Source organism: Massilimicrobiota sp. mt181 (assembly GCF_055420065.1).
In genome coordinates, this window is sequence record NZ_JBVAYN010000011.1 from 1 (window position 1) to 57,671 (window position 57,671).

54 protein-coding genes (1 of these 54 running past the window's edge) are annotated in these 57,671 nt (G+C 30.4%); 8 read left to right on the forward strand and 46 right to left on the reverse strand.

Annotated features, from left to right (window positions below):
* The 22 genes from ACZYT4_RS07490 to ACZYT4_RS07595 all read right to left on the reverse strand — a co-directional run.
* Window positions 1–2,302: DEAD/DEAH box helicase (locus ACZYT4_RS07490; RefSeq protein ID WP_463784191.1), on the reverse strand; the 2,302-nt coding region annotated here is incomplete at its 3' end.
* A 5-nt stretch (window positions 2,303–2,307) separates the two neighbouring features.
* Window positions 2,308–3,081 (reverse strand): Hachiman antiphage defense system protein HamA, encoded by a 774-nt coding sequence (locus ACZYT4_RS07495; RefSeq protein ID WP_463784193.1) that lies wholly within the window; start codon window positions 3,079–3,081, stop codon window positions 2,308–2,310.
* A 319-nt stretch (window positions 3,082–3,400) separates the two neighbouring features.
* Entirely contained in the window at window positions 3,401–3,601 is a 201-nt protein-coding gene (locus tag ACZYT4_RS07500; protein WP_463784195.1) for a hypothetical protein, read from the reverse strand.
* A 594-nt stretch (window positions 3,602–4,195) separates the two neighbouring features.
* The gene (locus tag ACZYT4_RS07505; RefSeq protein ID WP_463784197.1) at window positions 4,196–6,067 is read right to left on the reverse strand and encodes a DNA/RNA helicase domain-containing protein; all 1,872 of its coding nucleotides are present in this window, start codon (window positions 6,065–6,067) and stop codon (window positions 4,196–4,198) included.
* Window positions 6,064–6,378, reverse strand: coding sequence for a nucleotide pyrophosphohydrolase (locus tag ACZYT4_RS07510; protein ID WP_205089531.1), 315 nt, complete (start codon window positions 6,376–6,378; stop codon window positions 6,064–6,066). The genes ACZYT4_RS07505 and ACZYT4_RS07510 overlap by 4 nt, the downstream gene beginning before the upstream one ends.
* Window positions 6,379–6,892: 514 nt before the next feature.
* Entirely contained in the window at window positions 6,893–8,026 is a 1,134-nt protein-coding gene (locus ACZYT4_RS07515; RefSeq protein ID WP_463784200.1) for an AlbA family DNA-binding domain-containing protein, read from the reverse strand.
* 540 nt (window positions 8,027–8,566) lie between these two features.
* Entirely contained in the window at window positions 8,567–9,304 is a 738-nt protein-coding gene (locus ACZYT4_RS07520; protein ID WP_463784203.1) for a hypothetical protein, read from the reverse strand.
* 354 nt (window positions 9,305–9,658) lie between these two features.
* The gene (locus tag ACZYT4_RS07525; RefSeq protein ID WP_463784205.1) at window positions 9,659–10,981 is read right to left on the reverse strand and encodes an MATE family efflux transporter; all 1,323 of its coding nucleotides are present in this window, start codon (window positions 10,979–10,981) and stop codon (window positions 9,659–9,661) included.
* A 14-nt stretch (window positions 10,982–10,995) separates the two neighbouring features.
* A complete protein-coding gene (locus ACZYT4_RS07530) occupies window positions 10,996–11,268 on the reverse strand; it encodes a metal-sensing transcriptional repressor (RefSeq protein ID WP_204245257.1) in 273 nt (90 codons plus the stop codon).
* Between the two features lie 396 nt (window positions 11,269–11,664).
* Window positions 11,665–11,964 carry a hypothetical protein gene (locus ACZYT4_RS07535; protein WP_087301416.1) on the reverse strand — a complete coding sequence of 100 codons (300 nt, stop codon included), beginning with the start codon at window positions 11,962–11,964 and terminating at the stop codon, window positions 11,665–11,667.
* Complete coding sequence (locus ACZYT4_RS07540; protein WP_087301414.1) at window positions 11,948–14,095, reverse strand: hypothetical protein; 2,148 nt, start codon at window positions 14,093–14,095, stop codon at window positions 11,948–11,950. Before ACZYT4_RS07540 ends, ACZYT4_RS07535 begins: the two co-directional genes overlap by 17 nt.
* Window positions 14,096–14,109: 14 nt before the next feature.
* Window positions 14,110–16,059 carry a Dam family site-specific DNA-(adenine-N6)-methyltransferase gene (locus ACZYT4_RS07545; RefSeq protein WP_463784208.1) on the reverse strand — a complete coding sequence of 650 codons (1,950 nt, stop codon included), beginning with the start codon at window positions 16,057–16,059 and terminating at the stop codon, window positions 14,110–14,112.
* 88 nt (window positions 16,060–16,147) lie between these two features.
* Window positions 16,148–18,136, reverse strand: a complete 1,989-nt coding sequence (locus ACZYT4_RS07550) for an AlwI family type II restriction endonuclease (RefSeq protein ID WP_087301410.1) — start codon at window positions 18,134–18,136, stop codon at window positions 16,148–16,150.
* Between the two features lie 224 nt (window positions 18,137–18,360).
* Entirely contained in the window at window positions 18,361–18,927 is a 567-nt protein-coding gene (locus ACZYT4_RS07555; RefSeq protein ID WP_087301408.1) for a hypothetical protein, read from the reverse strand.
* A complete protein-coding gene (locus tag ACZYT4_RS07560; protein ID WP_423837904.1) occupies window positions 18,828–19,370 on the reverse strand; it encodes an IS1/IS1595 family N-terminal zinc-binding domain-containing protein in 543 nt (180 codons plus the stop codon). The genes ACZYT4_RS07555 and ACZYT4_RS07560 overlap by 100 nt, the downstream gene beginning before the upstream one ends.
* A 156-nt stretch (window positions 19,371–19,526) precedes the next feature.
* Window positions 19,527–19,874, reverse strand: coding sequence for a TnpV protein (locus ACZYT4_RS07565; protein WP_087301406.1), 348 nt, complete (start codon window positions 19,872–19,874; stop codon window positions 19,527–19,529).
* 12 nt (window positions 19,875–19,886) lie between these two features.
* Complete coding sequence (locus ACZYT4_RS07570; protein ID WP_463784213.1) at window positions 19,887–21,161, reverse strand: relaxase/mobilization nuclease domain-containing protein; 1,275 nt, start codon at window positions 21,159–21,161, stop codon at window positions 19,887–19,889.
* The gene (locus ACZYT4_RS07575; protein ID WP_087303541.1) at window positions 21,154–21,468 is read right to left on the reverse strand and encodes a plasmid mobilization protein; all 315 of its coding nucleotides are present in this window, start codon (window positions 21,466–21,468) and stop codon (window positions 21,154–21,156) included. Before ACZYT4_RS07575 ends, ACZYT4_RS07570 begins: the two co-directional genes overlap by 8 nt.
* Before the next feature lie 162 nt (window positions 21,469–21,630).
* On the reverse strand, window positions 21,631–23,334 hold the full coding sequence (locus tag ACZYT4_RS07580) for a bifunctional DNA primase/polymerase (RefSeq protein WP_087302780.1): 1,704 nt from the start codon (window positions 23,332–23,334) through the stop codon (window positions 21,631–21,633).
* Window positions 23,334–23,690, reverse strand: a complete 357-nt coding sequence (locus ACZYT4_RS07585) for a plasmid mobilization protein (RefSeq protein ID WP_087302778.1) — start codon at window positions 23,688–23,690, stop codon at window positions 23,334–23,336. The genes ACZYT4_RS07580 and ACZYT4_RS07585 overlap by 1 nt, the downstream gene beginning before the upstream one ends.
* Window positions 23,680–24,768 carry a site-specific integrase gene (locus ACZYT4_RS07590; protein WP_087302776.1) on the reverse strand — a complete coding sequence of 363 codons (1,089 nt, stop codon included), beginning with the start codon at window positions 24,766–24,768 and terminating at the stop codon, window positions 23,680–23,682. Before ACZYT4_RS07590 ends, ACZYT4_RS07585 begins: the two co-directional genes overlap by 11 nt.
* Window positions 24,755–24,958 carry a hypothetical protein gene (locus tag ACZYT4_RS07595; protein WP_009269536.1) on the reverse strand — a complete coding sequence of 68 codons (204 nt, stop codon included), beginning with the start codon at window positions 24,956–24,958 and terminating at the stop codon, window positions 24,755–24,757. The genes ACZYT4_RS07590 and ACZYT4_RS07595 overlap by 14 nt, the downstream gene beginning before the upstream one ends.
* 226 nt (window positions 24,959–25,184) lie before the next feature.
* Here ACZYT4_RS07595 and ACZYT4_RS07600 point away from each other — a divergent pair, with 226 nt between their 5' ends.
* On the forward strand, window positions 25,185–25,754 hold the full coding sequence (locus tag ACZYT4_RS07600) for a helix-turn-helix domain-containing protein (protein WP_087302774.1): 570 nt from the start codon (window positions 25,185–25,187) through the stop codon (window positions 25,752–25,754).
* A gap of 167 nt (window positions 25,755–25,921) precedes the next feature.
* Here ACZYT4_RS07600 and guaA read toward each other — a convergent pair whose 3' ends face one another.
* Both guaA and ACZYT4_RS07610 read right to left on the reverse strand, forming a co-directional pair.
* On the reverse strand, window positions 25,922–27,469 hold the full coding sequence (guaA, locus tag ACZYT4_RS07605; RefSeq protein ID WP_463784222.1) for a glutamine-hydrolyzing GMP synthase: 1,548 nt from the start codon (window positions 27,467–27,469) through the stop codon (window positions 25,922–25,924).
* A gap of 12 nt (window positions 27,470–27,481) precedes the next feature.
* Window positions 27,482–28,759 carry an adenylosuccinate synthase gene (locus ACZYT4_RS07610; RefSeq protein ID WP_463784225.1) on the reverse strand — a complete coding sequence of 426 codons (1,278 nt, stop codon included), beginning with the start codon at window positions 28,757–28,759 and terminating at the stop codon, window positions 27,482–27,484.
* Between the two features lie 160 nt (window positions 28,760–28,919).
* On the opposite strand from ACZYT4_RS07610, the gene ACZYT4_RS07615 reads away from it, so the two are divergent.
* Window positions 28,920–29,801, forward strand: coding sequence for a LysR family transcriptional regulator (locus ACZYT4_RS07615; RefSeq protein WP_463784227.1), 882 nt, complete (start codon window positions 28,920–28,922; stop codon window positions 29,799–29,801).
* Window positions 29,802–30,134: 333 nt separating this feature from the next.
* Here ACZYT4_RS07615 and ACZYT4_RS07620 read toward each other — a convergent pair whose 3' ends face one another.
* The 9 genes from ACZYT4_RS07620 to ACZYT4_RS07660 all read right to left on the reverse strand — a co-directional run bounded on the left by ACZYT4_RS07620 (window position 30,135) and on the right by ACZYT4_RS07660 (window position 36,814).
* Window positions 30,135–31,184, reverse strand: coding sequence for a molybdopterin-binding protein (locus tag ACZYT4_RS07620; protein ID WP_463784228.1), 1,050 nt, complete (start codon window positions 31,182–31,184; stop codon window positions 30,135–30,137).
* 12 nt (window positions 31,185–31,196) lie between these two features.
* The gene (locus ACZYT4_RS07625; protein WP_463784230.1) at window positions 31,197–32,018 is read right to left on the reverse strand and encodes a DUF7973 family transport facilitator; all 822 of its coding nucleotides are present in this window, start codon (window positions 32,016–32,018) and stop codon (window positions 31,197–31,199) included.
* A 75-nt stretch (window positions 32,019–32,093) separates the two neighbouring features.
* Entirely contained in the window at window positions 32,094–32,525 is a 432-nt protein-coding gene (locus ACZYT4_RS07630) for an MG284/MPN403 family protein (RefSeq protein ID WP_463784232.1), read from the reverse strand.
* Between the two features lie 52 nt (window positions 32,526–32,577).
* The gene (locus ACZYT4_RS07635; protein ID WP_463784233.1) at window positions 32,578–33,315 is read right to left on the reverse strand and encodes a tyrosine-protein phosphatase; all 738 of its coding nucleotides are present in this window, start codon (window positions 33,313–33,315) and stop codon (window positions 32,578–32,580) included.
* 11 nt (window positions 33,316–33,326) lie between these two features.
* Window positions 33,327–33,968, reverse strand: coding sequence for a TIGR04100 family radical SAM protein (locus ACZYT4_RS07640; RefSeq protein WP_463784235.1), 642 nt, complete (start codon window positions 33,966–33,968; stop codon window positions 33,327–33,329).
* Window positions 33,965–34,795: a pyridoxamine kinase gene (locus ACZYT4_RS07645; RefSeq protein ID WP_463784237.1), complete on the reverse strand. Its 831-nt coding sequence runs from the start codon at window positions 34,793–34,795 to the stop codon at window positions 33,965–33,967. Before ACZYT4_RS07645 ends, ACZYT4_RS07640 begins: the two co-directional genes overlap by 4 nt.
* Window positions 34,796–34,988: 193 nt before the next feature.
* Window positions 34,989–35,357: a DUF4352 domain-containing protein gene (locus tag ACZYT4_RS07650; RefSeq protein WP_463784239.1), complete on the reverse strand. Its 369-nt coding sequence runs from the start codon at window positions 35,355–35,357 to the stop codon at window positions 34,989–34,991.
* Window positions 35,350–35,700, reverse strand: coding sequence for a hypothetical protein (locus ACZYT4_RS07655; RefSeq protein WP_463784241.1), 351 nt, complete (start codon window positions 35,698–35,700; stop codon window positions 35,350–35,352). Before ACZYT4_RS07655 ends, ACZYT4_RS07650 begins: the two co-directional genes overlap by 8 nt.
* A gap of 67 nt (window positions 35,701–35,767) precedes the next feature.
* A complete protein-coding gene (locus tag ACZYT4_RS07660; RefSeq protein ID WP_463784243.1) occupies window positions 35,768–36,814 on the reverse strand; it encodes a serine/threonine-protein kinase in 1,047 nt (348 codons plus the stop codon).
* A 58-nt stretch (window positions 36,815–36,872) separates the two neighbouring features.
* Between ACZYT4_RS07660 and ACZYT4_RS07665 the strand changes: the two genes are divergently transcribed.
* Entirely contained in the window at window positions 36,873–37,283 is a 411-nt protein-coding gene (locus ACZYT4_RS07665; protein WP_463784246.1) for a hypothetical protein, read from the forward strand.
* A gap of 13 nt (window positions 37,284–37,296) precedes the next feature.
* Window positions 37,297–37,884 (forward strand): pentapeptide repeat-containing protein, encoded by a 588-nt coding sequence (locus ACZYT4_RS07670; RefSeq protein WP_463784249.1) that lies wholly within the window; start codon window positions 37,297–37,299, stop codon window positions 37,882–37,884.
* Between the two features lie 71 nt (window positions 37,885–37,955).
* Here the strand turns inward: ACZYT4_RS07670 and ACZYT4_RS07675 are convergent, their stop codons facing one another.
* The 7 genes from ACZYT4_RS07675 to ACZYT4_RS07705 all read right to left on the reverse strand — a co-directional run bounded on the left by ACZYT4_RS07675 (window position 37,956) and on the right by ACZYT4_RS07705 (window position 45,411).
* The gene (locus tag ACZYT4_RS07675; RefSeq protein WP_463784251.1) at window positions 37,956–38,276 is read right to left on the reverse strand and encodes a DUF4351 domain-containing protein; all 321 of its coding nucleotides are present in this window, start codon (window positions 38,274–38,276) and stop codon (window positions 37,956–37,958) included.
* Window positions 38,277–38,300: 24 nt separating this feature from the next.
* On the reverse strand, window positions 38,301–38,882 hold the full coding sequence (locus tag ACZYT4_RS07680; RefSeq protein ID WP_463784253.1) for an Rpn family recombination-promoting nuclease/putative transposase: 582 nt from the start codon (window positions 38,880–38,882) through the stop codon (window positions 38,301–38,303).
* A 157-nt stretch (window positions 38,883–39,039) separates the two neighbouring features.
* The gene (gene proS / locus ACZYT4_RS07685; protein ID WP_463784255.1) at window positions 39,040–40,476 is read right to left on the reverse strand and encodes a proline--tRNA ligase; all 1,437 of its coding nucleotides are present in this window, start codon (window positions 40,474–40,476) and stop codon (window positions 39,040–39,042) included.
* A gap of 62 nt (window positions 40,477–40,538) precedes the next feature.
* Window positions 40,539–40,745: a DUF4177 domain-containing protein gene (locus ACZYT4_RS07690; RefSeq protein WP_463784257.1), complete on the reverse strand. Its 207-nt coding sequence runs from the start codon at window positions 40,743–40,745 to the stop codon at window positions 40,539–40,541.
* An 8-nt stretch (window positions 40,746–40,753) separates the two neighbouring features.
* A complete protein-coding gene (locus ACZYT4_RS07695; protein WP_463784259.1) occupies window positions 40,754–43,837 on the reverse strand; it encodes an AAA family ATPase in 3,084 nt (1,027 codons plus the stop codon).
* Window positions 43,815–44,942 carry an exonuclease SbcCD subunit D gene (locus ACZYT4_RS07700; RefSeq protein ID WP_463784261.1) on the reverse strand — a complete coding sequence of 376 codons (1,128 nt, stop codon included), beginning with the start codon at window positions 44,940–44,942 and terminating at the stop codon, window positions 43,815–43,817. Before ACZYT4_RS07700 ends, ACZYT4_RS07695 begins: the two co-directional genes overlap by 23 nt.
* Before the next feature lie 73 nt (window positions 44,943–45,015).
* Window positions 45,016–45,411 (reverse strand): GNAT family N-acetyltransferase, encoded by a 396-nt coding sequence (locus ACZYT4_RS07705; RefSeq protein WP_463784264.1) that lies wholly within the window; start codon window positions 45,409–45,411, stop codon window positions 45,016–45,018.
* Between the two features lie 244 nt (window positions 45,412–45,655).
* Between ACZYT4_RS07705 and ACZYT4_RS07710 the strand changes: the two genes are divergently transcribed.
* Complete coding sequence (locus ACZYT4_RS07710) at window positions 45,656–46,966, forward strand: hemolysin family protein (RefSeq protein WP_463784266.1); 1,311 nt, start codon at window positions 45,656–45,658, stop codon at window positions 46,964–46,966.
* A 29-nt stretch (window positions 46,967–46,995) separates the two neighbouring features.
* Here the strand turns inward: ACZYT4_RS07710 and ACZYT4_RS07715 are convergent, their stop codons facing one another.
* Window positions 46,996–47,427 (reverse strand): hypothetical protein, encoded by a 432-nt coding sequence (locus tag ACZYT4_RS07715; protein ID WP_463784268.1) that lies wholly within the window; start codon window positions 47,425–47,427, stop codon window positions 46,996–46,998.
* A 166-nt stretch (window positions 47,428–47,593) separates the two neighbouring features.
* On the opposite strand from ACZYT4_RS07715, the gene ACZYT4_RS07720 reads away from it, so the two are divergent.
* Window positions 47,594–48,307 carry a LytR/AlgR family response regulator transcription factor gene (locus ACZYT4_RS07720; RefSeq protein WP_463784271.1) on the forward strand — a complete coding sequence of 238 codons (714 nt, stop codon included), beginning with the start codon at window positions 47,594–47,596 and terminating at the stop codon, window positions 48,305–48,307.
* Window positions 48,308–48,928: 621 nt separating this feature from the next.
* Window positions 48,929–49,585 carry a GHKL domain-containing protein gene (locus ACZYT4_RS07725; protein ID WP_463784274.1) on the forward strand — a complete coding sequence of 219 codons (657 nt, stop codon included), beginning with the start codon at window positions 48,929–48,931 and terminating at the stop codon, window positions 49,583–49,585.
* 25 nt (window positions 49,586–49,610) lie between these two features.
* Here the strand turns inward: ACZYT4_RS07725 and ACZYT4_RS07730 are convergent, their stop codons facing one another.
* Both ACZYT4_RS07730 and ACZYT4_RS07735 read right to left on the reverse strand, forming a co-directional pair.
* Window positions 49,611–50,324 (reverse strand): LytR/AlgR family response regulator transcription factor, encoded by a 714-nt coding sequence (locus ACZYT4_RS07730; RefSeq protein WP_463784277.1) that lies wholly within the window; start codon window positions 50,322–50,324, stop codon window positions 49,611–49,613.
* Between the two features lie 18 nt (window positions 50,325–50,342).
* Complete coding sequence (locus ACZYT4_RS07735) at window positions 50,343–51,071, reverse strand: LytR/AlgR family response regulator transcription factor (RefSeq protein ID WP_463784280.1); 729 nt, start codon at window positions 51,069–51,071, stop codon at window positions 50,343–50,345.
* A 203-nt stretch (window positions 51,072–51,274) separates the two neighbouring features.
* On the opposite strand from ACZYT4_RS07735, the gene ACZYT4_RS07740 reads away from it, so the two are divergent.
* The gene (locus tag ACZYT4_RS07740) at window positions 51,275–51,517 is read left to right on the forward strand and encodes a helix-turn-helix domain-containing protein (RefSeq protein WP_463784283.1); all 243 of its coding nucleotides are present in this window, start codon (window positions 51,275–51,277) and stop codon (window positions 51,515–51,517) included.
* 345 nt (window positions 51,518–51,862) lie between these two features.
* On the opposite strand, the gene ACZYT4_RS07745 is transcribed toward ACZYT4_RS07740, so the two are convergent.
* The 3 genes from ACZYT4_RS07745 to ACZYT4_RS07755 form a co-directional block, all read right to left on the reverse strand.
* A complete protein-coding gene (locus ACZYT4_RS07745) occupies window positions 51,863–52,333 on the reverse strand; it encodes a LytTR family DNA-binding domain-containing protein (protein WP_463784286.1) in 471 nt (156 codons plus the stop codon).
* Between the two features lie 193 nt (window positions 52,334–52,526).
* Window positions 52,527–55,739, reverse strand: coding sequence for a DEAD/DEAH box helicase (locus ACZYT4_RS07750; protein WP_463784288.1), 3,213 nt, complete (start codon window positions 55,737–55,739; stop codon window positions 52,527–52,529).
* Window positions 55,740–55,860: 121 nt separating this feature from the next.
* Window positions 55,861–57,671 carry the 3' portion of a stage V sporulation protein D gene (locus ACZYT4_RS07755; RefSeq protein WP_463784291.1) on the reverse strand. 109 nt of this gene lie beyond the right edge of the window, so 1,811 of the gene's 1,920 nt are visible here — the last part of the coding sequence; its start codon lies off the right edge, out of view; its stop codon occupies window positions 55,861–55,863.

Below are 57,671 nucleotides of genomic sequence, written 5' to 3' on the forward strand. Positions count from 1 at the left end.
AATTTGATAATGTACTACTAATACCACAATTTAGTAAAGCTATTTTTTCTATTTTTTCAGTACCATATTTTATTTTTAAATACAATTTCTCTTCAATCAACTCCAAAGAATTTAAAATTTCTATATACTTAATAATTTCATTGTCAATAAAATCATATTCTTCCTTTAATCGTACAATAGCTAAATTAACTTTTTCAACTTCGTCCTTACATGTAATATCAGTCCATAAGGCTCTATATCCCCCACGTTTTTTATCACCCCATTTGCCAACATATACTGATTTTGATTGTTCCTCTCTCAATGTATTCCAATATCCTACTATTTCGTTGACCATTTGTTTCATAGTCAATCCTAAAATACGCCAATTTATTAACATTTTATAGAAATTTTGTGCTTCTTGTTCCTTTAATCTTTTCAAATTATTGAAGCGATATTCTTCATCTTCTATCTTAGAAAAAAATAAATAATCCATGATTGAAAATACTGTATCTAAACTTTGAGCTCGTGAAACATAGTTTAATTCGTTATGTAATTCATTCTCTATTTTTAATATATCAAATATATTTATATTGTTTTCAAAGCATAATTGACCTATTCTAGTTTTTGGTTTTCTTTCGTATTCACTTGTAATGATATCAACAGATGATAAATTTTCGAGTATTTCTTCAGCCTTTTCTTTTTTAGCTTTCTCTGCTATGGTATTAACTAATAATGGATTTTCTAACTTATCCTCAATATTATCGAAGTCTTTGACAAGCATATTTCGGCCTCTTATAAAATTAATTACATTAAAATTTTCTCTACAATATTTGCCTTTAATAATATGTATTTCAGGCAATAAATATCTTAAATTTCCAGTTTTCTTATTAAAAATCTCTCCAAATCTACAAACTCTACCAACCAAATTATGAAAAGAAGATGGTGACAAATAATTTCTACCTCTACTAGGATCAAGTATAAACATTTTTGTTGCAGGTATATTGACACCCTCAAGTAAAGTTGAATTTGCAATAAGCATTGTGATTTCAGGAACTTCTATATATAGTTCTTCAATAAAATATCTGATTTGTTCTGGAATTGAACCATGATGATAAATTACACCTTTTTTAATATAATCTGCTAATTTATAATCGTCATGAACATATTCTTTTAAATCATCACTAGCTTTTTTTATTCTTTTGATATCCAAATCAGGAAGCTTTGAAGATAATTCCATAGCAAATTGTTCAAGATTTTTAGGAGTATTTAAATATATAATATTTTTATTATCACAATTATCAAGCACAATATCTGCATCACTTCTCAGTTCCCCAGCATCTATCTCAACCATTTTCTGTTTTAATCCTGAATATTGGTCAAATATTTCTTTTTTATTATTTTTCAAATCATAAAAATAATACATTTCTGATTTTACAGTTTCATTCACACTATACCAATCTACTATTTTTGACATTGAAACAAGATTTAAGCTATCTTTAGATTTTAGAAAAGGGGTTAGATATTTACAAACGAGTCTATCATTCCTTTTACTACAAATAATGATTACAGCTCCAAGAATCACACTTCGAGAATTTTCTTCTGAGAAATCATCCAACAAATTATGTGCTTCATCAATAACCAATAAATCAAATTTAAGATTCGCATTATTCTGCAATAATCTCAATAATCTTTCTTGTGTCAAAACCGCAATTATTTCGTCGTCTTTATCATTATACATTTCTGGAGAAGTTATGATTTTTCTATACCCAAAATGATTTATAATTCTCTTTTTTGTTTGTGCTAAAAGTGATTTGGTTGGAGTAATTATACAAATTTTTTTATAACTATCATTTTTTATAAAAGATAATATCATCTCTGTTTTCCCATAAGATGTTGGTGCAACTATAATCTGAGAATTTGATTTTAAATCTTCAGTAACTTTATTTAATTTATATTGTCCTATTGTTTTATATGAATCATTCCATTTATATTCGATATTATTAATACTATTGATTTCTGTCTGAATATTTCCATATTTCTCTGAATAATCTAAATTTTCTTCAATAAATTGTGCTATTGGAATAAGTCCTTTATTTAAACTTAGTTCATATAAAGGTTTATAATCACCTGTTTTATTACTATAAAGTAGAAACAATCGGTATCCAAATTTTTGAAATATAACGTTATCCAGTCCTATAAAATATAGTCCTATTGCTAATATTGATTCTAATTCATTATCTTGCAATTCATCATCTCGCAATAACTTCCAATATATTTTTGGAAAATCTGTATTATAAAGTTTTTTTAAAGTTAATTTATCCATATTTTTTATTCCTGAATTAATCCATTTAAATATTCTAATATTGCCTGATATGTTTTTTTCTGAATTGCAATTAATTTTAAATTTGAAAATATATTTGTCTCCTTGATTGACTTATATAATTCAAAAATCTCATTACTATCTATTTTTGAATCAAACATACAAAAAACCGTGCCACCTAAAACCACATTTTTATCATTACTTTTTGCAGTATTACTAGTTTCTTCCAATATTTTTACTACTGTGTTTTTTTCACTATTATTATCCAAAGAACTTCTCACACTTTTTATTGCATTTAACCATAATTGTGAATTTTTTTCATTCAGTCTCTTATTTAAATCATTCTTTGCTTTTTTTATTCTTTCACATACTTTTTTGGTAGCATTTTTTTCTTGTCCTAACTCACCTGCTTTTGATTCAATAATCCATATATTATCTGAATTATCAACTGCAATAATATCAAATCCCTTTTTAACATTTCTTTCTTCTACGTTAAAGAATGGTGAAATGATTCTTAAATCAGTAAACAATCTAATTATCACATTTAGTAGCAATTCTCCAACTGCTCCTATTTTCTTAATTTCACTTTCTGGTATTCTATGTTTTACCAATTCTTCTAATGTTTCGTCAAATGAATAGTAATTACTTTCTGATACTAATGCATATTCTCCATGACAAATGACAGTCAATTCGTCTCTTATGCAGTTTTTTAATTCATCAGACAAATAATGAATTTCTATTATGATATTTTGCCCATTCTTTCTTTCAATTACACCGTCCATATAAATACCTCTATTAATACTGTTCATGTTAAAATTAAAAGCCTCAATTTTTCTAAAATCTGTAATTATTATTTCTCTGGTAACTAATAACTTCTCTTTAATATGAAATTAGAATCACTACAAGAAATTTCCATATAAATTTATATATATATAACATTTATAACGAAAATAAATATATTTCAAAATATTCTCCATTTAAATTTTGCATTATTTTTCTTTTACTAAAAAAATTCAATCAAACTACAATTAATTATTTTAAATTACAAAATGCGGCCAACATTATAGTTCAATATCACATTACAATATATATTTATTTTCGCTAGATTTCTAGCAAAGCATTGATTTTTAATCGAATCGTTTCTTGATTATCATCTTCATCTATAATACATACTGTCCAATTTATAGACTTTAATATATCAATTGTATCTTTCTCTATTGAATTTATAAAAGCAAATTTTTTATCTTTATTATGAATAATAGATTTCATCTTTTTTATTTCTCGTAAAGGTTGATGTTTCATAAATAATTCCCAATTTATTAAATTCATCTTTTATATATTTTAAGGAAAAAGTTTTAACTTGATCACGTGTATTATTCAAACAAGTAGAATTAAAATAATTTCCAAAAACCATTATATTATTTTATCTACATCATATATTTTTCGTTCCTTTAAGAAATAGATATTATCACCATTTTTTATAGAAAAATAATCAGCTAAAGTTGAATATGCAATCATTTTCGATTTGGGTGAATCAAACCTCCTTAGACAAATTAGAAGCACATGTTCCGTTTCTTATCTACTTTTATAAATCATTAGTTTTACTAACCGATACAATAAAACCAAACATAACTCAAAATCACTCCATTTTCAATCATAATAAATACTAGCTGTAACCTTTAGAATTCTCTTCTGTATAAAAATTCTGTACAGTAAATAACTTCTTTATTCCGAAAATACGACACAGTCACAATAAATAACCATAAAATAAATTTAAAGTTTTTTTCAAAGTCACAACATATAAATTTTTAAAACTTTTCAAATTCTACAACATTAGATTTTAAATTAAAGAATTTCTCTATCGAATAAATATATATTAAATTTAGTCTACTTAATTTATTGAGTCAAATGATATTGTTTCAGTCTATCTGTTAAATACAACTCTAAATTTTTATCTACACAATATATATAACATCCCTTTTGGCCTCTTGTAAGCAAAGTTCTATACGTATTTTTAATAATAGTATCTGCAATATCCAATGCTTTTTCTTTATCTTTTTTATACAATCCTTTTAATCCTTTAATAGACTGATCAGTTCTTGCTCTTTTTGTAAAGTCAGTAACTATACCATTATCATAACGTAAATCTTCACCAATAATAACACCAACATAATCAAATTCTAATCCTTGACATGTATGAATACATCCTATTTCATTTACTGAATCAGGATCTATTGCCCAGGTTGAAGAAGAACCTAAATTCCATGACATAGCAAAGTCTCCTATTTGAATATCATGTATATTGGGATTATTCTTTCCTTCTTTAATCCAATCCCAACAATAACCTGCAACCATTCTTGCCTTATTATTTACTTTATTTTTTTCAAAAATAAGTTTCTGTACTTCTTGCGGTGTATCACAAATACGAATATCATAGTCATAATCAAAATCATCAGTAGCTTCATTATTAATTTCTAAAACATTATCAATCCATGACAAATAGGAATCACTACCATTACATCTAAATTGAGAGATTAATGTATCTTCATATATAACAGCATCATAATACTTAGACCATCTTTTTATTTCTTCAGTACTTCCTATATCCTTTGTTGTGACTCTTTGAAAATCATCAATAAAGAAAATACTTGTTTTACAGGCATTAATAATCTCTTTGATTTGATTTTCTCCCATATTTTGAAACATACCTGATTTTTCATTTAATCTATGTGCTTCATCTACAATTAAACAATCAAAATCATTACTTTCTGATTCCGTAAATGATCCTGAACCTTTAAATAAATTATCTATATATGCCTTTCTATACTTTCCTTCAGTTAATTTTTTTCTATAAACTTCTCTTGGAGCAGAATTTTTAGTAATATACATTACATTCTGATCTAGATTTAATATTCCAACTAACATATTAATAGCAAGAACTGTTTTTCCAGTGCCTGGTCCACCTTTTATAATATAAACTTGCTTTTTATTTGTTTTATTTTTTGAAATTTCAATTGCTCTTTCATAAATAACTTTTTGATCATCTATAAGTGTAAATTCCTGATTACCTTTCAACATAGATGTGAGACTATCCTGTAAAGATTTGCTTGGAATTATTTTCCCATTTTCAATATGATATAAAACATCAGGATTGCCTTTTTTTATATATTTAGCAATAAATTTAGCGAGTTTATCTGTATCTCCACGTGTAAAAACAGGTGCTTTATCAATATAATACTGATAGCATGTATCAATTAAATCATCTTGTTTTTTTAATTTATAGTTATGTAAATATGCACATGGTTTTAAATCAATTTTATATTTTCTTACATCCTCATTATAATCTTCAATCATACTTACATATGACCATGCCTGATATGAAGGATGTGTTGTTTCAACAAATCTCCCTTGTAGATATGTTTTTACTACTGCTTCTTTTGTTTCTACTTTTTCCAATTCCTGCCACTGTTTCAATTCTATAATTACAGCACTTTCTCTACCTTTAGAATCTTCTCCACTAACAATAAAATCTACCCTTTTATTTGAATTTGGTATGCGATATTCTATTGCCACTTTACTATCGTCAGGAATATTTTTATCTTCCATCACTTTATACATATACTGCATTGAATTCATCCATGATATATACTCATTATGTGCAGTCTTCTTATGTAACTTTTCTTTCACTTTACTTTCAATTTTATCTTCAATCAAATCCAGTCGTACATCATATAAAAATTGTTTTTTTGTTTCTTGATAAACAATCATAATTCAGTATACTTTTTTGAATTTCCTTTTGCTTTTTCAACTGGATACTTTTGACGATTTTTTTCTAATTTTTTTAGAACTATATCTTCTAAATCTACATTGAGCTTATCAGCCATCACAATACAGTAATTGACAACATCAGCTAATTCTTCACACACTGCATCTTTATCATAATGATTGTCCCATTGAAAACATTCTAATAACTCTCCAGCTTCTATAGCAATTGACTTCGCTAGATTTTCTGGTGAATGAAACTGATCCCAATCTCTCTCTTTGTTAAATTCTATAATTTCTTTAATTGCTTTTTTCATAAATTAAACTCCTTATAACACACCAAAAATCAAATTATTAATTATCAATATTTAATTTGGGATTTATAGAAAACGTATTTCTACCATATATTTATTTTAACAAAAAAATATTATATTTCAAATCACTCTATCCTTTTAATCCTACTTTTTTAATGAAAACTAATTTGACATAATCCTTTCTATAAAGATAGTAACTACTATTAAAACATGTATTTATATTGTTTTCGTGAAACGTAAGTCAAAAAAAGGAACCCCCTATTTTTCAATAGTCATTCCTTTATTCTCTACTCTTGACACGAAGTCCCTATCTAAAGCACTTTTCCAACTCGTCTAAATCACTTGTTACTATACTTATTTAAATTCTCTTAACCATATGACTTTTTTAACCCAAACAGGCTAGTTTTTGACATAAAATATTAATTTCAGTCACATATTTTTACATTACATATCCTTTTGACAAGACAATAGTATTAAATTAGTATCACGAAATCAATTCAAATTATATTCCCAAATCTTATTCAGATTTGTTCTTACGCCACTCAGCTAACATTTTTACTAATACACACCCTGTTTTCAATCGTTCAAAATAAACATTTTTATCTAATCCATGTTCTAAATGAACTCGAAAATATCTGTTCTCTTCCTTATATTTTTCTTCAAATAGTTTTCTATTCTTTTCAATATATTCCTCGAATTTATATCGTTCATCTTTTGATTCATAGAAAAGGACAACATCTTCATAATGATACAAAGCAAATCGTTGTTCACTATTTTGAGAATCAAAAAGAAATGAGAAAACTTTGTATGTATTACTATCTTTTTCATAATATTTATAGCTATACTTTTTATCAAGTCTTAAATTATCACGTATGACATTACCCCATAAAGGAACGGGAATTGATAATCTACCACCATCCAACACTACAACTTGATAAGATTCTAATATTGTCTGTTGATATTTGATGTTTAATGTTTCATATGATGTATGCGGATTTGGTAAAGCAAATGCATAGAATTCAGGTACTAAATCTTCATCATCTCGCGTTATTTCTATCGTATATTCCGGATTATAAATATTGTAATATGATTCTTCAAATTCATTCCACTCTGTTTTATTATTTAAATGATCATAAATATATTCTAATTTTGATTTAGTCAAACCTAATCGCTTACGCCATAGATTTTCTATATCAAGTATATCAGCATTTCCTTTATTCTCTGTATTTTTATCACCAACTCTTGAATAAATACAACCTTGCAACATTTCACCATATCCTTTTTTCAAGTATATCGGTGTTTTCTCTACATTAAAAATTGTTAAAACATCTATTTCTTCATCATTTAGAATAATTGTTGTAACTTCAATTTTAGGATATGCATCTCCTGCAAACATTAGCTTGGAAATGGAATCAATAATATCTGCTTGTTTTTTTCGTTTTTGCCTCATTCCAGTAATAGTTAAATCATCAGCTATACCAAAAATTAAATAACAGTCTTTATCATGTACTGTGTTTGCAAAACAAATTATATCTTTGATTAAATCAGAAGTTTTGTTATGCCATTCTTGTTTGAAATCCCAATAATCTCCCTCTTTTCCTTGTTCAAGTAGAAAAGCAACCAATTCTTCTAATTCATATTTATTAACCATTTCGATAATAATACCTCCGTTACGCAACTGTTTATATTCAATCTAAAAAACGTTAAATTATAGCATATGACAGAAATTTTAACTTTATATAATCAAGATAACATTGAATTGTCTTATACGTCAAGACACAAAAAATTAACATTATTTAACTTTTTATGGTCTTGTTTAATTTAACATAAAGAAAACTCCCTATCATTGAACCACCCCTGTCTAGTTGACAGGGGCGGTTCATCTCTAGGTCGTTTCATCAACACAACATAATTACTTTAAAGTTTTTTTCAAAACCACAACGTGTGAACTTTAAAACTATTTAGAGTCCACAACACCAGATTTTAAATTACCATTATTTATGCTGTCTACTGGGAGGTCATCATATCACATTTAAAGGCGTTTTTCGTTATTGTATATTATTCGAATTCAGTGCAACCTTTGCTATTATTAACTGTATTTGTTTAATATTTATGCATATTTCCGTAATATTTTACTTCAATTACATTATTTATTCTGACTTACTGATTTTCTATTGGCAAAATGTTGCTATTACTCCTTTGTATTTTTAGATAAAATAATATTTACGGATATTTCTGATAAAGTGTTTTCTCTAAGTTTACTATCCTCTATTTTATTTGCAATTGAATTTGCAAGTAAAAGATTATTGCTTTCTGCAAATTTCGCATGAAACTTAATAGCTGCTTCTATATTTTTAGTATACATCAAAATAAAAATTGCTCCAATAAAATCTACGACAATTCCACTCAGACTCCCAATAATTAACAGAGTTTTATCCATTTCAAAAGATGTATACATATACAAGGTTACTCCTACTATCAATATACCAAATATAATCATCATAATACCAAGTCCAGAAAGAAATTTCGTTTGAGCCAAATTCATATCATAATATCTCATCAATTCCTTTTGATTCATCCTAAACATTTTCTCTGCTCTCAAAGCTCTTTTCTCAGGATCTATTTCCGAAAACTCTTTTTCCTCTCTACGCGCGTCTTCTTCCAATTTTTCTAGTTTCTTTGACTCTTTCAAATCAAAGAAACTGCTTATAGACACCATAAAGCAAATAAATGCAAAAAATCCTATTATGTATACCAGCATCTGTCCAATTGGAAAATCAAATATCTTTTCATATATTTGATAAGCAAAAAATACTAAAATGATGCCAAATACGAGACCACCTATTACGCTGTTCCTATCTTTTTCTGATTTTTTCTGTACTCTTTGTTCAATATTATTAGTATCGCTCTTTGCTGTTTTTTTATCCATAACTTCTATCTCCTAAGTATTTATTATTGCATTTATTAACATTTTTTATAACAATGGCAAGAATGCATATATAGCAGGCACTCCTACTATAGGCTACCTGCTATATAAAATAATCTGTACTATTTTTTACTCGAACTCTACATCTCAAATTCTTTATTAACCGATATATCAGTCAATAATATATTTAATTAACACAAAAATAGTTCAATTTTCTTCATTTCTTACACTTTTGACAAAATAAGTGTATCAAAAACATATCATATTTTCAATAGTTTCGTATCAATAACAATTTAATTAAACTAATATGAGCTTATTAAATTATCTTACTATGAAAGAATATGGCGATACTTCTACTTATAATGTTATAGTTTTCCATTTTCCTCTACAAAATCTTATTAATAAGAGAATACCTCTAATTGTTAAATCCAGTGCATAGGCATACCATACACCTTTAAGTCCTAGTCCGAAAGGAATAGCAAGAATATAACCTATTCCTAGACGTATTCCCCAAATACCTAAAAAAGTAGAATACATTGGAAATCTGGTATCACCAGCTCCCTGTAGTGCATTAGTGATTACTTGAACTAAAGCAGAAAAAGGTTGAAAAAATGCAATGATTCTTAAAACATCAGCAACAAGCACCTGTACTTCTTTTGTAGAAGTAAATAAAGAAGCCAGTGGCATAGCAAAAACATAAAATATCATGCCTATGATCATCATACAAACACAGGAAAGGCCATATCCTATCCATGTATCATGAACAGCTTGTTTATAATCATTTTTACCTAAAGATATTCCCACTAAAGTTGAAATTGCCAATCCAAATCCCATAGCAGGGATATAAGAATAACTTTCAATCGTTCCTGCAATATTATGGGCAACATAGGAATTGACTCCTATAGATATGATCATACCATTATATACTAATTGCCCAATACGCATAATTAGCTTTTCCGTTCCAGCAGGAATTCCAACAGTTAACAATGAGTGTATAATTTCTTTATCTGCCTTGAAATCAGATTTACTAAATTTAATTTCACTATCATGATGTTGTAGTTTATAAAGTAATATAAACATACCAACAACTCTTGAAATTGTTGTTGCCAATGCAAGACCTACAACACCTAGTCCAATCTGAATAAAAAGCATATCTAAGATGATATTCAATATATTTGCGAAGCCTGTTGCATACATAGGTGTCTTTGTATCTTTTATGGCTCTTAAACAACTCGATAAAACCTGTTGCAGACAAAGAAATACAGATGGAACAGCAACTACCAAGTAATATGGAATTGCGTACTCCATTACAGTTTCATCAGCACCCGAAAAATGTAAAATTTGATTATGAAAAATCAGACAGATTACACCTACAATTAACCCGAGTGCTGTTCCAACAATAATAGACTGGACGATTGCATGATTTGTTTTTGAATAGTCCTTTTTTCCATAGTTTCTTGAGACAACAGCAGTCGTACCAATGCTAATCGCTGTAAAAAATGAGATGAATATATTCATTATAATATTTGTCACACTGATACCGGCAATCGCATTGTCTGTCAGTTTTCCAGCAAAATATGTGTCCGTTGTTCCTAAAAGCGTTTGTAAAATATTTTCTATGATGATCGGAAATGCTAGAGATAAAATAGCAATGATTTCTGTTTTTCTTATACGTTTCATTAATAAATCTCCGATCAAATCATTTTATCTATCGCTTTTTTAAGTTCTTCAATTGTTTCATCATCATTCTCTTTTACAGCTTCTATAATACAATGGTCAATATGATCTTTTAAAATAACTTTACTTGTATTTTTCAAGGCAGATTGTACAGCAGAAAGTTGTACAAGGACCTTTGAACAATCTTCATCATCAATTACCATTTGTTTTACTGATTCCAAATGTCCAATTGCCCTTGAAAGTCGATTTACAACCGCTTTTTTAGATTGTTCATCATGTTTATGTTGCATTTTATTCGCTCCTTTCATATCCCCCTTAGGGGGATATGAAAATAGTAACATTATTTTCTATTCCTTTCAATATAACAAAAAACAGAAGAGTAAAAAATTCTTTTAACTATAACCATACTAGTTATATTATGAGTAAAGCATAAGGAAAAGAAAAATAATTCAACGCTATAAAAGCGTATCATTCAAACTTAAAAAAAGTTCGATAAAATCGAACTTTTTTAGGTTATTCGAACTCTATACCACGAATTCTTTATTGACCTATATATCGGTCAATAGTATTTATAATTAACACAAAAACAGTTCAGTTTTCTTTAATTTTTACACTTTTGACAAAATAAGTGTATCAAATACGTATCATATTTTCAATAGTTTTGTATCAATACTTATTCCATTTTATTAGTCATTTTCTTTTATATCAAAGTAAATCAATTCAATTTCTTTATTCAAGTCAACAATATAATCCTCTGCAATTTCTCTATGTAAATCACATCCAGGAAAATCATCAGTTTTCTCACTTAACACTAAAATTGGTTTATGTTTATAGCATAATTCTACCAATTTATAAAAGATGTTTCGAATTGTTGTTTGATCTTCGGAAGCAAAATCAATCATATATTCTTCATCAGTTTCAAAATCAAATTTTAAATAAATTTTCTCATCTTTATAAATTACATCTACCTTATAATTTTTCTCCATATGTTTCTCCTCTTTCATTAAAAGCAATTTTTCCACCTTCCAAAGTATTAAGACTCAGTTCTGTCCAAGACAACACGTTTTTTTCGTTTTCAATATCTCTCATCTCTTCAATGAAAGGATTACCAACATATGTTATACCCCTTGCACCAGTCTTTTCTCTATAAATTGATTGAAATGGTAAACTTCTAACTGCTATATTAGCGTCATGAGTTGCAATAATTACAATGGAATTATTTCTACTCAGCTCCTTTAATCTAGGTAAAATTTTATTGTTAATATAGTCATGTCCAACACTCATTTCTGGTTCATCCAAAATATATACCTTTTTCTTTACTTCAATTGCATGGCTTATTATCAACATTGCTTGTTCACCACTAGAAGGTGTATATTCTATTTGTGCTTCACTATTATTCATTTCTATTCTGCTATTAGTTTTAATTGTTGTCACTTTTTCAAAATATAATTTTCTTAATGAAGTAATTTCATTTTCTTTATTAAATCCAACAAATTGAGTGATGTAACTATTTAGATTTAGACCAAAACAGTTATCTAAGATTAGTTTAACATTCTTTTCAAATTCTTTGCATTTATTAGCATGTAAAATTTTCAAGCAATCTTTAGTATAGTGTTTACTATCTATGAATATCTCTTTTCTTACATAAATAAAATCTTTATCTGATATTTCACCTAAAAATTTATTTTCAAAGTAGGAATCAACATTCAGGTTAGATATTATCTTTTTTGCTTTCTTTTTTGCGTTGCTGCTATGATTATAGATATCCAATAATCCCGTAGAAGATGGTTTAGTAAAAGTTCCCTTTTTATTTGTATATAACATTTTCATTTTATTTATTGTAAATTTTTCTAATTCAAGTGATTTCACTTTACAATATTCTGTTTTCTCATCTATATACATTGAATAATCTAATTTATCAAGAAGGATATTCAATGATCTTAGTTCCACCTCATTTAAATATTTAGTATTATCATTTTCTTTAATAGTTTTAATAGCATTTTTAACCTTCTTATAGTTATTTCCTTTTTGATGTAAAGTATCATATGAAATTTCATCTATAAAAGTAGCATTAATAAAACCGAATTTTATTTTTTTATTCTTTTGAGAAACCTTCCAATCTTTATAATCTTTTAAAGTACATATGTTTATCTCTTTCCAATCGGAGAAAAATTTTATTTCTTCTGAACAGTCATCTATACCTAATTTATCAAAATCAGAATCATATATCTGCTTGTCAATTAAATCATTATATGACTGAGTTTTTCCACTTGCATAATAACTTGAAATTTCATTAGGATATGTATTTAATAATTCTTTTTCTAATGCTTCTAAAATTTTTGTTTTTCCTGTCCCTTTTCCACCAAATAAGATATTAATATCATTGAATATTTTTAGTTGCATACTTTCTTTCTTGTTTTCAAAAGGTGTAATATTCAAAATACGTGAATCCTTTTTGTTTACAAAAGTTTCAATTACTTGGCGATCCTTTTTTATTAATAATTTAAAATTTTCGAATGAATCTATAGGCAATTTTAATTCTGGAACTCTATCTGAAGAATAATTATCCCAATCCTTCACATCAGAACCAATCATTGTATTAATATTTTTAGCATAATAAATACCAGCACTAATTAAATTTCTAGGCTCACAATAGAATGGAATTTCTTCACTTAGTTCATTTTTAAATTTATCAATATCACTTTGACTCAATGAAGGATTTTTTCTTCCATAATGGCATATTACTATTACATCTAAATCTTTAATTTTTGTAGCCAAATCACAAATTTCTATATTAAAGTCATCAGGATGTGTTCCATTAATAATTTGTTTCATTTTTTTATCAAAATCTTCTACATCTTTTGGATTTCCAATTAAAATACAATGACCTTTTGATTCATCTCCATAAATATCCAATTCAATACCAGGCCAAATTAAGAATTTTTCATTTTGAAAATCCAAATACTGATCTTTATCAAAACAGTTGTGATTAGTAATTGCTACAACGCCTACATCTGCTTCACAAATTTTTTTTATAAATTTGTCTTTTGTCACATTTCTTTTATTACCATCACCTTTCTTACATTTTTTTGTATGGCAATGTAAATCTATTCTCATTGTTCTACCCCTTTCTAGTAATTTGTAATCAACACTTCTCTTGTTACCAATGACTTATCTTTGATATGATAATTAGAGTTACTATAAGAACAATTAATATAATTTATATTAAACCCATTAGATAGACACCAATTTAGTAATTTATCATGAATTTTTCCTTTATGTTCAATAACATTAGATAATGCAAATCGAATTTGTTTTTCATCACATAATTTTAGAAAATTTAATAAGTCATCTTCATCTTTTACTGTCCAACCACCATTTTCATTATATGAAGCATCTCCTAAATAATAAGGTGGGTCTAAATACAAAAATGAATTAACCTTACTTATTCTATCCACATCTAGCCTTCTAAAATCTATATTTTCAAAACTAATTTCTTTACTATGCAATTTATCCATAAATAATTGTAGCTTTTTTCTTAAGCTACCATTAAAATCTCTTTTACCAACGGGTAGATTAAAATCTCCCTTGTTATTAAATCTAATTTGATTATTAAAGCTATATATAATCAATAATAAAAATAAATCATCTCTTTTTCCATTTGATTTATTATATTTACTTCTCAAATTTAAAAATTTATCTTTATTATATTTTCCTACACCATTACCACTATTACAACCATAAAATTCATACCCATTTTTATATGTATTGCTTAATGAAAATTTATCTATTAATGAATCTAAATGATTAACTAAATGATAGTATTCTTCATTTTGTAGATATTTAAACAAAGAAATTAATCTATCGTTAATATCAACACAAATTATTTTATTAGCCTCTATGTTTACTCCAACATTTCCACCACCTGAAAAAATATCGAAGAACATATCTATATCTTTTGGAAATTTATCTATTAATTGAGTTAAAATTTTATATTTCCCTCCAGTGTAATTCAATGGTGATTTCACTAACCCACTAATACTATTTACGATATATTCATTTTTCTTCTGTCCAACAATACATAAAAATAATCTTTCTTTATGATCATCTAATTTTGTTTTTCCCGTATTGAATAGAGCATATTCTTGTTCAAATACTTTTACTTCCCCCTTTTTTCCTAAAATTTCCATTATCTGAGAATCAGAAATTTTAGCATTTGAACGAGCATTCCCTTTTTCTCCTGTATTGTTATATGAAACAAGAATATATTTTGCTTTAATATTTTCTATTAAATCAGCAAATTCAATCGCTGCTTTTGCAGTACAATATTTACTTTTAAGATTTGAACGATCCATTTTACGCGCCGTTCCAAAAACTTCTGGTTTTTTATTTAATGCAACATTTTCTAAAAAATGATATGCGTCACAATACTGTCTAGAATTATATGGAGGATCAATATAAACTAAATCAGCTGAAATGTTTTTTACTAATTGATTAGAATTTTCACAATAAATTCGATTATTGTTATTGTTATTATCGTTAATATTAGGCATAAGCATGATTAACTTTTGATCTAAGTTACCATTTTTTCTATATGCGTCATAATGTCCAACTGTATTAGCAATTTTATCAATACCATATATCAAACTACATATCAAAATAGATTTTTCTCTTTTGTTGATTTTTTTATTCTTAAACTGTTTATCAATATCATCACGTATAAAGCCTACTTTTCTCATATTATCTTTGCTTAAATATGTATCAGCAAAATTCTTTGAATAATAGTTATCCTCTGTCACATTAACCTTATTATATTTTACTAACATTCCTTCAATTTTGTTTTTATCAATTGTTTCATTAGAAAAGAAGGTATCATAAGCAACAATATTAGTTTTTAAAATATCGTTTATCAATACAGAGCATTCATCATTGAAACTATAACCTACAACACCAGTTCCACCAAACAAATCTAATACTGAGTTAATATTTGAACAATTTTTATTCACTACTTCATGAATAAAACTGATTAACTTTGTTTTACTTCCTAAATATCTTCTGTTGCTCAACTCAAATTTATCCATCATAGCCATCCTTCATTTCCATTTTATGCATCGTACGCATCTCTTGCATATTATAACATTATAAAAATAGCAAGTAAATGAATACTTGCTATTTTCTTGATTTTTCTATAATTTCTTTTTCATACCAACCATTTCTTAATGTGATATTCGATAAATATGCCTCATTAAATAATTTATAAATATCTTTATATTTTTTTGAACTTGTAATAAAATTTTTCAAAACCCTTGTATCTATTGGCAAAATTTTTATTCCATCAAAGTAAGAAACGTTATCTAAAGTTTGTTCCGAATTGGCCCTACTTCTAAAATCCGAAATTACTGATGGATGTATATTAGTTGAAACTAATACCGCATAATTGTTTAAATTATTAGTCTGCATTAAATTTCGCATTAAATGCCTACTTACTGGTTCGAATTCCATTCTTCTTTGATTACTATCATCAGCTAATGTGGCTTCCAATAGCAATTCATGAGCTGGATAGGCACTTGTTTCTTCATATTTATAGACAATATCAGCTTCTCCACCTCCTGCATGAGTTTTTGGCAATAAATCTGCGTCTAATGAAAGATTCATAAAATCCAATATATTTCCTCTTCTACCACTTAGCTTATACCAAATTATACCTAAAATATATTCAAACATAGTTGGAACATCAGCATTATCTGTTATATAAGAATTTAATGAAGAATCTGTCCTATTTTCAAACCATTGCAGAATTTTTAATAAATGTTCATTATCGAATTTTTCATCAATTATATGATTGAATTTTTTTAGTCTCTCATTTTCAACATAATTTTGAATTTCATTCGGTTCAATATACTCTTCATCAAAATATGCAGCAACATCAGTATAAACATAATCCATATCTGGCGTAGAAGATCCTAAAATCTTTTCAATTGAAACCATCTTATCAAAATTTTCACTTTGATTAAAGGATTGTTTAAAGTAATCATCTATACAATACTTAAAATATTCTTTTGCTAACAAACTCAATGTTACTTTTCCATCTTGAAAAATGATAATATCCGATAATTTAAAATATCTTCTATTTAAATCAAAGTAATCCTTTAAAGTAGATTTCCACTTATACAGATGGATCATTTCATAAATATATTTTTTAATTCCATACTCATCTTTTAGTGTAGATAATTTATTTTCTTTTAAGTAACATAAAGGCTTGTTAGTGATTTGCCTTTCTGTTGCACGCCCAAAAATTAAATTTTTCCAATATATTCTTGGTTTTCCACTTAAATTTTGAATAGCCCTATATAATTTAATAATTGATTCATTATTTTCTTCCACATAGACCTCAACTAATCTTTTATATAAATCAGCATACTGTACTTCATATTTTTCAGGGCTTTTTCTATTCATATTAATTAACATAAATGTTTCTTCTGTTGGTTCATGATGAAGAAAATACTCAAATCCAGCTTGATAATTATCCATTTTCCAAATTAAATCGATAATAATATCATTGATATTAAAGAATCCAGCTCTAAGTTTTTTTATGTTATCTACAACATCAGAAGCCACTTCTTTACTTGTAACTAATGGTAAAATAAATATAAATTCCTCATTAGTAATATAATCAAGATCATTTAATATTTTTATCAAAACAACAAATGGTTTTATATTATTCTCTGTAGTATATTTTAATAATTGAAGCATGTATATATAGCTATCTCTATCAATGCCAAAAAAATTATCATTCTTTATTTTATATATACCACTTTTAGAAATTTCCACCAGTTTTTGCCCAACATCAGTCAATCTTCTGTTAGATGTAATCAAGCCCAAATCAACAAGACCAGAAGTCTTTTGTCTAGCATCTTTATCCTTTCTAGCAGCATCTCCTGTTATAAATTTCTTGTCCTTCAAATAATCATAATAACGAATTTGTAATTCAGTATTACCTTCCCACTTTTTATCTTTATTTTCAGGCAACTTAAAAAAATCGTCTATTAATTCTAGTTGCTTTTCAATCATATAATTAAATTTTTTCATACGAAAACTCGTTGTTCCTAAAGCCCAACAATAAGATGTAAAGTGTATTCTATTGATGTCTAAATCCATGATTCCATCTCCATTTCAAATAAATATTTCATAATATAATTTTATTATCGCATGTATCCAAGTTAACTACAATAGATAATCAAAAAGTATAGCTTATATTCTAAAATTTTCATAAAAAAGCTATAAGAAATAGATAATCTATTGCTCATAGCCTTTTTGTTATATTATTTATAAATCATTATTTGCACAATGAGCCTACTAAAAACCTCAAAATCCTTATTTTATCAGGATTTTGAAGCATAGAAATCTCTGTATCTTAATGATTTGGTAAGGTGTATGGCGCTATTAAGCACCATTTCGACCTTTTCTAGATTATCAAATGGCGGATTGGATATAAAACAATATAGATTAATATAATGCTGTATATCATCTCTAGAAAATCCAGGATGAGATCTTAGAAATCGTTTTAGTAAGTAACACTGCCTGTTTATGGGGTTTAATGGATTGTTTTTATCTTTGCATTTTTTTAGCTTATTCGCATCATATGATTCATCACTTAGTTTCAATTCTTTTATCAGAATCTTATGACTTTTTTCTTTGTCATGTATAAGATGCGATCCAGGCTTAATATGATTTATGAATGTGTTCTTTGTTTTCTTTTGGCATGTTTTTCCAAATCCCTCAACATGAGCATAAACATGATTGCCATCATATGCGATGCCGATGCATATTTGGTCTTTTGATAATCCTCTTAGTTTTTTGCCATCTTTAACAGTTTTATCAGATTCGACAACAGGATAGAATGTTTCATCAATATACACAGTTCCTTCAAGTACGACATCATCTTGCATGTCTTCAATAATATAAAAGAGTTTATATAGCAATATTTTGATGTTGTAAAGCTATTTTTGTTGTTCTTGGAAGTTAAATTGATACTTTCGTATCTGAAAATACCCAAACAGAATTCAATCCATTCGGATATTGCAATCTTGTGATTATCAAACATAGTTCCCGTAAGGACATTAAAATATCTCTTGCAGGTGTTGCAATAATATCTTTGAATACCATTTTTGGTAAAGCCTTTTTTCTTAAAATCAGTGGAGGCGCATCTTTTGCAACATGTCACTTCATAGGAATTAAGCAAGTCAGCCTCCATTGTTTCTTTGATAAAAGGGTGCTTATAATCATAGGAATTTAGATATTTGGATTTGATAAAAGTCTCCATAGGAGATAAGCTAGTATTGCAGTCCCATGGAGTTCTCTTTCTAGAATGATTCTTGTATTGAGTTGTCATATGTGGAAGTCCTCTCTGCTTAAGCGAACAGTTGTGCAGAGGACTTCCACATCACAATTGCACAGCTGCTCGCTTAAGCATAATTGCTAGTGCTTTTATCGCGCATTTATTATACTATTTACAGGCTCACTGTGCAAATAAAGATTTAATTATTTATTATAAATGAGAGTCTGCTTTTATGAATTCTATCACAGAAAATTCTATGTTATTCATTTCTTGAACCCATCTCATTTGATCTTTTTCTTTTAGTTCTTCATTGACATTTCTTTCTTCCATAAGTTGCTTTACTAACACATCATATCGATTATTCATCTGCTGATCCATTGATAATAGTTCATCATTTAACTTATTTTCCGCAAGTAAAGTCAGATAATGTGCTTTATAATTTTCTTTTAAATATTTCAAATACATTCGGCCAAATCGTGTTAAATTAGGCAATGATTCTTCTTGTTTTAGAACTGGAAATTCATAATCTCCTACTTGTTGGTACTTCATTTCTTTCATCTGATTTTCCTCCTAACGTAATTGTTCTCTCTGTCTTATTTTCTTCCATGCGATACGTTCGACATCATCTTTAAAACTTCTATTTCGAATGTTATCACAGGCTTTGACTTCTATTCTTAACTCTTTAATTGCTGGTGTAAATTGCTTTGCCTTTGCTGACCACTCTTCTTTTTTTTCTTTGCTTGTAGCTTTCATTCGACGATAATAACAGTATTTTCTTTCTTTGATTAGTTTATCTAATTCATTCTGTTTTACTTGTTGATAGTCATCCAATTGGTTTATATCTTCAATTTTGTTATGATATAACAATTCAATTTCCTTCACAAACATATCCAGTTTTCTTAATGCCTGTCTTGCTTCTTTTGATAGTTTTTGTTTTCGAGTTGGTAAGACATTTAATGAAATGAGATAAGCTACTCTTATTCCTGCAGGTCCAGTGAGTTGTTTCCTCTTATACTTTTTATAATATTCCTTGCATTGATAATAACTTTTTGTATGTTCTGTTTCTTGTGGCAGTATTCTTCTATCGGTTAATCTGTCTTCAATATTTTCATAACGGTATTGCTCTCCTAACGTTTTTAGAAAGATTGGTTCTGAATAATATGGATGATAAATGGCATATTCTTCTCCAATTCTTTCAAGAGCATATCCTTTTTTCTTCATGTTATCCCAAAAGACATTTACAAAATTACTTTGCTGAACTAGAATATCCATATCTTTTTTGATGTCCTTCATATAAGAATTTAATACGTGATAATTGACTTTCTTAGACTTATATTGTGGATTTTTAATGACAGATAAACCATATTCCAAGCATAATTTATCAGAGATTTCCTGCATTCTTCTGTAATCTTTTTTCATATTACAGAAGCGTTTCCCATCAACAAATGATGTTGAATTTAGAAGAATATGATTATGAATATGCTTCTTATCAAGGTGTGTAGTGACAATAACTTCAAATCGATCTGCATATAATTCCTGTGCTAACCTTACACCAATTTCATGAGCAATATCAGCAGTTACCTCTCCAATTTTGAAGGATTGATACCCATGATATGCAACAATTTGTTTTGTATCATCGAACATTTTCTTTGTAGTGCTCATAGATTTTTGAGGCTGAAATGCATCGCAATTGAGGTAAGTTGCATATTTTTTGCCATCTGTTTTCTCATCATTGCTTATATAGTCAAAGGTTTTTTCAATTGTCTTTTCATCATTTTCTACATACTTAATGGCATTATCCAAACGATCTCTTATCGCCCAAATTGCAGTTACTGCTTTAATCACCCCTTACTTTTTCATCCAAATTCTTAATCATATTTCTCAATTCCTCAATCGTAACCTCAACAAGAAATGATGATTTATCCTGTCCACCATTTAAAGATTTTGCGATTTGATTAAGATTATTTCCGATATGATTGAACTCATTTAACAGTTTATAATAATCTAAATGAGGTGGTTCTTTAACTGATTTTTTTAAGATACATTGACGAACAAACTTCTCTCTGCTGAGTTTAGATTTACGAACTTTTTCCGTCATCTGTTCAAATTCTTTCTCGTTAAATCGTATCTTGATTTCATGATTTCGTTTCATTATTCCACTTCCTTTCGTTGTTGGCACCGTCCAACTTGATTGTATTTTGGGGACAAAATACGTTGCTTGCTAATACATATATCGTGAATTTTAATTGAAGTGACGAGTGACGGTGTGACGAAGACTTTGCTATACCGAAACACCGTCACACCGTCACCAATTTTATGATTCTTCGTCACCTTCATAAACCAATCTCATCAGTCTTGCCTTATTCGTTCTTGGTAAAATTTCATACTTTACGAACGAGTCTTTAAGAAAATCTTTATTTTTGGTTAAAAGAATTTGCAGTCCCTTTCCTCTTAGCTTTAATGATAATTTAGAACATAAAGTTTCATGAGATCCCTCATAAACTTTGTTTCTTACAATGAAGTTGATGACCTTACTGAGATTCTCGTCAATTTGTTCATCGAAGTCATTTTCAACAATTTCAAAAAGACACATCTCATTTTGACAGATTGTCAGTTCTTCCTCAGGAAAATCTTTTCCTTGAATTGCTAGCTGTCGGTTCTTGGATAAGAAATTTCGTTTAAATAAAACGATAATACTGTCTGCTCCCGCTATTAGCCCTCTGCTTCCATAAATGGAATCAAAAGGATGATTAGGATCTATTTCCTTTTTCACATGAGTGATTAGAATGATGGACAAATTATATTTAAAAGCTAGTTCATGATACATTGTTGATTCAGAATATTCCGAATCATAATCTCTATCTTTATTTCTTCTCATCTTTGCAAAGGTATCGACAACGACTACTCTCAAATCCTTATTGACTTCTAACTCTTTTTGAATTCTTTTTTCTAAATCAAAATAATTGTCAGACTTCAGCACATCAATAACAAGATTATCCTTTTCTTCAATCTTCATTGTTTTCAATCGCTTTTGTATCTTATTCTTATGATCTTCAAAAGCTAAATATAAGGCTGTTCCTTGCTTCACATTTTTACCTAAGAATTTTTTACCACTTGCAATTGCATCAGCCAACTGTAATCCAAAGAATGTCTTTCCAGTTTTTTGCGGAGCTCCAATCAAAGTCAAACCAATAGGAATCATATCTTCCACAATATCCTGTTCTTCTTTTATATCGGATGATAATAATTCTTTTGCAGTAAACCTTCCGCCATATTCAACATCTCTTTTCGTTTGAATAAAGCCTTTATCATAGCTTAATGCACTTGAACATATGTTATTGACTTCTTTCATCTCTAAAGATGGGAAGCAACGCTTCTCATTTTCTTTAGCTATACAAAGTCTAATCGATTCGTCATGAAACCCTTTCTTCTGTAGATAGCATGCCATTTTAAATAAATAATCATTTCTCTTTCCTTCTTGAATCAGACAGCAATCATCTAATGACTTCGTTGTGTCTTTCTTCGTTTTAGAAAGAAAATCATACACTGCATCATTTGCTTCAGCTATCGGCAGATCATTGACCCATGCATAAGATTTATCGTCAACAACACTAGGAGGTGCTAATACATATCCACCATCACCTCGAACATCTATGCCTTCCATTAAAGCAATCGAGTTACGAACTTCTCTGTCTACCTTATAATAGAAATGATATCCATCATTGCAAGTCTTCGCTACTTTTGTTTTAGGAAAGGTGGCAAGAAATGGCTTTAATTGTTCCATGCCATTCTTGCCTTTTTTACAATCAACATCAATAACAATCAAACCATTTCCAGTTTTCAATCCAATATTATATGAGGGATTATGATTCCACCAATTTTGAACTTGTTGTAGGTCATTAGTTGCCTCACTTTTCCAAGATTTTAGGACTTGCTCACTTTTGGAATTGACATTTAACGGAAATATTTTAAAATGATTTTGAGCATAGTTTAAAGCATCATTTAACATAGGATTCATTAGCGTGGCTCCTTAGTTGCTTTAATCTTTGCTTTTTTATTTTCTATTAATCCATGAATGGTTTTGATTAATGTTTCCATTACAATCAATTCATCTAATGTCAATTCCTCTAGTGATGATATTTCTAATAAGTGGTTCGTAAACAACTGAAGATAATTACGAAGATTTTTAAACAAATAAGGATTTGGAATCACTGTGATTTCCTTATCAGTGCTGCATGCAATTAAATAATCTTGTTTTGTTAAACCAGATAGTTTTACTTTTGCATTTAAGACTTCATCTTCTTGTGGAGAAACCCTAAAAGCAATCACTTTAGAACGATATCTGCCTTGCATATCTTTGTTTTTAGCTGACACGACTAAATACCTCCTCTCGTTCATTTTCAAGCTTATCGGCAATTTCCTGTCCTCGTGCAGGGAATAAATGAGCATATCTATAAGTAATCTCAATACTTTCATGTCCAACACGATTGGCAATCGCTAAAGCCGAAAATCCCATTTCAATCAATAAAGATACATGTGAATGTCTAAGGTCATGAATACGAATACGTTTTACACCAGCTTCTTTACTTCCTCTATCCATTTCATGATGTAGCCATGATTTTGTAATTGGAAAAATACGATCATTTTTACCAATACGATATAAACGGCTGATATAATCTTGCATTTCTTCAGCTAGGAAAGTAGGAATAGGAATAATGCGATTACTTTTTACTGTTTTTGGATCAGTAATAACATCTCTCCCTTTGATTCTTTGATAAGATTTATTTATTCTTAATGTTTTCTTTTCAAAATCAAAATCGGAAGGTGTTAACGCAAGTAATTCACCCATACGAAGTCCACACCAATATAACATTTCAAATGCATGATAACTGCAGTCTTTATCCATCATAACTTCAGAAAACTTCAAGTACTCTTCCTTTGTCCAGAAATTCATTTCTTTTGTTCTTTCTTTGCCCATATTACCTGCATTTCTTGCCGGATTAGTAGCTAAGCCATATCTTTTACAAGCATGATTAAATATAGCACTAAGCTGATTATGAATTGTTTTAAGATAAACTGGAGAAAAAGGTTCTTGATTTTCATTACGATAAGCTAATAACTCATTTTGCCATTGGGTAACATCTGAAACCGAAATCTCATTCATTTTCAAATCTTTGAAATAAGGTAAAATCTTATCGTCAATTAAACATATTTTCGTCTGCATAGTATTTTCTTTAATTCGATTTGATAAATCATTAATATAGATTTCAACAAAATCGCTGAAAGTCATATCTAAGTCTTTAGCGTCTTTTAAACGTTCACTAGCAAGAAACTTTTCTGCTTCTTTTTTGGTTTTAAATCCTCGTTTTACTGTACGTTTCTTTTCTCCTGTATATTTTCTTTTAAAATAACTTACATACCATTTCCCATTCTTATCTTTATAAGCTGGCATTTTCTTTCACTTCCTTTGCACCATATAATCTTTCTTCAAAATAATCTCGACTAACACGTCCTTTCAATGTGATATAGCCTTTGCTTTCAAGTTCTTCATTCAGTTTTCGAATTAATTTGTAAGCATAAGCCTCACTCATTCCAGTAACAGCGACAATATCTTCAGCTGTCATAAATAAACTGTTTTTCATTTTATCTTCTCCTTTCTATTGACCTATATATCGGTCAATTACAATTGCATTATAACATCACTTTTTTACGAAATCAATAATATTAACCTATTTTTCGTTCAATTTTATTTCAATATTGAACTTTTTCTGGTATAATAGCTTTGTAATCCATTTTATATACTGAAATCATAAATTACATTATTTTATTATTCATGATGGTAATTTTTACAAGAAGGAAGGTGTCACAGTGTCATTTGGATCACAATTAAAACGAATCCGAAAGTTTAGAAATTTAGACCAGGCAGAACTAGGAGAAAGTATTGGACTATCAAAACGTTCAGCATATTCAACGATTTCCCAATATGAACGAGGAGCTAAGAAACCTAGAAGTAAAGAAACAATCTATAAACTTGCCGAAGCTCTTGAAGTTTGTCCATTCATGTTAGAAGAACCAGATGTTGAACATGGAGAAAAAGTGATTCATGTATTATTCTGGTTAGCTATGCATTACGGCTTGGAAATTGATGAATTAGATGGACAGCCAATATTTCGTTTTAATCAAAACAAATTTGGTGTAGTAAAAAATGATGTATTACTCGATCAGCTTCAGGATTGGTTAAAATTTTCAAAAGGTGAGAAGTCTGGTTTATTCGAAACTGCTAGACTTTATGATTGGATGTTATCTTATCCTATTAATGATGATAGTTTTATTTCCGATGAATTAGATTTTGATTCAATGGAAAATTTCGAAGAAGCTTATAAAAAAGCATTACATAAAAAATACGTTTCTAAAGTGAAAGTGGAAGATAATGATTAATCTTCCTTTTTTTATTCATCATAACCACACTTGACGCATCATGAGTAAAACACAAATACAAAAAAAGAATAGTAAAGTAATGTTATAAAGTGTATCAAAAGTGTATCATTCAAGCCTAGAAAAACAAAAAAAGCTCGATTTTATCGAACTTTTTTGTGTTTAATATACTATTCGAACTCTATAGTCCCAGGAGGCTTCGATGTAATATCATAGAATACTCTATTGACACCACGAACCTCGTTAATAATTCTTGACATGACTTTATTTAAAACTTCATAAGGAATTTGTGCTGCTTCTGCAGTCATGAAGTCAATTGTATTGACAGCACGTAAAGCAATCGCATAATCATAAGTTCTTTCATCACCCATGACACCAACAGAACGCATATTTGTCAGTGCTGCAAAGTATTGACCAATTGTACGATCTAATCCAGCATTAGCAATTTCTTCACGATAAATAGCATCTGCATCTTGTACAATTCTAACTTTTTCAGCAGTGACTTCACCAATAATACGAATACCAAGTCCTGGTCCTGGGAATGGTTGTCTGAATACTAAATATTCAGGAATACCTAATTCCAATCCCACTTTACGAACTTCATCTTTAAATAAATCTCTTAATGGTTCAATGATTTCTCTAAAATCTACATAATCAGGAAGTCCACCTACATTATGATGTGACTTGATGACCGCAGATTCTCCACCTAGTCCACTTTCAACAACATCTGGATAGATTGTTCCTTGAACTAAGAAATCAACAGCCCCAATCTTTTTCGCTTCTTCTTCAAAGACACGAATGAACTCTTCACCAATAATTTTTCTTTTGGCTTCAGGTTCAGTCACACCTTTTAATTTTTCATAATATCTTTCTTGCGCATTTACTCTAATGAAGTTTAATTCATATGGTCCTTTAGGTCCAAAAACAGCTTCTACTTCATCACCTTCGTTTTTACGAAGTAATCCATGATCAACAAATACACAAGTCAATTGATTTCCAATCGCTTTAGAAAGAAGAACTGCTGCTACTGATGAATCCACTCCACCAGATAAGGCACATAAAACTTTTCCATCTCCAACTTTTTCTCTAATAGTTTTGATTTGTTCTTCAACAAACGAATCCATACGCCAATCTCCTGAACATCCACAAACATTCAAGACAAAGTTAGATAAAATTGTTTTTCCATATTCTGTATGTAAAACTTCAGGATGGAATTGAATGGCATACAATTTCTTTGCTTCATTTTCACATGAAGCCACTGGACAATCTTTTGTATAAGATGAAATTTCAAATCCATCAGCAATCTCAGAAATATAATCAAAATGACTCATCCAGCAAGTTGATTCTTTAGGCACATCTGTAAATAAAGCTGAATTTTCTTTACTCACAATCAAATGAGATTTTCCATATTCTCTGACATCAGCACGTTCTACTTTACCACCTAAAACATGTTGCATTAATTGTGCCCCATAACATAATCCCAAAACAGGAATACCAAGTTCAAACAATTTCTTTGAATATGTCGGTGAATCTGCTTCATAACAGCTGTTAGGCCCACCTGTTAAAATAATTCCCTTAGGATTCATTTCTTTAATTTTTTCAAGATCTGTTTTATATGAATAAATTTCACAATAAACATTACATTCTCGAACACGTCTAGCCACTAACTGATTATACTGACCACCAAAGTCTAAAACAATGACTAATTCTCTTTTCACTCATTTCCCTCCCTAAAATTGAATATCTTTTAATACTACTGTCTGTTCTCTATCTGGTCCTACTGAGAACATGACAATTGGACAATGAATTAATTCTTCAATACGTCTCATATAATTTTGACAATTGACTGGTAATTCTTCAAAAGATTTCACATGTGTAATATCTTCTTTCCATCCAGGCATTTCTTCATAAATTGGTTCCACTTCTTCAATACCTTTCACTGTAGAAGGCAAACCATGAATGACTTCACCTTTATATTTATAAGCCGTACAGATTTTAATGGTATCTAATCCACTTAAAACATCCAATAACATTAAAGCAATTCCTGTTAAACTAGACATTCTACGTGATTGATTGACAACCACAGCGTCAAACCATCCTGTACGTCTTGCACGTTGTGTCACTGTTCCATATTCATGTCCTCTTTCACGAATGAAATCTCCAATTTCATCATGTAATTCTGTTGGGAAAGGTCCAGCTCCTACACGTGTTGTATATGATTTGATAATCCCAATTGCTTCTTTAATATATAAAGGCCCAATACCAGTACCTTCACTCACCCCATTAGCACCTGGATGAGAGCTTGTTACATATGGATAAGTTCCATAATCAATATCCAACATAGCACCTTGCGCACCTTCAAATAACACTTTACGATCTTCACGTAAATATTGATCTAACAACATTCCTGTATCACAAACAAGTGGTTTGATTACTTTGGCATATTCTTTATATTCTTCAAAAATACTTTCAACAGTGAACTTTCCTTCTAATTCAGGATATTCCATGACTTTCATTGGGAAAGTTTCTTTTAATCTTTCTAAAAATAAATCTTCATCAATAAACTCACCCATACGAATACCAATACGACTATACTTATCAATATAACATGGTCCAATACCACGTTTTGTTGTGCCAATGCTATGATCTCCTTTTCTTGCTTCCTGAATCGCATCAATTTCAAGATGATAAGGTAAAATCACATGGCAACGATCACTAACACGAATCTTACTTGTATCAATACCTGCATCATTTAAATATTTGACTTCTTCTAAAAAGGCTTTAGGATTAACAACCATCCCATTTCCCATAATGACTTCATGTCCACTAAAAATACCAGAAGGTATTAATTTCAATGCAAATTTCTTTCCATCATACACAATCGTATGTCCTGCATTGTTTCCTCCTGCATAACGTACTACAACATCAGCTTTTTGGGCAAGATAATCAGTGACTTTTCCTTTACCTTCATCTCCCCACATGCTTCCTACTACAACCACACCAGCCATAAAAATTCATCCTTTCTTTTTTACATCAATATTATATAAAATATGACTCTTATATACAATCAAAATTTATCATAATTGACGTATCAACACTTCTATTATAAAATAAAACAAAACATTAGTAAAATTAATATTTATTCATAGTGATATAAGGAGAACTAATATGAATATCAAATTAGAACAATATAAAATATTTAATGAAGCTGCTTCAACGCTTTCTTTTTCTCTCGCTGCCAGAAACCTCTTTATTTCCCAATCAGCAGTTAGTCAAGCCATTCGCCTTTTAGAAAAAGAATTACATACACAACTATTTATTCGTCAATCCAAAGGTGTGATTTTAACCAAAGAAGGCCAAATCCTCCACCAAAAGATTTCTAAAGCTCTCGCTTTAATTACCAGTGCTGAAAACCAGATTGCCCATTTTCATGAATTAAATCAGGGAGAACTGCTTATAGGTGCCGGTGATACCTTAAGTGAAAACTATATCATGCCTTATCTTGTTCTCTTTCATCAACATTATCCCCATGTCAAAATCAAGATGGTCAATCGCACCAGTTTGGAAATCATTGATCTTTTAAAGAATGATGATATTGATTTAGGCTTTATCAATATGCCTCTTTACGATGAAGCTATTACAATTCACGAATGTCTACAGATTCATGATATTTTTGTGAGTTCTCATCAAGACTCTCATCTATACACATTAGAAGAACTTGTACAGGAACCATTAATTATGCTCGAAAAAAATTCCAACTCTAGACAATTTGTTGATGACTTTTTTGCTTCTCAAGGTTTCCTACTAAATCCCAGCATTGAATTAGGTTCTCATAATCTGCTTTTAGAAGCAGCCAAAAATCATCTAGGAAAAGCTTGTGTCATTAAAGAATTCTCACAAAATGAACTGCAAAATCAAGATATTTATGAAGTGTCTTTAAAATATCCTCTTCCTAAAAGAAGTATTGGCTATGCCTACCTTTCTAGAAAAACTTTAACACCTGCCGCCTTAAAATTTCTTGAACTCTTCCCTGCTTTTTACAATGAATAATATAAGAAAAGAGCGATATACCCTGAAATATCGCTCTTTTCTTATATCGATCCATAGTGCTGCTGTTCACTATATAACTGTTAGTCTGCTGCTTCTAACAGGGATCTTTTGTGAGTAAATTATATGAATACTTTTGCTTCATATGTATATCGAGGAATATTATGATATGATATACATCGTCCCTTAGGACAGTCTCCATTATATTCAAAGTTTTGATGAATGCAAGAAAAAAATGAAAATTTCTTTGATTTTATCAATATTTTTTTGATTTTTATATTTTGTAAACACTTACAAACAACAAACATAGGAATGTTTTTGAAAAGTACCATATTTTTATTGATGAGTCACTATATATTTATATAGCTGTGCTACAAATCTGGCTTCCACTTTCGCATAAGAATATTCAGCCTTCACAAAAGTTGGAATTTCAAAATATTGGTGATTGATTGAAATCCCAATCACCTCTCCTAATTCCACTTTTTTTGTTTTGACAACAATATGTACCTCCGCATTTTCTTTAATAAATGGTTTAAGCCAATCATCATGAAAATGGAAATCACCCTGATATTCTAAAGTTATAGGCACCATCACTTTTAACAATGCATCTTTTAAATTCTTTTCATGTAAAATATAAGCCGATAAACGCTCTTCTATTTGATGTTTGACATCTGCCATCATGGCATCAGCCTGCTTTTGCGATGATGTTTTCACTGCCAAACGAATACGCACCGTTTCTTCACCAGCATATAAGGCGATAGAAACATCTTTTTGTTCATTGATTAAATCTCTGAGCACTTCATCAATCTTGCTTTCTCCAATAAACATCGTTGTATATTCATATGTATAAATGGTATCTTTTTTAAATTGTGATAAATAAGGAATTAGTGAATGTTCTACAACATATTGAAGTTCTTTTGGTGGACCAGGTAAATTAATAATCATCTGTGTACCATTAGACATGACACATCCATTTGCGGTTCCCATATCATTTTCTAAAATATACGCATCTACAGGATAATAAGCCTGTTTAAAGTTGTTATCTGGGACTTTCTCAACACCTGTACAATAACGGCACTTGATATCAACCTTACGGGCTTCTTCCTCATTATAGACCATTTCTAATCCTAAATACTTGGCTGACAATTCTTTTGTGAGATCATCTGTTGTTGGTCCTAATCCTCCTGTTGTCATAACACAATCCGCACCACGTTCAAACGCGACTTTCAAACAGTCATATAATCTTTGAGGATTATCTCCTACAACACTTTGATAATAAACATTAAAACCTAAATCCTTACAAACCTTCTGTAAAAGTGTCGCATTTGTATTGACAATTTCCCCCAATAACAATTCTGTCCCTACATTAATAATTTCAACATTCATATGATAAACCTCCTAAAACAATGTAAATAATACGAGACTTAATGATCCAATCGCCACTGCAGGTGGATCAATATGTGTCCCACATTCTAAATTGAAAACATAACTAAAGATATGCCCAATCAAATGAGCTAGCACACCAAAAAGCACACATATCCATAAACTCTGCGTCTGCATAAAAGCATAACCTGCTACCAATGTAATATGATGTGTTGCTGGAAAAGCACTATCCATCAAAGCAAAAATCAAGGAAAAGGCACTGACCGAAAAACCAATCGTATATAAACCTGTTTCCTTAGCAACAATACCCATACACAAAGAAATAGCGATTGCAAATAACAACTGATATAACCAGTAACTGATTGAACATTGCTTTAAAAAACGAATAGACTGATGATTGATGTTTTGTTGCTGATTCAAAAACAGTCTTACAATAATACCCACAAGGACAACAGATAAAGCTCCTTGATCCATTGGAAAATCAAAATACACTGCAAAAGCATAAATCAGATATCCCAAAACACCTGCGCATCCTCCTGCCAATAAAACTTTATAATCCTGTGTAAAGGCTAAAGAACGCCCTGTCTCATATCCATATATATCATAATGTTTTGCTGCGTATGCAGTTGCAAGCACAGCACCATTAAATATAATACATGGTAAAAACAAACCATTTAATATATAAATTTCAATAAATGATGTATCAGCACCACAGGCCTGTAATATGGCAACGACAATACCAATAAAACCCGTACAAATAAAAGTCTGTGTTCCCCCAATAAAAGTTCCTAAAATACCTGCAAAAAATGAAATCACCAATAATAATCCATCAATCATTATCTCTTCACTTCTGTTTTATTTTATAAGATAAAAAGACAATTTTCTATTTTTTTCATAATATGCAAAAGATTATTATTTCAATAAAGCCATAATTTCCTCTTCGCTCCAAAAAACACGAATACATTCTATAAATTCATCTAAAGCACGATGTTTCAAACGATAATAACTGGCACGTGAATAATAAGAACACCACCATGAAGCATCATAAAAATTGATATATTCATGTTCAATAAATTCATAAGTTTCTTTTGATAAATGCGTATGAATCGTATGAACCAGACTGACAAAATTTTCTAAGTTCTGTTTTCTTTCTAATTGTTTCATCATCTTTTCATCTCCCTTTTGATAAAAAGATGATGTGTCTTTTACCTTAAACATATCAACCTGAGGGTAATAATTATAATGCTGATTCAAATATAAAATATCTAACTGAGCTCTCTGATATGTTTTATAAATTTTCCTGGCTATACTGTCTTTTTGCTTTAATGTTAATTTTTCTTCCATAAAAAGACCTCCTTAATACTTATATACGCATTTTAGAGGTCATTTTTCTTTTTTAAATTGTAAAATTTTCAATTAATTGATCAATTTCTTCTGCTTTTATACCAATTTCTAACAAATATTCCTTGGCACTTCCATAATGTTCTCTTAAATAATCCAATAATTCCATCATATAACGTGGAGATGATTTGAGATATTGTTTAGCTTCTTCATTTCCCATCATTTCAGCCAAAGATGCATTAATATCAAGATTATTTTCATAAGATTCACTATAATCTTTGACAATATCATATTCATGACAACCAATTAAATCCAGCAATAATGCTGCTGTCACTCCTGTACGATCTTTTCCAGCTGAACAATGAAACATCACACCTTCATAAGGATACTTTACAAAAATATCAAACAATTCCTTAAATTTATGTTTCATACCTTCCAACATATAAATATAGACACCACCTAAATCCTTATATGTCTTGACTTCTTCTGGCACAATAGCAGCTTTGGTTGAATCAAACAAATTGACTTCATAATAATCAATTCCTTCTTCCTTAGCAAAAGGATTAGGTTGACATTCTTTTTCAAAATCACTACGCAAATCAACGACCACTTTGACACCATAATCTTTTAAAGTCTGAATATCTTTTGCAGTTGCATAAGTAGGAGCAGCTGCTCTAATGTACTTATGAGCGCGACTATAAAGACCACTCTGTGTTTCATAGCCACCAAGATCTCTGGTATTGCTCATCTTTTCTAATTTAATCTGACGTTCTTCTCTTGTCATATATAACATATTCTTATCTCCTATTCTTCAAATGGACGGACACGTAATGTCACACCCAGATCATCACAAATTTTTTGACATTTTTTGATTTTCTCTTCCCCAATGATATCCACAACACTCATCACAACTTGAGGAACATATGGACGACACAATCGTGCAAAATCTAACATAGCCTCAAATGATTGCACACCAAAACGACTACGTGTTAATTCATAATATTCGTTGGCATCAGGAGCATTTAAACTGATAGATACAACATCAATGCGACCCTTTAATTGTGGTGTAATATCACGTTCATGAATCAAATTTCCTAAGCCATTGGTATTGATGCGAATTGGCAAATCACGACGAAAATGTTTGAGGATGCCGGCAATTTGAACAACATCATCAACTCTTTCTAATGGTTCTCCAAAGCCACAAAAAACAACTTCTGCAAAATCATCCAAATCATATTTTTGAAACTCTTGAATGACTTCATCCACTGAAGGTTCTTCCTTTAACCAAAGACTATGTCCTTCTTCCATAGTTTTTGTCTGTCTTAAACAAAATGTACAGGCACAAGGACAACGATTCGTTAAATTGACATAAACATGAACATCTTCTAAACTTTCTAACTGGCTCAAATCTTTGTACCCATTTCCTACAACTGTATATAAAATCATAAATCTTCTCCTAACTGATATAAAAATTCTTCAAAGCATAAACCATAATGATGAGGTACATGCTGTTCTTCACAATAGCTAATACATTGTGAAGCAAACTTTGTTGCCTTTTTGACACTTTCATAAAAACTCAATCCATTTAAATAACTACCGGCAATAACCCCAGCAATCACATCACCTGTACCACAACGATCTTTACCAATACGATCAACCATCACAATCTGATAATCTTCTCCTGTATTATAAATAAAATTAAGAATTTGCTTATCATTAAATGGTATTCCTGTCACCACAATATGTTGTGGTCCCTGTTTAGCAAGCTTCTCACACATTTCACTCAACTTTTCAAATGTTGGTAATTGTGAAGGATAAGGCTCATCAACCAAAGTAACCAACTCAGTTAAGTTTGGTGTCATCACATCGGCATATTGGACTAACTCTTTCATCTTTTCACACATTTCTGGCGTATAAGTTGTATAAAGTTTTCCATGATCTCCCATAACAGGATCCACCAGAACAAATGTCTTTTCTTTTTTAAAAGTACGAATAAAATCAATCACAATATCAACTTGTTCTTTTGAACCCAAAAAACCTGTCGCAATCGCATCAAAATGCAAATGCAAATCTTTATATGTTTGAATATAATCAGGCATTCTTGATGTATAATCATCAAAATAATAAATAGGAAATTGTGTATGTGTTGATAAAATCGCTGTTGGAATTGGCACTGTTTGAATTTTCATAGCTGAAATAATCGGAGCCATCGCCGCAATAGCACATCTTCCAAAGCCTGTCATATCATTAATCAAAGCAATTCTTTTTTGCATATCGTCACCTCATTTGACTCATATTCTATCACAAATAGATAAAAAAAAGAAGAACTATGAAATCGATACATTCCATAGTTCTTGTTTATGTTAATGAAAAAATAACTGTAGGTTCTTCCAAGAAAATATCAGCATACAAATAAAGCTTTAATTCCTCATCCTGATTAACCAGATAAGTTAATGTTCCTTCTTTTCAGCCACCAGCTATCAAATCTCCACTCCCTAAATTCTGATCTTGATCAAGTAAAGTTATAGCCACATCATCAACCTGTCCCTGTTCATTTAAAATCTTAAAATAAAGTTCATTATAATCCTTTGTTTCATCACTCTGATTTTCAATCTTGACACTTACAATCACATATTCTTTCCCTTCACCAGGCTGATTATACTCACTACCCTGACTTTTTTCAATATGTGTCACTGTATAAGCCACTTCATCATAAATGGCTGTTTCTCCAACACCATATTCTTTAACTTCATTGATTTCCTCTGTCTGCGAACATCCTGATAAGCTCGTCATCAGTAACAAAGCCATCAGCACAATCCCCAATTTCTTAAGCATGAGATTCATGTCCTTTCATTTTCGCAAATCCAATAAAAGATAAAATAGCTTGAATAATGACAAACATGAAATAAATTGGCATCATTACCATCGCAATGATATACAAAATACCTCCCGTTAAAGCAAAACCACGTTTGTTGAGGAAACATCCCAAACCATTAAAAAGTGTTGCCAAAACAGTACAAATCAGATGTGGCATGACAAGTACTGACGCAATCGCAGCACCGGCACTTTCCATACCATCTGATGAACTCATACCACCTAAAAAATAAACAAATAAGTACACACAATAACAAACTCCTAAAATAAAGGATATAACTAAAAACATATTTTTCCCTTTCATATTGATACCTCCATAACTGATTATTTCATATTTCCAGTTATATTTGGTATGCGCCAAGCACACAAAGTCAAGGGAACATATGTAATGTTTCGATAATGCCATATAACAAGCTAAAAAATAATATCCAGGCAAACAAAACAAGAATACAACTCAAAGCAATACCTAATAAACGCCATACGACAAACGACGAATGATAGCCTATGCATCTCTCATGAAGATTTCTGTAATTTCCTGCAAAAAACACAATAATCATGATAAAACCAAAAATCATAATCTTATAAAAGATATCCATCCCACTTCCCAAAAGAACCTGATCTATTGGTGTGGTCACCAACATGATCATCAAAAACAGATAAAGAAATGCAGCTATCATCTTGACTAACCATGAATCACCACGAAATCCAACTAATGTCCATTTTTGACACTTTTGATGATGAAAGTCATCACGCATCTCTTCAACATGCTGATATCTCTGCTGAGGATCCATATGAGTAGCTTTTTGAATCAACTTTGTTTCATATCCCTGATACAATTGTTGTTGAGGATGTTGACCTGTTAACATAACATTCCACAAAACTCCCAAAGCATAAATATCCGTTCTGGCATCAGATTGACCAAAACCATACTGTTCAGGTGCCGCATAGCCATAACTGCCTAACAACTGCGTATCTTGATTTTGTTTTTGTTGTACAAAACGGGCAATATCAAAATCAAAGAGTGTCACCTGTTTACCATCATAGAAGATATTTTCTGGTTTTAAATCACGATGAACCAGTTGATGCTGATGCAAAACACTTAAAATCTGCCATAATTGCTCCATAATATCATTGACTTGTAAATGTGTTAATTCATGATTCAAAATATAAACATCTAAAGTCGGTGCATTAATATAGCTTTCAATGATGATACATCGATCTTCCAATTGCTTGATTTCATGAATGCGAGGAATACCTGTTATAGCTAATTTTTGAAGTTCACGATAAACATCACTACGGACATGATATAAAGTTTTTTGAATATAAAGCAACTGATCTAATTCACTTTTTACCAGTTCAATCTTTTTATTTTCAGTTTCTTTGAATATGTCTATTGTTTGATAGATTTCCAGACTCACAATATTTAACCTCTTGCTTTTCATTTTTTTCTATTATATCATATTTGCGGTGATATACATGACAACAACTGAATTATTAAATATTTTAAATCAAAATCAACATCTTTCATTTCAGGAACTTTTCCAAAAAATACCTGATATCACTTTTTTAGATTATCTTTCCATGTTATTAGAAACACATCATATATCAAAATCAGAGCTAATCAAAAAAACATATTTAGAAAGAACTTATGCCTATCAGATTTTAAATGGAACACGTCTTCCCAAAAAGGATAAAGTCTTACAAATCGCCATTGCCTTACAATTAGATTTACATGAAACCAATATTTTATTAACACTATCCAAAAATCAAAATCTTTATCCTAAAATCAAAAGAGATGCTTTAATCATTTTTGGAATGAATCATCATTATGATATTCAAAGAATCAATGAACTGCTCGATGAATATAATTTTCCTATTTTAGAATAAAGGAGTCTTATTTATGTCTATTCAAAACGATTTTCAAGAAGATGAAATCCAAAATCATCTTTATCAAAACGATAAACTTGCGAAAATGATCTATGACCATAAAGACATCCAAAACTGTCAATTTGAACACATTGATTTTCAAGATGCTCAATTTGAAAATAGTTTCTTTGTCGATGTTATTTTTTCTCATTGTGATTTTTCTAATCTCAAAATCAATCAGACACTTTTGAGAAGAGTTCAATTTCGCCATTGTAAATTAATGGGCACTGATTTTTCTGAATCCCTTTTTGATACAGTGACTCTTTCTCATTGCATATGTCAATTTGCAAATTTTAGCTTTATGAAAAACAAGACTGTACATTTTGAAAACTGTTCTTTACAAAATGCCAGTTTTATAGAAAATAAAATGAATAAAACAACATTTGATGAATGTCAACTCTCTCAATGTGAATTTCTACATGCTCCTTTAAATTCTATTGATTTATCTACATGTCAAATTGAAGGTATCATCATTTCTCAACAAGACATTCAAGGTGCTATAATAGATGTTTATCAAGCTGCTAGTCTAATACACCTTTTAAAAGTGAATATTAAACAATAAAGAAAAATCTATAATTTGAGATACACAGAAACACGTGTGTATCATAATTCATAGATTTTTATTTATATATTCTATTTTTGAAATTCTAAAATTTTTACAATATCATCTTCATTTTCAATATCAAAGATATGTATTGTCAGATTATCAAGCTGTTGGGTATTGCTTGATTGAATCTGCTGAATTGTTTCATTAGACAACTGTCCTAGTTTTTGTGTCAGTTGTTTCATGAGCGTTGCGATAATACCTTCACTTTTTCCTTCCTTTCTTCCTTTCTGTTTAGCGTCTTGGCTAATTTTTAATACATATTCACTCATATCGGTTTCTCCTTTTTCCTTTTCTATCATTTGATAAATCTCTTCATTATGTGTTAATGCGCCTAAAATACATGCCACCTCATGACTAACCTTTAAACTTTTCTATGTCCCTCTTTTGCTATAAAGCATTTTCAATCCTTTAATGAGATCCTGATTGTCCTTGTTTTGAAATTGATTTTCATCTAGATTGACAATTTCTATCAAGGGATAGAAATGAACATTGAAATAGGACTTTAAACAATCCGGCATATCTCCCATCATCTGCTGATAGTTTCTTGGCGCTTTCCATTTTCTTTCGCCATAGTAGAAGACCAAAGTCATGATGCCCTTGATTTTTTGATCCTGACAGTTCTGATAATCATAGAACTGCTTGAGATAACTGAGATAGTCATATTCCATGACTCTTTGAAACATGGACTTGTCAACATAGGACTGATGTTCCAAACCAATAAGACAGACGACACCATGGACTTTAATCAAAACAAAGTTATCCCTATAGCGTAAGATAGTCTTTTGATGAGACAAATCGACTGTCGCAAGACTAGCATCAAGATTGTGGATATCATTGTCCTTGATAAGAGGAAGACCATCAAAGAGGATGACATTGAGTAAGTCGGCAAGATGAGTATAGTGATGAAAATAATGTTTAATGCGCACATCAAACAGATTGTCAAAATCGATCATAAAAATATCCTCCTCACTTTATATATACGCAAAAAGAAGAGGAATTTCTTTTTTATGATACAATTTCCATATATATTATAACACAATATTTGCTTAAAGCATATTTCAATCACAAAAAAAAACTTGAGATTTCATATCTCAAGCTTTATTGATCTTATTAATAGGCTCTTGCGAAATAAACAATATGTTTAGCTTTCTTACCACAAATTGGACATACACCTTCAGCCTGTATGCTAGTATCAATACAACGTGATGTTGCAGCTGTATCTTCTTTAATCTTAACTTCACAAGCTTCGTCTCCACACCAAGGCATTTTGACATAACCACCTTTTGAATTTAAAACTTCTTTAAATTCATCGTATGTTGTCACATTTGTGATATGTTCATTTCTAAACTGCAATGCTTTTTGATACATATCTTCATGAACTTCATCCAATAAAGTTGCCAGTTTTTCTGGTAATGTTTCATCAATAGCGAATGTCAGTTTTTCCCCATTCACACGTTTAGCCACAACACATTGTCCATTTTGTAAATCTCTTGGACCAATTTCTAAACGTAAAGGGATTCCGCGCATTTCAGCTTCAGAGAATTTCCATCCAGGTGATTTATCACTCGCATCAACTTTCACGCGAATACCATAATCCTGTAATTGTTTTTGAAGTTCATAAGCTTTGTCCAAAATTCCTTCTTTTTGTTGTTGTATAGGAATAATCATCACTTGTGTTGGTGCTACTCTAGGAGGTAAAACCAATCCATTGTCATCACCATGAACCATAATGATTGCTCCTAACAATCTTGTAGAAACACCCCAAGATGTCTGATAAACATGTTTCAATTTGTTATCTTTATCCAAAAATTGAATACCAAAAGCTTTCGCAAAACCATCTCCAAAATAATGAGATGTTCCTGATTGAAGTGCTTTTCCATCATGCATTAATGCTTCAATTGTATAAGTTTCTTCTGCTCCAGCAAATTTTTCTCTTTCTGTCTTTCTACCAGTAACCATTGGTATTGCAAGTAGCTCTCTTGCTGTTGTTTCATAAATATCCAACATACGCATTGTTTCTTCTTTAGCTTCCTGAGCAGTTGCATGAATTGTATGACCTTCTTGCCATAAGAATTCTGAACCTCTTAAGAATGGTCTTGTTGTTTTCTCCCAACGAACAACGCTACACCATTGATTATATAATTTAGGAAGATCACGATAAGAATTCACAATCTTAGCATAATGTTCACAGAACAATGTTTCTGAAGTTGGACGAATCAACAAATTTTCTTCCAATTCATCATAACCACCACGTGTAACAACTGCACACTCAGGCGCAAATCCTTCCACGTGATCAGCTTCTTTCTTTAATAATGATTCAGGGATTAACATCGGCATATAAACATTTTCATGTCCTGTTTCTTTAAATTTTTTGTCCATATAGGCTTGAATCATTTCCCATAAAGCATATCCATAAGGACGGTAAATGATAAACCCTTTGACACTTGAATAATCCATTAACTCTGCTTTACGGCAGACATCTGTATACCATTTCGCAAAGTCTTCATCTCTTGATGTTATCGCATCATTTTTTACTTTATTTGCCATTTCTCTATACCCCTTCTTTAATATTTACCTTACTATTATACAAGAAATTTCCTAAAAAGCAATTATGACTCTATTTTTTCTTTTTCAAAGATCAGATCAATATCTTCAATATATCTGTTTCCTCTTTGCTTCACAGAAATCCATCCCACATAACGCCATCCTTCGCTAGCATATTTATCAATAATCTCATGTATATTTTCAAAATGATATTCTGTAATTCCAAAGCCAGAAACTTTTGTGCTCATGCGATGATATTTGTATGTCAACATATGGTCACCTACTCTCGTTCAATATGTAAAGAACTTCCCTGATTTCCTTTTTCAACAACAATCTGAGTTCCAATTCTTTCTTTTAATTCATCAACATGAGAAATAATACCTATTGTCTTATGATCATTTTTTAAATCCATTAAAACAGACAAAGCCTGATCAATAGATTCATGATCCAATGTTCCAAAGCCTTCATCAATAAATAATGTATTCAGTTCAATACCACCGGCATAATTTTGAATCATAGAAGATAAACCTAAAGCCAAAGCTAAAGCTGCCTTAAAAGATTCACCACCTGATAATGACTGAATATCTCGCATCACACCTGTTTCATAATCTAATACACATAAATCCAGTCCTTGCTGTTTGGCACCTTTGACATCTTTTTTACGATACAAAGCAAAACGACCTTGACTCATCTTCAACAGTTCCACATTGGCAAATTCTAAAATCTGTTCAAAATAAGCTGATAAAACATATCTTTCAAAAGACATACGCAAAGTATTTTTACCAGAAGCCTGATCATATAAATCCTGGTATAGTGTATATTTTTCAAAAATATCCTGATTGACATGATAATCATCTTCCAAACGTTCTAGTAATACCTGATTTTGTTGATAAATATGTAAACTTTCCAGATATTGATTATAAGATAAATCTCGCTTTTGTGCCAATTCTTCTAATTGTTTTTTTTCTTGAGATAAATCACTCATCTGATAATCCTTTGTTTTTTCATAAAGTGTCTCTTGACGCTTTTTCAAAGCTTCTTTTTGAATCAGATAATCCTGATATTCTTTCTCTCTTGCTAAAATATCTTTCATTTGATCACGATAATGATGATATTGTTCCTTTGAATCAAAGAACTCCTCTATAAAATGCTGATAATCTTGCTGGTATTGAGTCCATTGTTGTTGGAGATGAAGATGTTGTTCATTGAAATCATGCAATTGATGTGTATAAACAGAAATATCTTTTTGACACTGCTGATATTGCTGTTCAAGCTGTTGAATATGTGTCTGTAACTGCTGGAACTGATTTTGTTGTTGTTTCAATAAAGAAGCCATATCTTCTTGTTTCTCAAAATGATATTCACTTTCAAGCTGACTAGCTTGTTGGTGTATCAAAGACAATTGTTTTTCTTTATCAGTCAGCTCTTTTTGTATAGTCTCTAATTCTTCTTGTTGTTGCTTCAACAAAACTTCATCCTGCTTTAAGCCTTTTTGAATCTTTTTTAGATATACAACATCATTATACTTTTTCTGATATGTTTTTTCCTGATGACTAATCACTTGAACAATATCTGACAACAGACGAATAAACACTTCCTTAGATAATTCATCTTGAATATCCAATTGTTTTTTCAACATATCAATGCGTGTCTGCATCTGTTGTACCTGTTCTTTTTGATTCAAAACATCATGATAAGCATCTTCCTGCACACGATTCGCTGCTTCAACTTTTTTGGCTAGTTTCTCAAGTTCATGAGAAGATAAAACCGAAGTTTCCAGTTTAGCTAACTTGGGATGATGTGTTGAACCACAAACAGGGCAAGGTTCATTTTCTTTAAGATTTAACGCTAAAATACCAGCCTGCTGACGACGAAACATTTCATCTTCATGACGATATTGTGACAACAGTTCTTCATAATGCTGATGTTCTTTTTGATATGTCACTGATAAATCATAATGATGATCCTGTAAAGATTTCCATTCATCATAAAATTGACTCAACTCATGAATCATGACTCTTTTTTGATTAATTTCTTTAACATGCTTTTCATTTTGTTCTAACTCTAATTCTAAAACCGGTAAACGATTGACATTTTCCTGATCACGCTGCATGCGATTATCTAATTTCTGGTGACGTTCTTTCAATTCTGTTTCCTGTTTTTTTAAATCCTGATAGTGTTTTTGTTCTTTTTTGGATTGTTGTTGAAGTTTTTGATAAGTTTGAAATTTTTCAAGTGCCTGTTTGGTATTTTCCATCTCAACAAGCAAAGCATCTTTTTGCTTTTTATAAGTATCTAACTGTTGATATTCATCCTGTAATTGTTGAAACTGATTTTGTGATTCCTTGAGTAATGCTGTCACTTTATCTCTTTGTTGTTGATTTTGTTGAAATTGTTCTTTTGAGTGATGATAGTGATCAATCAATGATTGATGATCTCTAATGATATTGACATAATCAAGATCTTTCTTTAAAGATTTCATAGCTAAATCTTTTTGTTGTAACAGTTGAAATTGTTCACAAACTTGCTGATATTCCATTAATTCCTGATTCTGTTTTTCTTTTTGATAATAAGACTTTGAAAATAAATCATAAGCATCCTTATCATGCTGATATGTCTTTTCATTGTCCTGTTGTTGTAGGTTCATTTTTTGATTTTCCAGCTGAGCCTCTGATAAATAGACAGGATGAAAATCTTTTTGATGTGCTGACATAAACTGCTCATCAAGCTGTAACATTTGAAAACGAGACATTAAATCCTGTGATGATAAATAATACTGATCTTTATACTTCTTAGCTTCTTCTTTTAACAGTTTTTCAAAAACAACCATTGATTCACTATGAAAAACATGTCGTAATACACGTTCTCTTTCTTCACTGCTGGCATAAATCAGTTTTGTAAACTCCCCTTGTGCAATCATCACAATCTGTTTGAACTGACGTGCATCAACTCCTAACAATTCTTTGATATAAGCATTGACTTCTTTAACACCTTCAATGATTTTTTCACCATCATCCAAATAAGCATTGGCACTTTTTGGTGTTTTATAATTAGCACGATAATAAGTAGGAGAACGCTTGATTGTATAAATATGCTGATGTAATTCAAATGTAAGCTCTACGTAAGTCTCATCCTTGTCATCTGCAAAATCACTACGAAAATAAGATGCCTGACGATGACTGCCACTCGCTTCTCCATATAAGGCAAACGTAATGGCATCAAAGAGTGTCGTTTTTCCTGAACCCGTTGGACCACTAATCAAATACAAACCATGATCACCTAACTCTTCAAAATCAATTGTTGTTTGGTCTTTATAGGTCATAAAGGCACTCATTGTTAATTTAAGAATCCTCACATGCTTCACCTGCTTTCTCCAATAAAGATTGAACAATTTCTAACTGTGATGGATTTAACTGCTGATTTTTGACATCCTGATAAAATTGCTGGAATAAAGATAAGGTATCCATCTGTTCAATCGTCTGATAAGAACGAGTTGTATTATGTTGATTGTTTTTCATTAAGAACTGATACGTAATTTGTAAAAGATATGGATATAAAACACGTAGTTGTTCTATTGCATGGGGTACAATATTTTCATCTAAAAGTTCAAAAGCTAAAAAATCATCTTTCTTATCAATAAAATCCTCTTGCATAAATTGTGCAAAAGTCCCCTGATATTTCTTTAAAGTCTGGTGTGGATGTAAATGATGTGTAGTGATAACCATCCCATCTGTATCGACAATCACAATAGATTTATCCTGATTCACTTCATCAAAAGAATAGCACATTAAAGAGCCACTATAACGAACCGTTTCACGACCCACCTTTTGTGGCGCATGAAGATGTCCTAAAGCGACATAATCAAAATCATCAAAAAGTGATGCATCGATGATTTCACTACCGCCAACACTTAAAGGCACTTCTGATTCACTGGTAATACTGGCACGACCAACAAACTGATGTGTAATCAGAATATTTTGATAATGTTTGTCAAGACTCTGTTGTGATAAATAATAATCTAATGCCTCCTGATAGCTTTGAACCTCACAATCAGGATAAAGCATTTTCACCTGTGAAGGTTTCACAAAAGGCAACAAATAGAATCTGACATTGTCATATTCAACATAGGCCATTTCCTTTTTCAAATATGTTTCAATATGTAATCCATTTTCCGATAAAATGGAACTGGCAAAATGTAAACGATCCTTACTATCATGATTCCCACTAATCATCAAAACCTGAATATGATATTTTAATAACGCCTGACTCAAAAAATCATCCAGCAGATTCACAGCTTCCTGACTTGGAATTAAACGATCATAAACATCTCCAGCAATCACTAAAAGACGAATATCCTGTTCATCCATATAAGTCAGCAATTCCATTAACAATTCTCGCTGTACTTCCAACAATGAATACTGATGAATGACTTTTCCTAGATGTAAATCAGCAATATGTACAAACTTCATCACAAGACCTCCTTGATTTTATTATATCTAAATTCATTTTGATAAACAATCTCTTCACTCTTTGTCAAAACATTTATATTTCCCAAATAAAAATCATCTTCTCCTTTTCATCTTTTGCGAAAAAACGACGTTGTGAAGATGGGATTGTTTTGGTTTCTAAATATCTGGCTCCCAGTTTTTGAATCGTACGCAAAGAAGCTAAATTCTGTGGATCACAAGTTAAAATAACTTGATGAAACTGTAAATGTTGTTGTAAGAGTAAACACGCCTGATAGGCATAGTGATGCCCACGATATTCTTCTTCAATATGATAACCAATATGACCATCATAGTAATGTTCCTCTAGCGTACCCTCACGAAAAGTCAAACGTCCTACTTCCTGATTACAAACGAAAATCTGATAAATAGAATAGGGTGTAAACCCCTCTGGCAAGTTTTGATCAATATATTCCAAAAGTTGAAGTTTCATATATCACAACACTCCTTTTCCTCTTCTCTTATCATAACAATATTGACAGTTACGTTCAATATGATAAAATAAGAGCTATAAAAGGGAGTAGTTAGCATCAGAAAATGATGTTATATAATCGACATCACGCTAAATTTATTAGCCGGTTTTATATATGAAATAACGAGACTTTTATTACAATGTTGTGGTATTTGTCTTTTTTTATATCACACATATAGAGCCAAAAATAAAGGAGAGTGAAGTTATGGACTCTATACCCTCGCAATTGTTATTGCAAGTTATTTTAATTTTATTAAACGCTTTTTTTGCGGCTACTGAAATTGCTGTGTTATCTCTTAATAAGACACAGTTAGAAAAAAATGCTGAAAATGGTGAAAAGACCGCAAAACGATTATTAATCCTTTTACAGGAACCTTCTGGTTTCCTATCAACCATTCAAATTGGTATCACTTTGGCAGGATTTTTAGGAAGTGCCTTTGCGGCAGATAACTTCTCTGAATATCTGGTTCAATGGGTTTATTATGATTTAAAGATTACAAGCATCCCATTAAGTGTTCTAGGAACTTTATCAGTTATTATCATCACAATTATCTTATCTTATTTTACATTGATTTTTGGTGAACTTGTTCCTAAAAGAATTGCCATGCAAAAACCATATGAAGTTTCTAAAATCTCATGTGGAACAGTATTATTGATTGCTAAAATCATGAATCCTGTTGTCAAATTCCTATCTTTTTCAACAAATACCGTCTTAAAACTTTTGCATTTAAAAACTGAAGCTGAAGAAGATAGTATTACAGAAGAAGAAATTTTGACAATGATTGAACTTGGTGAAAAACGTGGAGTATTGGATGAAGATGAAAGTGAATGGTTACAAAATATCTTTGACTTCAATGACACTGATATTTCTGAAATCATGACACCTTCTGTAGATATCGTTAGTATCTCTGCACATGCTTCACAAGAAGAAATTATTCAAATCATTCAAAATACAGGTTTATCACGATATCCTGTCTACTCACATGATGAAGACAACATTATCGGTGTATTACATGTGAGAGATTATTTGTTAAATCTTCAAACCAAAAAGAAACCTTTTGAAGAAATTCTGGCAAAACCATACTTTATTCCAGATTCAATGAGAGCTGATGATTTATTTGCTGATATGCAAAACAAAAACATACATTTCGCGATAGCCATTGATGAATTTGGAGGTATAAGTGGTATTATTACATTAGAAGATTTAGTTGAAGAAATCTTTGGTAATATCTATGATGAACATGATTCACGTGAACATCCTGACATCCAACAGATTAACGAACTACAATGGAGAGTCAAAGGAAATACTGATATCGAAGAATTATCAGAAGCTTTAGATATTAAATTCCCCGAGGATGAAGACTATAACACAATTGGTGGCTACATTTACAGTCATCTCCGTTCCATTCCAAAAGACGGAACAACTAAAACAATTCAAATTGACAACATCACCTTCCACATTACGCAAATTCAAGATCGACGTATCAAGGAAGTCATTATAACTAAAAAGGCCTAGTTGAGAAATTAACTCAACTAGGTTTTTTGTTACAATAAATCATCAGCACTAAACTTCAAAGTTACATCACATGTGTTACTTGGTTCAAATATATGTGAAGAGACCAAAGTAAAATAAACCGTACCTTTAGTACAACCATATTCACTTATCAAAATCGCATAGTTCAATGGTATCCCCTCAATATCTGATGCAGCTTTTTTAGATCCGGTTATTAATGCTGCATAATTCCCTAAAGCAGCATCTCCCTTAGTTTTCTTAAAAGTACCTATCTGACTTGTCTTCGTCTTTTTGCTGCCATAAGTTGTATCAAAATGCGCATCTCCCCAGGCCGGAATATCTTTGTGTGTGACTGTCTGATATTCTGTCCCTTGTTTATAGACGTATGCCATGGTCGAAGAGACTGTACCACCTAAAACAAGTAAACTTATTCCCAATGCTACAATTTTCTTTTGCATTTTCATCCCTCTCACCTCCTTTGTCATTAGTGTAGCAAAAGATTCAAAAAAGTTATCCTAGATATAAAATTTGTGCATATTTGTGCTATAAAAATGCACACTTGGATAACTTTTTTTGATATAAAAAACTTTGTCATATAATGTAGATATATGTCAAAAGGAGGTAATAATTATGCGAATCGCAATATGTGACAATGAACTTTTTTATGTTCAAAATATTTCAGAAAGGATTAGGCAATTTGAGCTTCAAAAAAATGAATTCAATATCATTGATGAATACACCTGTGGTCAAGAATTATTGAATCAATTTCAACGAGAACCCTATGATCTTGTTTTCTTGGATATTAAACTCAATGAACAATGTAGTGGCATTGACATTGCTAAGAAGATTAAAATCATGAAAGCCAACTGTATTTTTATATTCATTACGGCTTATCATCAGTATTATCCTGAATCCATGTGGTTAGGGGCAGATTTATTTATTGATAAACCTATTGATAATGAACTTTTTATGAAGGAGCTTCAACATGCTTTTCAAGTCTATAAACAATTGAATCGCACGATATTATTTTCTACAACTGAAGGTAAAGTTTATATCAAGACTAATCAAATTATCTATCTTGAAACTAGTTATGGAAAATATAAGTTAAAAACAGTTAATCATCATTATTTTGGAAGCGTTAAAACTATCACAAAAGCAAAACAGCAGTTATTAGATTATCAATTTTTTCCATTAAATCGGAGTCTGATTATTAATTTTAAATTTGTTCGTTCATTTCATTTTGATCATATCATTATGAGTAATGATGATATTCTTCCATTAACAAAACGTGTTCGTAAAGAATTTAAAGAAAAATATTTTAATTATATTGATAAGGAGATGTAAATTATGGATATTCTATTAAATATTTTATGTAAAATATTTATGGTTATTTCAGATATTTTATTGTTAGATTTCTACTTAAAAAATTCGTTTTCACATATTTATCATAACAGCATCAAAAAGATACGATATATACTATATATAATTATGTTTTTAAGTATCCTATTTATCCAAGATACTGTAATATATTTTTTTGCGTGTATTATAATTACAATATTACTTTTTATTATTCTATCTTTTTCTCAAACTACCAAGGTTAGTCTTTTTATTAAAATTTTGCTCTATTATTTCTTCACTTTAATGGTACAAATAATAGTTATAATATTTTTCTTATGGATGTTAAATACAACAACTCTCATATTTTTTAAGAGAACATCATTAGCATACAATACTTTAGCCCATACAATCGCAAATTATATTGTGTATACTATTTTTATCTTTTATTTTAAAAATAAATCGCCTTTTCATATTAAACTTTTTAAATTTTTAAGTATTAGTATTTTTGTGTATTTTACTCTAACTTTTATTATCAAAAATCCAGTATTATTCCGTACTGTGGCCATTGGTCGTACATACATCTTCACAGTTGTGATTAGTATTGTAGCGTTAATATGTTTTGATAGGATGCAAGCAAAGTATGAAGCTGAGAAATATTCACAAGAAGCCATTATACAGAATATGAAGAAAGAGAAGAGTTTTAATGAACAAAGAGCGAAGAGACAAGAGGAAATCAAAAAGGTTAATCATGATCTTGTTAATATTTTAGCTATCACACAATCACATATTAGTGATCAGGAATATGAAAAAGCACAAGACTATTTATCAAAAACGATTCAAAGTGTTGTTGAGGAATATAATGCTTTAAATCATAGTGGTATTGATTCTCTTGATGGTATTATTCAGGAAAAGATGTCTATTATGAAAGAAAATGGTATTCGTTATGATGAGGAAATATCTAAATTATTGCATTTTGGAAATATTGATCTGGATAATTTAGTTTTGATTATTGATTTAGCTTTAGATAAAGCTATAGAAGAACTAAAGCAGATAAGTGGTGAGAAATATATTCGTTTAACATTACAAAGCAAACAGACACATATCATTCTTCATATATCTCATCCTATTGATAAACAACATTCTCGTTTCCATGTTCACAATCAATCTTCTCATCATGATTTAGCATTCAAACAAATAGAAACCATTACAAAACGTTATCATGGTGATATCAAATATGATACTACTGATAACGAAGTGATATTAAGAGTGATACTAGAGAAATAAAAATAAGACTGCAACAAAAACAGTCTTATTTTTTCTCTTCTAAATATTTATAGAATCTTTTCTTAAATTCTTTATAGCGTTTTTTTGAAACGATTAAAATACTATCATCTGACATATAAACAAGAATATTGTCTGTTTTGACAATATGATCCATGTTAATAATAAAGCTTCTTTGTATTTTGACAAAGTTGTATTCAAGAAGTGCTTTTCTCAGATTATTCACTGCTTTTAATGAACCATAGTAAACACCTCTTGTTGTATGGATCTTATAACTCTTATATGCTGTTTCTAAAAATATAACTTCAGACAAGCGAAAAACAATGCGCCCTTGTGATGTTGGAAAGGCAAAGGCTTTGTTCATATACTGATACTGTTTAATAGCTCTTTTCAGTTCATAAGAAAATAATGGCTCTTTTAATGGTTTTGTCAGATACTGAAAAGCATTCACAACATAAGATTGATGTATATAGCTCATATGACCTGTCGTAAAGATAATCATCGCTGTTGCTTTACGTTCATGAATCATATGTGCTAAATTGACACCATTAATATCAGATAGTTCAATATCCAGATAAATCAAATCATGTGGACGTTTTTGAAATTCTTTAATAAATTCTTTTCCTTTAGAATAAAGATCTACTTCAATAGGTAAATCCTCAATTGTCTGTTTCAATTTTTCTATTTTTAAACTTACATCATGAAGATAAAAATCTTCATCATCTACAATAGCAATTCTCAATTTACTTCTCCCCACTCTTTATTTTTTCTTTTCCATTTCTTTTAAAAATTCTTCATACAAAAGATGATTTTGAATTAATGTCTTACGACTTGTTGGAAAAACTTCCCTAGATTTTAAAATGACATTACGATCCGTTAAAAAATCAATACATTTCATATTCACCAGTACACTTTGATTGACTTGCATAAACCACCTTGTTCTTAAAACCGGTCTTAATTTATAACGATTTTTCACATGTGTCATAAAATGCTCATCATTCACTGTCACAATTTCTAAATCATTATAGTATGTTTCAAAATATTTAATTTCATCGACATTAAAAATTCGTTTACGTCCCAACTCTCTAATAGGAATCACAAATTTTACATTTTGATGCAGATACCAGTCCATCAGATAATCCATCACACTTTGAAACTCTGGTGTCTTAATGGGCTTCAATATATACTCCCTTGCTTTGACTGCAAATGCTTCATGAATATGAATATATTGATCACTGATAAAGACAACCTGACAAGCACGATTTAATTCTCTTAGCTTATAAGCCGCTTCAATTCCTCGGTCATTTTCAACTTTCATTTCAATAAATGCAAATTGATAGCAGCGCTCCCTCGTACTATCAAGCATGTTCTGAATAGATGAATAAGTATAAACATGTAACTCCATCTCTGGTTCATGAAAGCATTCTTCCACTTTCCTTTTGATTAAGTTCAAATAGTCGAGATGGTCATCACATACAACAATATTCATAGACTCTCCTCTCCTTTATATTATGTTTATATTTTTATTGTAGTCAAATATCCAAAAGAAATCAGTCCACTTTTCGCCCGTTTTTGGGTATTTTTATGCCAAATTGTGGAAATTTGTGGTTATTTGTCAAAAATTTGCAAATTGCGATGAGTTTTCCTAAAGCAAATATCCATAGTGTATAATACCATAAAGGTGGTGAATGTATGAGTATTGGTGAAAGATTAAAAACATTAAGAAAAGAAGCAGGCTTATCTCAAAAACAAGTTGCTGAAGCATTAAAGATGTCAAAGCCTATTGTTTCTCAATATGAATCTGATCAAAGAACACCTTCTGTTCCAAAGCTTATTCGTTTTTCACGTTTTTATCAGGCTTCTTTGGATTATATTTGTGAAAACGTCGAGAAAAAAGATGAGTTTTATGGCATTAAGGATTTAGATGAATCATAACAAATATTTAGACAGTTTGACAAAACTGTCATTTTTTTTACATCATTTTTTTGACGAATTCGTAAATTTATCTGTATATTTTATTGTTTTGTTTAATTATAGTCGCTGTTTTCTTCTTTATTCGTTATAATAAAACTGTCTTTAAAGAACACCTATGAAGATATGTATGAAAATGAACTTAAAAAATATATAGAAAGGGATTTTTCTCATCAGCAAAATCACATAGCCTCATAGAAGATATGAATATGAATTGTGACTTAGCCTAAAAGAACCTGGCTTCTTACATATCATATTGATATATGATGCATCATGAAAAAGGCGAAAGATTCTTTCTTTCGTTCTTTTTTATATCTTGATTTCTTCCTGTTTTAAATCACGTTCTAAACGATCAAATTCATGTTTATAATGACGACTGGAAATTAAAATATCATCATTATCCAAAATAATTCTACGCCGACTCCCTCTTTGTATTTTATAGTTTTTGACATGTTTAATATTAACAAGTGTCCGTACATTAATCTGATAAAATCCATAATCTTGAACTTTCTCTCTTAAATGATCCATTTTGACACAATAAATGCGATAGACATCTTTTTCCGTATAGGCATAGATTTTATGATCAACCATTTCAAAATAATAGATTGCTAAAATGGGTATATAGTATTTATTATGAAACTCATCATATAATTCAACTTCACCTAAGTTCTCAGTAAATTGTTTCAATAATAATTGAGCCAATTTTTTATTTTTGGGATGATAAACAAGTTTTAATTCATGATGATTCATTTTATCATTTTCATCATAGATAATTTTCATGTTTCATCCCTCCCCTTTAAATAATGAAATATACATTTTGATTGAAAAGACAATAGAAACATGTCAAAGAATATGCCCTATGCAAAATCAAATGCATATTAGTTCTAAATATTGTATATTCTTCTACAAAATTCGACATATTTCTACACGTTTTTTGCACAAAAATGGTCATTTTTTGCACAAAAAAAAGATCTCATGATGAGATCTCAAATAAAGATTTCATTTCATCAAGACTCATTGTGCTGATGCTTCCTTCATTACCTTCCACAAAAGTATCAGCCAAATTTTTCTTTTGAGCCTGTAATTCCATAATCTTTTCTTCTATTGAATTTTTCATAATCAGAGAGAAGACTTGAACAGTCTCCTGTTGACCAATACGATGAGCACGATCAGTTGCCTGATTTTTTGCTGACATATTCCACCATGGGTCATAATGAATAACCGCTTGGGCACTTGTAAGATTCAAACCAGAACCACCAGCTTTTAAGGAAATCAAAAATAAAGTTGTCTTATCTTTTTGAAAAGCATCAACCATTTGTTTACGTTTTTCTTTTGGGGTTGAACCATCTAAAAGATAATAAGAAACATGTTCTTTGATACATTGTTCTTCAATAAGATGAAGAAGACTTGTAAATGATGAAAATAATAAAATTTTCTTATTGTTCTCTTTTAAGGAATGAATCAATTCCATACATCCCTGTAACTTAGAAGAAGGTGTTTCAATTGTTTGATATAAAAGACGTGGATCTTGACAAAGTTGTCTTAGACGTGTCAGCATTGCCAAAATATCAATACGTCCTAACTGCTGTATCTGCAATTTTTCACGAAGTGCTTTATTGACTTGCACAAGATTAGAAAGATAAAGCTTTTCTTCTTCTTCACTAAAGCGTAAATAAATCGTCTGCTCAATCTTATCAGGCAATTCTTCTAAGACATCTTTTTTATTTCTTCTTAAAACAAATGGCGTAATCATTTGCTTTAAACGTTCCTGCTTTTCAATATTATGTTCTTTAACAATCGGACGTTCAAATTGTTCTAAGAAATAAGAATAATGATATAAATAATAAGGCATTAAAAAATCAAAAATAGACCATAGCTCAACCAATGAATTTTCAATAGGTGTTCCAGTTAAAGCAAAACGTTGCTTTGCATGAAGACGTTTAACACATATGGCATTTCTTGTTTTTGGATTCTTGATATTTTGTGCTTCATCTATCACAACTGTATGAAAAGAATAGTTTTCATATATGTCAATATCTCTTCTTAAATAATCATATGAAGTAATCAAAACATGATAAGAATCTTTATCAGCCAGCATCTTTTCACGTGCTTCTTTATCGCCATAAACACATAAAACACGCAAAGACTTTGAAAATTTATTGATTTCATCCTGCCAATTTAAAATCAAGCTGGCTGGCGCAACAACCAGATGTATACCCTGATCTTTCAGACTCTCAAAATATGTAATCATCTGTAAAGTCTTTCCTAATCCCATATCATCAGCTAGAATACCACCAAAGCCATAATGTTCCATTAATCTGAGCCATTGATATCCTTTTTTCTGATAGTCTCTTAAAATAGGCTGATAAGCCTCAGGTACTTCAAAATCATGTTCTGTCTTTTTAAAATCATCCGTCCATTTTTCAAACTCAGCACTTTTTTCAAAACGGAGAGCAGAAGGTTGATTCATCATATGATCCAATTCAAACAAACGATATGCTGGCACCTGAATATGTTCTTGAACAACATCTTGCATCTTCAATGATAATGAAGACGTTAAAGCATCTAAATCCTGTAATTCCTGATTTTCTAAAGATAAAATTTTTCCATTTTTCAACTTATAGAACTTTCTTTTTTTCTTATACGCCTTCAACAAATCTAGCAGTTCTTCTTTTTGAACATGGACACTCTCAATATCAATAGACAGTAGACCATGCTGTAAATGAACTCCGACACGAATATCCACAGGTGCCGCCTGAGAGAAGCTATTTAAGGATTCACTGACAAAAATCTGACAGTAATGAGAAAGATAGGGCAGACTTTCTTTTAAGAACTGATAAGAAAAATCATGATCGTATTTCAAATAAATCAGATGTTCATCAATATCTTCAATATAGGGACGTAAATAATCTTCTACTAAATCAGCTCTTTTTGATTTTTGTGTATTTTTTTCATCAAAGCCATAACAAATATGATCATCATAAATATATTCGAGCTGTATAAAAATCTGATCATCACTGGTCATATCCGCATAAAGATTAATTATATCTTCCTGATGATATTCATCAAAAAGTGTTGTCTTTAAAATGATATCGTCATTTAAATCATAGAGAACATATTTATAAAAGTCCATTAATGCATCCTGTGGTATATAGAAACCACCCTGACTTTCCATACATTTTTTCACAAAAGTCAAAACTTGTTCAGGGGCATGAAAAATATAACGATAAAATACATCATCATGAAAAGTATAAATATATTTGGATGTCATCATTGCATTTTCAAATTCATGATATTCTGCAAAATCAAGGACATAGCTTTCTTCTTTAAAAGTAATATCAAGTGGAATCTGATATTCTTTTTTATCAAAAGCAATATCACAATATGATGATGGTAAGATACTCATTAAATCATAAAAATCATCTATCTGTTCTTCACTGACAATCAGTGTTTTAATTATACCTGATTGCAGTAACTGATTTTTTAAAAAACACTTTTTGATAAAAGCAATAAGATCACGTGAATCTTCATCAAAAGCTTCCATACTATGAATAAATCCAAAATTCTTACTGTAGTTAATGTTTTCATGAAATTCAATAGCGTGTAAAAATGATTCTATATTTTTAATTACATAGCTTTGTGTCAATGTTAAAATCTTACAAGAAATCAAAAGATTTTCTTTTTGAGGTTGTACAAAAATTTTGATTTGATATTGTTGAGAGACCAGTGGAACTAAAGATTCTCTTAATAACTGATCTTTATATAAATGTATCAAATCTATTGATTCCTGTTGCTTTTTATGAAGTATTCTTTCCTGTCTTTGACGCTCAATTTTTTGTAATTGCTGGTGCCTATCAAGTTGTTGATCTTTTTCATAAAAATAAGGATAAGAAGTGATTTCCAGTTTTCTTAAAAAGAACAAAATAGCTGCAATATGGCGACAACGTCCCCTTAAGCCACAACTACACTGTGATTGTATAATTTCGCCATTCTCGCTAATTTTCATAGAAATCACGAGTTTATCATTCTGAACAGACATTCTGGCATTAACACGATAACAGCGATTGTTCTCATCATATGAGATTGTCATACGTTCTAAAACTTGACGAATATCAATAAATCTCCCATAACGATATTCTTTTTCATCTTCCACAATACGTCTAATTTCACGATCTTGAATGTGCATCAGTTTCTCCTCCAATCCATTATATAATTATACCATATCCATGTCATACTGTAAGCAAATATTTTTTGATTCTCTCTTTATCAAAAAGAGAAGCCATAAATTTTGACTTCTCCTATACGTTTTAACGAATATCCTGCTGATTTCCCAACATAATCTTAACCTTTTGTCCTTCTTCTATCTGTTCTCCAACACGTGGCAGCTGATCAATCACATAATCTCCTTCTCCTAAATACTCAAATCCATAATTTTCATTTTTCACTTCTGATTTCTTCTTACCAATATAATTCTCGACATCATAAGTTTTCGTATCAGTCCAGACATAAGCTTTCTCTCTTTGTTGGGTGACTTTTTTCACACCCAATGCTGGTAAGACATCCATGAATATTTTTCTCGCAATAGGCGCTGCTGTTGTTCCACCGTATTGTACACATTTTTTAGGATTATCCATAGCCAGATAAAGAACAATTTGAGGATCATCAATAGGTGCAACACCAAGAAAAGATAAAATATAACCATTCCCAGCATATGTGCCATTAATGGCACGTTGTGCTGTTCCTGTTTTCCCACCAATACGATAACCATCAATATAAGCATTTTTTCCTCCACCATCCGTCACAACACCTTCTAAAGCATCTCTGACTTTGGCAGATGTTTCCTCTGAAATCACCTCTCTAATTAATTGAGGCTCTTTTTCACTGATAACTTCATGGGTTTTGGCATTATATATTTTATTGACAATATAAGGCCGATACAGTTTGCCGCCATTGACACAAGCACAAACAGCTCTGACCAATTGTATCGGTGTTACAGAAATTCCCTGCCCAAAAGCAACAGTTGCCTGTTCAACCTCATTAAACTGATCATAGTCAAACATGATTCCTGAAGATTCCCCCATCATGTCAACACCCGTTTTTTCGGTCAATCCAAAGTCCTGTACATACTGATAAAGACGTTCTTTCCCTAATCGTCTTCCAATTTCCACAAAACCCGGATTGGATGAATTCTGCAAGACTTCTCTAAATGTCTGTAACCCATGTCCTCCCTTTTTCCATGATTTGATACGTGCTCCTCCAACAAGTTCATATCCTTTATCGTAATAAGTATCCTTATCCATATCAAAGAGATTTTCATTTAACGCACTACTGAAAGTAATAATTTTAAAGGTAGAACCAGGTTCATAAGATTTCCAAATGGGTAAATTACGATTGTAGATTTCACTATCTGCTTCCTGGTAACGATTCGGATCAAAGTCTGGTTTACTGCTCATTGCTAAAATCTTTCCATTTCTTGGATCCATAGCGAGACATAAAATAGAATCAGGATCATAAGTTGCATATGCATTATTAAGTTCTCTTTCCACAACATCTTGAACACGTGTATCAATGGTTAATTCAATATCCATGCCATTTGTTGGATATTCGTATTCAGCTGGGTATATATTTAAATTTTGTCCTTTGGCATTCATATAATAATGAATGCTCCCATTTTGGCCTGAAAGATAATCATCATATTGTAATTCCAACCCAACCAATCCCTGATTATCAATTCCCACAAAGCCTAATGTCTGGGCCAAATAATTCTTATGCGGATAGTAACGTTTAGTATCTTGAACCAGATAAACACCCGGTAATTTTAAACGATCAATGCTGTAAGCTTTATTTTCATCTAATTGTCTGCCTTCTGGTTGAATTCTTTCTACAGAAACCTTTTTTTGTAGTTTATCCAATAATTTGTCTTCATCACATTCTAAAATACGTGAGAGCTGATAGGCTGTATGAATCGGATCTTGGATTTGACTGGGAACAACAATCAATGAAGATGTTGTTAAATTGTCTACAAGCACTTCATTTTGACTATCATAGATTTTTCCACGTGAGGCCTCTATAGGGAAACTTCGCTGCCATGATTCAGTAGCCTTTAAACTTAACTCCT

Bases quoted from the DNA above. Each gene is read 5' to 3' on its own strand.
- ACZYT4_RS07495 (WP_463784193.1), bottom strand. From the start codon at position 3,081: ATGGACGGTGTAATTGAAAGAAAGAATGGGCAAAATATCATAATAGAA.
- ACZYT4_RS07500 (WP_463784195.1), bottom strand. From the start codon at position 3,601: ATGAAACATCAACCTTTACGAGAAATAAAAAAGATGAAATCTATTATT.
- ACZYT4_RS07505 (WP_463784197.1), bottom strand. From the start codon at position 6,067: ATGATTGTTTATCAAGAAACAAAAAAACAATTTTTATATGATGTACGA.
- ACZYT4_RS07510 (WP_205089531.1), bottom strand. From the start codon at position 6,378: ATGAAAAAAGCAATTAAAGAAATTATAGAATTTAACAAAGAGAGAGAT.
- ACZYT4_RS07515 (WP_463784200.1), bottom strand. From the start codon at position 8,026: ATGGTTAATAAATATGAATTAGAAGAATTGGTTGCTTTTCTACTTGAA.
- ACZYT4_RS07520 (WP_463784203.1), bottom strand. From the start codon at position 9,304: ATGGATAAAAAAACAGCAAAGAGCGATACTAATAATATTGAACAAAGA.
- ACZYT4_RS07525 (WP_463784205.1), bottom strand. From the start codon at position 10,981: ATGAAACGTATAAGAAAAACAGAAATCATTGCTATTTTATCTCTAGCA.
- ACZYT4_RS07530 (WP_204245257.1), bottom strand. From the start codon at position 11,268: ATGCAACATAAACATGATGAACAATCTAAAAAAGCGGTTGTAAATCGA.
- ACZYT4_RS07535 (WP_087301416.1), bottom strand. From the start codon at position 11,964: ATGGAGAAAAATTATAAGGTAGATGTAATTTATAAAGATGAGAAAATT.
- ACZYT4_RS07540 (WP_087301414.1), bottom strand. From the start codon at position 14,095: ATGAGAATAGATTTACATTGCCATACAAAAAAATGTAAGAAAGGTGAT.
- ACZYT4_RS07545 (WP_463784208.1), bottom strand. From the start codon at position 16,059: ATGGATAAATTTGAGTTGAGCAACAGAAGATATTTAGGAAGTAAAACA.
- ACZYT4_RS07550 (WP_087301410.1), bottom strand. From the start codon at position 18,136: ATGGATTTAGACATCAATAGAATACACTTTACATCTTATTGTTGGGCT.
- ACZYT4_RS07555 (WP_087301408.1), bottom strand. From the start codon at position 18,927: ATGCAAGATGATGTCGTACTTGAAGGAACTGTGTATATTGATGAAACA.
- ACZYT4_RS07560 (WP_423837904.1), bottom strand. From the start codon at position 19,370: ATGACAACTCAATACAAGAATCATTCTAGAAAGAGAACTCCATGGGAC.
- ACZYT4_RS07565 (WP_087301406.1), bottom strand. From the start codon at position 19,874: ATGAAAGAAATGAAGTACCAACAAGTAGGAGATTATGAATTTCCAGTT.
- ACZYT4_RS07575 (WP_087303541.1), bottom strand. From the start codon at position 21,468: ATGAAACGAAATCATGAAATCAAGATACGATTTAACGAGAAAGAATTT.
- ACZYT4_RS07580 (WP_087302780.1), bottom strand. From the start codon at position 23,334: ATGAATCCTATGTTAAATGATGCTTTAAACTATGCTCAAAATCATTTT.
- ACZYT4_RS07590 (WP_087302776.1), bottom strand. From the start codon at position 24,768: ATGCCAGCTTATAAAGATAAGAATGGGAAATGGTATGTAAGTTATTTT.
- ACZYT4_RS07595 (WP_009269536.1), bottom strand. From the start codon at position 24,958: ATGAAAAACAGTTTATTTATGACAGCTGAAGATATTGTCGCTGTTACT.
- ACZYT4_RS07610 (WP_463784225.1), bottom strand. From the start codon at position 28,759: ATGGCTGGTGTGGTTGTAGTAGGAAGCATGTGGGGAGATGAAGGTAAA.
- ACZYT4_RS07615 (WP_463784227.1), top strand. From the start codon at position 28,920: ATGAATATCAAATTAGAACAATATAAAATATTTAATGAAGCTGCTTCA.
- ACZYT4_RS07620 (WP_463784228.1), bottom strand. From the start codon at position 31,184: ATGAATGTTGAAATTATTAATGTAGGGACAGAATTGTTATTGGGGGAA.
- ACZYT4_RS07625 (WP_463784230.1), bottom strand. From the start codon at position 32,018: ATGATTGATGGATTATTATTGGTGATTTCATTTTTTGCAGGTATTTTA.
- ACZYT4_RS07630 (WP_463784232.1), bottom strand. From the start codon at position 32,525: ATGGAAGAAAAATTAACATTAAAGCAAAAAGACAGTATAGCCAGGAAA.
- ACZYT4_RS07635 (WP_463784233.1), bottom strand. From the start codon at position 33,315: ATGTTATATATGACAAGAGAAGAACGTCAGATTAAATTAGAAAAGATG.
- ACZYT4_RS07640 (WP_463784235.1), bottom strand. From the start codon at position 33,968: ATGATTTTATATACAGTTGTAGGAAATGGGTACAAAGATTTGAGCCAG.
- ACZYT4_RS07645 (WP_463784237.1), bottom strand. From the start codon at position 34,795: ATGCAAAAAAGAATTGCTTTGATTAATGATATGACAGGCTTTGGAAGA.
- ACZYT4_RS07650 (WP_463784239.1), bottom strand. From the start codon at position 35,357: ATGCTTAAGAAATTGGGGATTGTGCTGATGGCTTTGTTACTGATGACG.
- ACZYT4_RS07655 (WP_463784241.1), bottom strand. From the start codon at position 35,700: ATGAAAGGGAAAAATATGTTTTTAGTTATATCCTTTATTTTAGGAGTT.
- ACZYT4_RS07665 (WP_463784246.1), top strand. From the start codon at position 36,873: ATGACAACAACTGAATTATTAAATATTTTAAATCAAAATCAACATCTT.
- ACZYT4_RS07670 (WP_463784249.1), top strand. From the start codon at position 37,297: ATGTCTATTCAAAACGATTTTCAAGAAGATGAAATCCAAAATCATCTT.
- ACZYT4_RS07680 (WP_463784253.1), bottom strand. From the start codon at position 38,882: ATGATCGATTTTGACAATCTGTTTGATGTGCGCATTAAACATTATTTT.
- proS (WP_463784255.1), bottom strand. From the start codon at position 40,476: ATGGCAAATAAAGTAAAAAATGATGCGATAACATCAAGAGATGAAGAC.
- ACZYT4_RS07690 (WP_463784257.1), bottom strand. From the start codon at position 40,745: ATGTTGACATACAAATATCATCGCATGAGCACAAAAGTTTCTGGCTTT.
- ACZYT4_RS07700 (WP_463784261.1), bottom strand. From the start codon at position 44,942: ATGAAGTTTGTACATATTGCTGATTTACATCTAGGAAAAGTCATTCAT.
- ACZYT4_RS07705 (WP_463784264.1), bottom strand. From the start codon at position 45,411: ATGAAACTTCAACTTTTGGAATATATTGATCAAAACTTGCCAGAGGGG.
- ACZYT4_RS07710 (WP_463784266.1), top strand. From the start codon at position 45,656: ATGGACTCTATACCCTCGCAATTGTTATTGCAAGTTATTTTAATTTTA.
- ACZYT4_RS07715 (WP_463784268.1), bottom strand. From the start codon at position 47,427: ATGAAAATGCAAAAGAAAATTGTAGCATTGGGAATAAGTTTACTTGTT.
- ACZYT4_RS07720 (WP_463784271.1), top strand. From the start codon at position 47,594: ATGCGAATCGCAATATGTGACAATGAACTTTTTTATGTTCAAAATATT.
- ACZYT4_RS07725 (WP_463784274.1), top strand. From the start codon at position 48,929: ATGCAAGCAAAGTATGAAGCTGAGAAATATTCACAAGAAGCCATTATA.
- ACZYT4_RS07735 (WP_463784280.1), bottom strand. From the start codon at position 51,071: ATGAATATTGTTGTATGTGATGACCATCTCGACTATTTGAACTTAATC.
- ACZYT4_RS07740 (WP_463784283.1), top strand. From the start codon at position 51,275: ATGAGTATTGGTGAAAGATTAAAAACATTAAGAAAAGAAGCAGGCTTA.
- ACZYT4_RS07745 (WP_463784286.1), bottom strand. From the start codon at position 52,333: ATGAAAATTATCTATGATGAAAATGATAAAATGAATCATCATGAATTA.
- ACZYT4_RS07750 (WP_463784288.1), bottom strand. From the start codon at position 55,739: ATGCACATTCAAGATCGTGAAATTAGACGTATTGTGGAAGATGAAAAA.